Annotated in this window: 59 protein-coding genes, 1 pseudogene and 1 riboswitch (2 of these 61 running past the window's edge); of the genes and pseudogenes, 31 read left to right on the top strand and 29 right to left on the bottom strand. The window is 66.4% G+C overall.

The features are described from left to right. The 3 genes in view from EV641_RS13885 to EV641_RS13875 are tightly spaced (each overlapping or abutting the next) and all read left to right on the top strand, a layout consistent with a single transcriptional unit that may run on beyond the window. Positions 1–658, top strand: the 3' portion of a protein-coding gene (locus EV641_RS13885; protein WP_054715595.1) for an ABC transporter permease. The gene continues 203 nt to the left of window position 1, outside the view; only the last 658 of its 861 coding nucleotides appear in the window; its start codon lies off the left edge, out of view; the stop codon is at positions 656–658. Further along, the gene (locus EV641_RS13880) at positions 634–1,371 is read left to right on the top strand and encodes an ABC transporter ATP-binding protein (RefSeq protein WP_054715598.1); all 738 of its coding nucleotides are present in this window, start codon (positions 634–636) and stop codon (positions 1,369–1,371) included. Before EV641_RS13885 ends, EV641_RS13880 begins: the two co-directional genes overlap by 25 nt. After that, positions 1,371–2,738, top strand: coding sequence for an LLM class flavin-dependent oxidoreductase (locus tag EV641_RS13875; protein ID WP_132472362.1), 1,368 nt, complete (start codon positions 1,371–1,373; stop codon positions 2,736–2,738). The genes EV641_RS13880 and EV641_RS13875 overlap by 1 nt, the downstream gene beginning before the upstream one ends. A gap of 16 nt (positions 2,739–2,754) precedes the next feature. Here EV641_RS13875 and EV641_RS13870 read toward each other — a convergent pair whose 3' ends face one another. After that, positions 2,755–5,031, bottom strand: coding sequence for a helicase-associated domain-containing protein (locus EV641_RS13870; RefSeq protein ID WP_132472360.1), 2,277 nt, complete (start codon positions 5,029–5,031; stop codon positions 2,755–2,757). A 60-nt stretch (positions 5,032–5,091) separates the two neighbouring features. Here EV641_RS13870 and EV641_RS13865 point away from each other — a divergent pair, with 60 nt between their 5' ends. Continuing rightward, positions 5,092–5,280 (top strand): hypothetical protein, encoded by a 189-nt coding sequence (locus EV641_RS13865; RefSeq protein ID WP_132472358.1) that lies wholly within the window; start codon positions 5,092–5,094, stop codon positions 5,278–5,280. A 100-nt stretch (positions 5,281–5,380) separates the two neighbouring features. Here the strand turns inward: EV641_RS13865 and EV641_RS13860 are convergent, their stop codons facing one another. The 3 genes from EV641_RS13860 to EV641_RS13850 form a co-directional block, all read right to left on the bottom strand. Further along, on the bottom strand, positions 5,381–5,968 hold the full coding sequence (locus tag EV641_RS13860; RefSeq protein WP_132472356.1) for a transglycosylase family protein: 588 nt from the start codon (positions 5,966–5,968) through the stop codon (positions 5,381–5,383). A gap of 9 nt (positions 5,969–5,977) precedes the next feature. Further along, a riboswitch (cyclic di-AMP (ydaO/yuaA leader) is annotated at positions 5,978–6,219 on the bottom strand. A gap of 218 nt (positions 6,220–6,437) precedes the next feature. Next, positions 6,438–6,830, bottom strand: coding sequence for a YccF domain-containing protein (locus EV641_RS13855; protein WP_054716918.1), 393 nt, complete (start codon positions 6,828–6,830; stop codon positions 6,438–6,440). After that, the gene (locus tag EV641_RS13850) at positions 6,827–7,069 is read right to left on the bottom strand and encodes a hypothetical protein (RefSeq protein ID WP_054716914.1); all 243 of its coding nucleotides are present in this window, start codon (positions 7,067–7,069) and stop codon (positions 6,827–6,829) included. Before EV641_RS13850 ends, EV641_RS13855 begins: the two co-directional genes overlap by 4 nt. A gap of 154 nt (positions 7,070–7,223) precedes the next feature. Here EV641_RS13850 and EV641_RS30150 point away from each other — a divergent pair, with 154 nt between their 5' ends. After that, positions 7,224–7,634, top strand: coding sequence for a cold-shock protein (locus EV641_RS30150; protein ID WP_199233254.1), 411 nt, complete (start codon positions 7,224–7,226; stop codon positions 7,632–7,634). Positions 7,635–7,727: 93 nt separating this feature from the next. Here EV641_RS30150 and EV641_RS13840 read toward each other — a convergent pair whose 3' ends face one another. The 3 genes from EV641_RS13840 to EV641_RS13830 form a co-directional block, all read right to left on the bottom strand. Next, on the bottom strand, positions 7,728–8,222 hold the full coding sequence (locus EV641_RS13840; RefSeq protein WP_054716912.1) for a DUF2771 domain-containing protein: 495 nt from the start codon (positions 8,220–8,222) through the stop codon (positions 7,728–7,730). Beyond that, positions 8,219–9,952 carry an MFS transporter gene (locus tag EV641_RS13835; protein ID WP_132472354.1) on the bottom strand — a complete coding sequence of 578 codons (1,734 nt, stop codon included), beginning with the start codon at positions 9,950–9,952 and terminating at the stop codon, positions 8,219–8,221. Before EV641_RS13835 ends, EV641_RS13840 begins: the two co-directional genes overlap by 4 nt. Before the next feature lie 70 nt (positions 9,953–10,022). After that, positions 10,023–10,814, bottom strand: coding sequence for a glutaminyl-peptide cyclotransferase (locus EV641_RS13830; RefSeq protein ID WP_054716909.1), 792 nt, complete (start codon positions 10,812–10,814; stop codon positions 10,023–10,025). Between the two features lie 104 nt (positions 10,815–10,918). On the opposite strand from EV641_RS13830, the gene EV641_RS13825 reads away from it, so the two are divergent. Genes EV641_RS13825 through EV641_RS13815 form a run of 3 tightly spaced genes read left to right on the top strand, consistent with a single transcriptional unit; the run spans position 10,919 to position 15,094 of the window. Continuing rightward, a complete protein-coding gene (locus EV641_RS13825) occupies positions 10,919–11,785 on the top strand; it encodes a DUF3027 domain-containing protein (protein ID WP_241997199.1) in 867 nt (288 codons plus the stop codon). 1 nt (position 11,786) lies between these two features. Then, on the top strand, positions 11,787–14,549 hold the full coding sequence (locus EV641_RS13820; RefSeq protein ID WP_132472350.1) for an ATP-binding protein: 2,763 nt from the start codon (positions 11,787–11,789) through the stop codon (positions 14,547–14,549). Then, a complete protein-coding gene (locus EV641_RS13815; protein ID WP_054716963.1) occupies positions 14,546–15,094 on the top strand; it encodes a phosphatase PAP2 family protein in 549 nt (182 codons plus the stop codon). Before EV641_RS13820 ends, EV641_RS13815 begins: the two co-directional genes overlap by 4 nt. A 26-nt stretch (positions 15,095–15,120) precedes the next feature. Here the strand turns inward: EV641_RS13815 and EV641_RS13810 are convergent, their stop codons facing one another. Next, positions 15,121–15,369: a DUF2530 domain-containing protein gene (locus EV641_RS13810; protein ID WP_132472348.1), complete on the bottom strand. Its 249-nt coding sequence runs from the start codon at positions 15,367–15,369 to the stop codon at positions 15,121–15,123. Positions 15,370–15,450: 81 nt separating this feature from the next. On the opposite strand from EV641_RS13810, the gene EV641_RS13805 reads away from it, so the two are divergent. The 4 genes from EV641_RS13805 to EV641_RS13790 are packed head-to-tail and all read left to right on the top strand — an operon-like array spanning position 15,451 to position 18,541. Beyond that, a complete protein-coding gene (locus EV641_RS13805; RefSeq protein WP_132472346.1) occupies positions 15,451–16,920 on the top strand; it encodes an NCS2 family permease in 1,470 nt (489 codons plus the stop codon). A 46-nt stretch (positions 16,921–16,966) separates the two neighbouring features. Beyond that, on the top strand, positions 16,967–17,398 hold the full coding sequence (locus tag EV641_RS13800; protein ID WP_054716967.1) for a MarR family transcriptional regulator: 432 nt from the start codon (positions 16,967–16,969) through the stop codon (positions 17,396–17,398). 46 nt (positions 17,399–17,444) lie between these two features. Next, complete coding sequence (locus EV641_RS13795) at positions 17,445–18,272, top strand: RNA methyltransferase (RefSeq protein WP_054716957.1); 828 nt, start codon at positions 17,445–17,447, stop codon at positions 18,270–18,272. Then, positions 18,269–18,541, top strand: coding sequence for a DUF2537 domain-containing protein (locus EV641_RS13790; protein ID WP_132472344.1), 273 nt, complete (start codon positions 18,269–18,271; stop codon positions 18,539–18,541). The genes EV641_RS13795 and EV641_RS13790 overlap by 4 nt, the downstream gene beginning before the upstream one ends. Before the next feature lie 12 nt (positions 18,542–18,553). Here the strand turns inward: EV641_RS13790 and EV641_RS13785 are convergent, their stop codons facing one another. From EV641_RS13785 to EV641_RS13770, 4 genes are all read right to left on the bottom strand, one after another. After that, positions 18,554–19,270, bottom strand: coding sequence for a hypothetical protein (locus tag EV641_RS13785; RefSeq protein WP_054716952.1), 717 nt, complete (start codon positions 19,268–19,270; stop codon positions 18,554–18,556). Between the two features lie 12 nt (positions 19,271–19,282). Then, positions 19,283–20,191 (bottom strand): septation protein SepH, encoded by a 909-nt coding sequence (gene sepH, locus EV641_RS13780; protein WP_199233245.1) that lies wholly within the window; start codon positions 20,189–20,191, stop codon positions 19,283–19,285. A 250-nt stretch (positions 20,192–20,441) separates the two neighbouring features. Beyond that, positions 20,442–21,563 carry a phosphoserine transaminase gene (gene serC, locus EV641_RS13775; RefSeq protein ID WP_132472342.1) on the bottom strand — a complete coding sequence of 374 codons (1,122 nt, stop codon included), beginning with the start codon at positions 21,561–21,563 and terminating at the stop codon, positions 20,442–20,444. 67 nt (positions 21,564–21,630) lie between these two features. Further along, positions 21,631–22,758 carry a citrate synthase 2 gene (locus EV641_RS13770; RefSeq protein WP_132472340.1) on the bottom strand — a complete coding sequence of 376 codons (1,128 nt, stop codon included), beginning with the start codon at positions 22,756–22,758 and terminating at the stop codon, positions 21,631–21,633. A gap of 167 nt (positions 22,759–22,925) precedes the next feature. Here EV641_RS13770 and EV641_RS13765 point away from each other — a divergent pair, with 167 nt between their 5' ends. From EV641_RS13765 to EV641_RS13755, 3 genes are read left to right on the top strand one after another with little or no spacing between them, the layout of a single operon-like run. Further along, complete coding sequence (locus EV641_RS13765) at positions 22,926–23,372, top strand: biogenesis of lysosome-related organelles complex 1 subunit 2 (protein ID WP_241997197.1); 447 nt, start codon at positions 22,926–22,928, stop codon at positions 23,370–23,372. A 41-nt stretch (positions 23,373–23,413) separates the two neighbouring features. Beyond that, entirely contained in the window at positions 23,414–24,064 is a 651-nt protein-coding gene (pdxH, locus tag EV641_RS13760) for a pyridoxamine 5'-phosphate oxidase (protein ID WP_132472498.1), read from the top strand. Next, positions 24,061–25,338, top strand: coding sequence for an MFS transporter (locus EV641_RS13755; protein ID WP_132472338.1), 1,278 nt, complete (start codon positions 24,061–24,063; stop codon positions 25,336–25,338). Before pdxH ends, EV641_RS13755 begins: the two co-directional genes overlap by 4 nt. Before the next feature lie 9 nt (positions 25,339–25,347). Here EV641_RS13755 and EV641_RS13750 read toward each other — a convergent pair whose 3' ends face one another. Together EV641_RS13750 and EV641_RS13745 are read right to left on the bottom strand one after the other, a co-directional pair. Beyond that, positions 25,348–26,244 carry a serine hydrolase gene (locus EV641_RS13750; protein ID WP_132472336.1) on the bottom strand — a complete coding sequence of 299 codons (897 nt, stop codon included), beginning with the start codon at positions 26,242–26,244 and terminating at the stop codon, positions 25,348–25,350. After that, positions 26,241–27,116, bottom strand: a complete 876-nt coding sequence (locus EV641_RS13745; protein WP_132472334.1) for a LysR family transcriptional regulator — start codon at positions 27,114–27,116, stop codon at positions 26,241–26,243. The genes EV641_RS13750 and EV641_RS13745 overlap by 4 nt, the downstream gene beginning before the upstream one ends. An 86-nt stretch (positions 27,117–27,202) precedes the next feature. On the opposite strand from EV641_RS13745, the gene EV641_RS13740 reads away from it, so the two are divergent. The 6 genes and pseudogenes from EV641_RS13740 to EV641_RS29795 all read left to right on the top strand — a co-directional run bounded on the left by EV641_RS13740 (position 27,203) and on the right by EV641_RS29795 (position 32,916). Next, positions 27,203–28,351: an RNA-guided endonuclease TnpB family protein gene (locus EV641_RS13740; RefSeq protein WP_132472332.1), complete on the top strand. Its 1,149-nt coding sequence runs from the start codon at positions 27,203–27,205 to the stop codon at positions 28,349–28,351. A 254-nt stretch (positions 28,352–28,605) separates the two neighbouring features. After that, positions 28,606–29,568 carry a class A beta-lactamase gene (bla, locus tag EV641_RS13735; protein ID WP_199233244.1) on the top strand — a complete coding sequence of 321 codons (963 nt, stop codon included), beginning with the start codon at positions 28,606–28,608 and terminating at the stop codon, positions 29,566–29,568. Positions 29,569–29,666: 98 nt separating this feature from the next. Next, positions 29,667–30,620: an aldose epimerase gene (locus EV641_RS13730; protein WP_132472330.1), complete on the top strand. Its 954-nt coding sequence runs from the start codon at positions 29,667–29,669 to the stop codon at positions 30,618–30,620. A gap of 220 nt (positions 30,621–30,840) precedes the next feature. Next, positions 30,841–32,139 (top strand): citrate synthase, encoded by a 1,299-nt coding sequence (locus EV641_RS13725; protein WP_132472328.1) that lies wholly within the window; start codon positions 30,841–30,843, stop codon positions 32,137–32,139. Positions 32,140–32,193: 54 nt separating this feature from the next. Continuing rightward, positions 32,194–32,541, top strand: a pseudogene (locus tag EV641_RS29800) (FKBP-type peptidyl-prolyl cis-trans isomerase); the annotation flags it as partial. A 9-nt stretch (positions 32,542–32,550) separates the two neighbouring features. Continuing rightward, a complete protein-coding gene (locus EV641_RS29795; protein WP_054716985.1) occupies positions 32,551–32,916 on the top strand; it encodes an FKBP-type peptidyl-prolyl cis-trans isomerase in 366 nt (121 codons plus the stop codon). Between the two features lie 107 nt (positions 32,917–33,023). On the opposite strand, the gene EV641_RS13715 is transcribed toward EV641_RS29795, so the two are convergent. Then, entirely contained in the window at positions 33,024–33,329 is a 306-nt protein-coding gene (locus EV641_RS13715) for a hypothetical protein (protein ID WP_241997196.1), read from the bottom strand. Positions 33,330–33,456: 127 nt separating this feature from the next. Between EV641_RS13715 and EV641_RS13710 the strand changes: the two genes are divergently transcribed. Further along, a complete protein-coding gene (locus EV641_RS13710) occupies positions 33,457–34,098 on the top strand; it encodes a class I SAM-dependent methyltransferase (protein WP_132472324.1) in 642 nt (213 codons plus the stop codon). A 3-nt stretch (positions 34,099–34,101) separates the two neighbouring features. On the opposite strand, the gene EV641_RS13705 is transcribed toward EV641_RS13710, so the two are convergent. After that, on the bottom strand, positions 34,102–34,575 hold the full coding sequence (locus tag EV641_RS13705) for a hypothetical protein (protein ID WP_054716982.1): 474 nt from the start codon (positions 34,573–34,575) through the stop codon (positions 34,102–34,104). Between the two features lie 125 nt (positions 34,576–34,700). Here EV641_RS13705 and EV641_RS13700 point away from each other — a divergent pair, with 125 nt between their 5' ends. Further along, positions 34,701–36,500, top strand: a complete 1,800-nt coding sequence (locus EV641_RS13700; protein WP_132472322.1) for an acyl-CoA dehydrogenase — start codon at positions 34,701–34,703, stop codon at positions 36,498–36,500. Between the two features lie 19 nt (positions 36,501–36,519). Here EV641_RS13700 and EV641_RS13695 read toward each other — a convergent pair whose 3' ends face one another. From EV641_RS13695 to EV641_RS13675, 5 genes are all read right to left on the bottom strand, one after another. Beyond that, entirely contained in the window at positions 36,520–37,008 is a 489-nt protein-coding gene (locus tag EV641_RS13695) for a hypothetical protein (protein WP_241997191.1), read from the bottom strand. 81 nt (positions 37,009–37,089) lie between these two features. Continuing rightward, a complete protein-coding gene (locus EV641_RS13690; protein ID WP_132472318.1) occupies positions 37,090–37,584 on the bottom strand; it encodes a CinA family protein in 495 nt (164 codons plus the stop codon). A 33-nt stretch (positions 37,585–37,617) separates the two neighbouring features. Continuing rightward, on the bottom strand, positions 37,618–38,190 hold the full coding sequence (locus EV641_RS13685) for a dihydrofolate reductase family protein (protein ID WP_054717767.1): 573 nt from the start codon (positions 38,188–38,190) through the stop codon (positions 37,618–37,620). Between the two features lie 112 nt (positions 38,191–38,302). After that, positions 38,303–39,067, bottom strand: a complete 765-nt coding sequence (locus EV641_RS13680) for a pyrimidine reductase family protein (RefSeq protein ID WP_132472316.1) — start codon at positions 39,065–39,067, stop codon at positions 38,303–38,305. A 33-nt stretch (positions 39,068–39,100) separates the two neighbouring features. Beyond that, positions 39,101–39,607, bottom strand: a complete 507-nt coding sequence (locus EV641_RS13675; RefSeq protein ID WP_132472314.1) for a flavin reductase family protein — start codon at positions 39,605–39,607, stop codon at positions 39,101–39,103. A 72-nt stretch (positions 39,608–39,679) separates the two neighbouring features. Here EV641_RS13675 and EV641_RS13670 point away from each other — a divergent pair, with 72 nt between their 5' ends. The 3 genes from EV641_RS13670 to EV641_RS13660 are packed head-to-tail and all read left to right on the top strand — an operon-like array spanning position 39,680 to position 41,447. After that, positions 39,680–40,768 carry a YihY/virulence factor BrkB family protein gene (locus EV641_RS13670; RefSeq protein ID WP_132472312.1) on the top strand — a complete coding sequence of 363 codons (1,089 nt, stop codon included), beginning with the start codon at positions 39,680–39,682 and terminating at the stop codon, positions 40,766–40,768. After that, complete coding sequence (locus EV641_RS13665; RefSeq protein ID WP_132472310.1) at positions 40,765–41,190, top strand: phage holin family protein; 426 nt, start codon at positions 40,765–40,767, stop codon at positions 41,188–41,190. Before EV641_RS13670 ends, EV641_RS13665 begins: the two co-directional genes overlap by 4 nt. Further along, complete coding sequence (locus EV641_RS13660) at positions 41,187–41,447, top strand: DUF3618 domain-containing protein (RefSeq protein WP_054717770.1); 261 nt, start codon at positions 41,187–41,189, stop codon at positions 41,445–41,447. Before EV641_RS13665 ends, EV641_RS13660 begins: the two co-directional genes overlap by 4 nt. A gap of 11 nt (positions 41,448–41,458) precedes the next feature. Here the strand turns inward: EV641_RS13660 and EV641_RS13655 are convergent, their stop codons facing one another. Beyond that, positions 41,459–43,351 (bottom strand): propionyl-CoA synthetase, encoded by a 1,893-nt coding sequence (locus EV641_RS13655; protein ID WP_132472308.1) that lies wholly within the window; start codon positions 43,349–43,351, stop codon positions 41,459–41,461. A 132-nt stretch (positions 43,352–43,483) separates the two neighbouring features. On the opposite strand from EV641_RS13655, the gene EV641_RS13650 reads away from it, so the two are divergent. Next, positions 43,484–44,152 (top strand): GPP34 family phosphoprotein, encoded by a 669-nt coding sequence (locus EV641_RS13650; RefSeq protein WP_132472306.1) that lies wholly within the window; start codon positions 43,484–43,486, stop codon positions 44,150–44,152. A gap of 10 nt (positions 44,153–44,162) precedes the next feature. Here EV641_RS13650 and EV641_RS13645 read toward each other — a convergent pair whose 3' ends face one another. The 5 genes from EV641_RS13645 to EV641_RS13625 all read right to left on the bottom strand — a co-directional run bounded on the left by EV641_RS13645 (position 44,163) and on the right by EV641_RS13625 (position 48,673). Further along, positions 44,163–45,668, bottom strand: coding sequence for a carboxyl transferase domain-containing protein (locus EV641_RS13645; RefSeq protein WP_132472304.1), 1,506 nt, complete (start codon positions 45,666–45,668; stop codon positions 44,163–44,165). Positions 45,669–45,785: 117 nt separating this feature from the next. Beyond that, a complete protein-coding gene (locus EV641_RS13640) occupies positions 45,786–46,979 on the bottom strand; it encodes an ABC transporter permease (RefSeq protein WP_132472302.1) in 1,194 nt (397 codons plus the stop codon). After that, positions 46,976–47,866, bottom strand: a complete 891-nt coding sequence (locus tag EV641_RS13635) for an ATP-binding cassette domain-containing protein (protein ID WP_132472300.1) — start codon at positions 47,864–47,866, stop codon at positions 46,976–46,978. Before EV641_RS13635 ends, EV641_RS13640 begins: the two co-directional genes overlap by 4 nt. Then, positions 47,863–48,399 carry a hypothetical protein gene (locus EV641_RS13630; RefSeq protein WP_054713113.1) on the bottom strand — a complete coding sequence of 179 codons (537 nt, stop codon included), beginning with the start codon at positions 48,397–48,399 and terminating at the stop codon, positions 47,863–47,865. Before EV641_RS13630 ends, EV641_RS13635 begins: the two co-directional genes overlap by 4 nt. A gap of 1 nt (position 48,400) precedes the next feature. Next, positions 48,401–48,673: a helix-turn-helix transcriptional regulator gene (locus EV641_RS13625; RefSeq protein WP_054713112.1), complete on the bottom strand. Its 273-nt coding sequence runs from the start codon at positions 48,671–48,673 to the stop codon at positions 48,401–48,403. 195 nt (positions 48,674–48,868) lie between these two features. Between EV641_RS13625 and EV641_RS13620 the strand changes: the two genes are divergently transcribed. The 4 genes from EV641_RS13620 to EV641_RS13605 all read left to right on the top strand — a co-directional run bounded on the left by EV641_RS13620 (position 48,869) and on the right by EV641_RS13605 (position 54,302). Continuing rightward, positions 48,869–49,921 carry an iron ABC transporter substrate-binding protein gene (locus tag EV641_RS13620; protein ID WP_132472298.1) on the top strand — a complete coding sequence of 351 codons (1,053 nt, stop codon included), beginning with the start codon at positions 48,869–48,871 and terminating at the stop codon, positions 49,919–49,921. A gap of 76 nt (positions 49,922–49,997) precedes the next feature. Beyond that, positions 49,998–51,476, top strand: a complete 1,479-nt coding sequence (locus tag EV641_RS13615) for an iron ABC transporter permease (protein WP_054713110.1) — start codon at positions 49,998–50,000, stop codon at positions 51,474–51,476. After that, the gene (locus EV641_RS13610; RefSeq protein WP_132472296.1) at positions 51,473–52,537 is read left to right on the top strand and encodes an ABC transporter ATP-binding protein; all 1,065 of its coding nucleotides are present in this window, start codon (positions 51,473–51,475) and stop codon (positions 52,535–52,537) included. The genes EV641_RS13615 and EV641_RS13610 overlap by 4 nt, the downstream gene beginning before the upstream one ends. Before the next feature lie 226 nt (positions 52,538–52,763). Next, positions 52,764–54,302: an acyl-CoA synthetase gene (locus EV641_RS13605; RefSeq protein ID WP_054713115.1), complete on the top strand. Its 1,539-nt coding sequence runs from the start codon at positions 52,764–52,766 to the stop codon at positions 54,300–54,302. On the opposite strand, the gene EV641_RS13600 is transcribed toward EV641_RS13605, so the two are convergent. Both EV641_RS13600 and EV641_RS13595 read right to left on the bottom strand, forming a co-directional pair. Continuing rightward, the gene (locus tag EV641_RS13600) at positions 54,289–54,663 is read right to left on the bottom strand and encodes an RNA-binding S4 domain-containing protein (RefSeq protein ID WP_054713109.1); all 375 of its coding nucleotides are present in this window, start codon (positions 54,661–54,663) and stop codon (positions 54,289–54,291) included. The two genes, EV641_RS13605 and EV641_RS13600, sit on opposite strands and share 14 nt — an antisense overlap. Next, on the bottom strand, positions 54,664–55,587 hold the 3' portion of the coding sequence (locus EV641_RS13595; RefSeq protein WP_132472294.1) for an ABC-F family ATP-binding cassette domain-containing protein. The gene runs 714 nt beyond the window's last position; 924 of the gene's 1,638 nt are visible here — the last part of the coding sequence; its start codon lies beyond the right edge, outside the window; its stop codon occupies positions 54,664–54,666.

The raw sequence follows: 55,587 nt of genomic DNA, 5'->3' as shown, positions 1-55,587 counted from the left end.
GGCGCCGTGGACCGTCGTGTCCACTGCAGTCGACCTCATCTCCGATGGTGTCCTGCAACAGCATGTCCTGACCTCGCTGGGCCGGGCAGGCCTCGGCTTCGTGATCGGTGTGGTCATCGGTACGGCGCTGGCCCTGGCGTCCGGCCTCACCCGCACGGGTGAAGCGCTGATCGACGGGCCCGTACAGGTCAAGCGTGCGATTCCGACACTCGGCCTGATTCCGCTGCTGATCCTGTGGCTCGGCATCGGTGAGACTTTCAAGATCACGATCATCGCGCTGGGTGTCGTCGTGCACATGTACATCCAGACACACAACTCGCTGACCGCCATCGACCAGCGGTACGTCGAACTCTCCGAGGTCCTGAGGCTCTCCCGCGCCGCATTCATCCGCAAGGTCGTGTTGCCCGGTGCCCTGCCCGGGTTCTTTCTCGGACTTCGGTTGTCCGTCACGGGGGCGTGGCTCACGCTCATCGTGGTCGAGGGCATCAACGCCGTCACCGGCCTGGGCAAGATGATGTACAACGCGCAGAACTACGGTCAGTCCGACGTCATCCTGGTCGGTCTCGTCGTCTACGCGGTGTTCGGCTTGCTCTCCGATGCCGGATTGCGCGCACTCGAGCGGCGTGCGCTCGCCTGGCGGAAGACGCTCGGCGGATGAGCGCGGTACAGATCCGGGGCCTGATCCGCGGTTTCGGCGACAGGCATGTCCTCGACGAACTCGACCTCGACATTCCCGATGGACAGTTCGTGGCACTGCTCGGCAAGAGCGGATCCGGCAAGTCCACGTTGCTGCGCGCACTTGCGGGCCTCGACTACGACGTCGAGGTCCACGGTGGAACTCTTTCTGTTCCCGAAGAGATTTCGGTCGCCTTCCAGGATTCGAGACTGCTTCCATGGCTCCGCGTGCTCGACAACGTGACACTCGGGCTCGGTCACAACGGCCGGGAGAAAGGAAGTGCACTTCTCGCCGAAGTGGGTCTGACCGGTCGCGAGGCTGCGTGGCCGCTCGACCTGTCGGGCGGTGAGCAACAGCGGGTCGCGTTGGCTCGTGCCCTCGTGCGAGACCCCAGGCTTCTGCTTGCCGACGAGCCGTTCGGCGCCTTGGACGCGCTGACGCGCATCAAGATGCACGGCCTCCTCGACCAGCTGATCGAAAGGCACCGGCCCACCGTCCTGCTCGTCACCCACGATGTGGACGAAGCGATCGTGCTCGCAGACCGCGTCGTGGTGCTGCGCGAGGGGCGAATCGAGGTCGACAGGATCATCGACCTTCCGAAGCCCCGATCCTTCGACGATCCAGGCTTTCGTGAGATCAGAGACACCCTTCTCGGCGCGCTCGGCGTCGAAACCCTTTCACACCAGGAGAATTGATGACAAGTACGCCTGAGTCCCGCACGCTTCACCTCAACGCATTCCTGATGCCGATCGGCCATCACGAGGCCGCGTGGCGACTTCCCGAGAGCGACCCGAACGCGAACCTCGATATCGGCCATTACATCTCGCTGGCCCAGACCGCCGAGCGCGGGAAGTTCGACTCGGTGTTCCTTGCCGACAGCCCCGTTCTGATGGGCGTTCCCGAGCGGCGCCCCTCGGGCAAGCTCGAACCGACGATCATCCTGACGGCCATCGGAGCAGCGACGTCGAAGATCGGTTTGATCGCAACGGCGTCGACGAGCTACAACGAGCCCTACAACCTCGCCCGTCGCTTCGCGTCCCTCGACATCGTGAGCGGGGGACGGGCCGGCTGGAACATCGTCACCACCGCTGGCGACGACGCGGCTCGCAATTTCGGACTCGATGGTGTGCCCGCCCACAAGACCCGCTACCAGCGCGCCGCGGAGTTCGTCGAGGTCTCCACGAAACTGTGGGACAGCTGGGAGGACGACGCGATCGTTGCCGACAAGGACTCTGCGGTCCACTCCGATTCGGCGAAGGTCCACCGGTTCGACCACGAGGGGGAGTTCTTCAAGGTTGCAGGACCGCTCAATGTCCCCCGGTCGCCGCAAGGATATCCGTTGCTCGTGCAGGCCGGATCATCGGAGAACGGTAAGGACTTCGCCGCGCTCTACTCGGAGGCGATCTTCACGGCACAGCCCACCTTCGAGGAAGGCAAGGCCTTCTACGACGACGTCAAGGACCGGGTCGCGAAGGTCGGACGCAATCCCGACCAGGTGCTCATCCTCCCGGGCATCGTGCCCGTCATCGGCGACACGGAGGAGCACGCCCGCGAGCTCGATGCCGAACTTGCGCGGCTCATCTCACCGGAGTACGCGCGGGCGCAGCTTGCCGAGCGTTTCGGGCTTGCGCCCGAGGAGCTCGATCTCGACCGAGAACTGCCGGAGGACCTTCCGTCGGAGGACGAGATCGAGGGTGCCAAGAGCCGTTACACGCTGATCGTGCAGCTCGCCCGGCGCGAGAATCTGACGGTGCGCGAGCTGATCGCGCGACTCGGTGGCGGTCGCGGGCACCGCACCTTCGCCGGCACCGCCGAGCAGGTCGCCGACACGATCGAGCACTGGTTCCGCAGCGGCGCCGCCGACGGATTCAACATCATGCCGGCGGTGTTGCCGTCCGGTCTCGAGCTGTTCGTCGACCGCGTTGTGCCGATCCTGCAGGAGCGTGGACTGTTCCGTACCGACTACACCGAGACGACCCTGCGTGGCCACTACGGACTTCCGCGCCCCGACAACCAGTTCGTGGTCGACGCGAACATACGAGTGACGGCGTCTGCCACGTAAACAGCAAGCGGCAGGTTCAGTCCACGAGTGCGACCGACGAGACGCGGTGGAGCACGAAACTACGGACCGAACCGGTCGTGGGATCGAACGCCTCGAGCTGCCCGCCCGCGACACTGACCGGATCGACGATGCGCCGGGTCGCCGTGCCCTGCGCATCCACGTAGCCGAGGGTCACGCTGCGCTTGGCGTGCACCGCCAGCTGTAGCAGCGCCATCGTGGCGGCTCCGCCTGTGCGGCTGCCGTCTCCGCGTACCGGTGTGCTCGCCGGGGCGGAGGCGGCACGATCGCCCGCACGCAGGGTGCGTACGAGCGTCTCGAGCTGTTCGTCGTTGGGCGGCATGGGCCCGGCGTATCGGGGACGCGACCGCGGCACGACCAGCCGTGCGCCGCGAGGGCGCAGATCCAGTACCGCACCCGACGCATCCTCTCCCGCCGGTGCGAAGCCGGCTTCCCTGAGCGAGGTGAGCACCTCTGCGAGGGGTGCCTGTGAGATGGCGACCGTCGGCGCGACTGCACGCAACGCCAACGTTGCGGCGACCGGCGCCGCAAGCACCTCCGCGAGCAGCGCGGGATCGTCGGCGCGCACGAACGACGACGCGATACCGGCGCGCAGGCGCCCGTGTCGGCGCGCCACGTCGTCGATCAAGTACGTCAGCGATTGGGGGACGGGGGTGCGCGAGTGAGCCGAGAACAGCGCGTGCAGTTCGCCTGCGCCGACGCCCGAGTCGAGCGCGCGGCGCACGCTGCCCTCGCTGATCCGGTAGACGGTGGCGGCGCCGGCCGATTCGACGTCGGCGACGAGTGCGACCCGCGCGGCCAGTTCCGGGACGAGGGGGCCCGGGGCGACGACGGTGAGGTCCGCCTGGACGAGAACGTAATCGACAGGTTCGGGGAGCGCGTTCGCCATCTCGGTGTCGGCGTCGCCGCCGTGGATCAGGGCCTTACCGGGGGAGCTGAGGTTGTCGTGGGCAACCAGCGCGAGTGCGGTCGCCTCGCGGATCGTCTCGGTCACCGTCTCGTGGCCGAAGTGGCCGGCCGACCGGGGTCGACGCCATGCCACGATGGCCTGCACTTCGGCTGTGGACGGCGTGACGTGGTCGGCCAGGACCTCGAGGAGCAGTCTGCGGTCGTAGGCCGCGGTAGGAGAGTTCACCTCGTCGGACAGCGCTGCGATCGGCTTGTCGTTCTGGTCGCGGCGCCCGATCAGCCACGGTCGACGCGGTGCGTCGAGCCACGCACCGGCGAGCACCGCCCAGCGGTGCGCGGTGTGTGCGGTGAGCCATCCGTCGGCCGAGGTGGTGGGAGCCCAATAGTCGTCGATGTCGCCGGGTGGGGCGGGGTCGGGATTTCCTCGCGCGATGAGTCCCGCCGCCGCGAGCACCTCGACGAGTAATGCGGTGTGGTCATCGGTGAGGTCGAGGGCTTTTGCGAGCCGGTGGAGTTCGCGGACCCCCAGGCCGCCGGAGCGCAGCGCGGGGGCGGGCTGCCGGCCCAGCGCGGTGATCAGGTCCTCGCAGTGGCGCAGCAGTTCCAGGGCGGCACCGGCGGCGGTGCTGTTGGTATCGGGGGCAGCCTTGGTGCTCGCCTTGAAACTCGGCGGAGTCAGCGATGCCGGATCGAACGGTGCTTCACCGCGCATGGCTTGCCCGACCCGGTGGGGAAGCTCGACGGTTTCGTCGTCGATGCGGGTGAGCAACCCGGCTGCCAGGAGCTTCTGGACGGGACGAGTCTCGTCGGAGCCCGGAGCGGCGTCGCGGGTGCGCCCGATGGGCGATGTACGTGCCAGGGTGTCGAGAATGCTGCGCTGTGCGGGATCGAGCTCGGCGAGGACCACATCGAGCTCGTCGCGGGTGAACGCGTCCGTCTCGGGTGTGCGTCCGACCCGCCACGGCACGGCTTCCACGGCGGCCGCGACGAGACGCAGACCGTCGGGGGTGTCCCACACCAGGAGGACGGAGCGCAGCCGGTCGAGAATCCGATCGACGGCCTTTGCGGTGATGCGTCCCCGCAGATCGTCGACGAGAGTCTTCCTCGCTACCCCGTCGTCGACGGCCCCGAGCCGGGCCAGTGCCTCGATGATCCCGAACTCGGCGGTGGTGAAGTCGTTCGCTGTGCGGAACACCGACGCGCGTTGGCGCGCGCGATTCGCGAGCACGCTCATCGTTGCGGGTGGGGGCACCACCAGATCGGGTCTCGAGCGCAGGAGAGCAACGAGTTCCGTGTCGCGGCGATCGGACAGCCACCGGGCGAGCGAGTCCGATCCGGTGTCGGGGGCGGGCGTGGTGGGTGTCATCCGGTCCAGATTAGAGACCTGAGATGGCCTGAGACGAACTCACCTGCCAAAATGAGGGTCATGGCTGACAAATCGAAGAACCTCTACGTCGATCGCGGATGGCCGGAGTTGGCAGATGGCGACCATGCGGTCACCGAACTGTCGTCGACGCGTTCGGGTCCGCTTTCCCCGTACGGCGAGGACGCCGTGTTCCCGGTCCCGGCGGACGAGCTTCCGTACACGCACCCGCGCACCGTCATCAACCGCTGAGTTCCTCGACATCGACTCTTCCTCGACTGTCACACTCCCGACAACGAAGAACCCCGCACCGAATCCGGTGCGGGGTTCTTGTTTGTAGCTGGTGTGCTGCCTACTGGGGCAGGACTGCGCGGACCGCGTCGAGGACGGCGGGGTCGAGCGCGATACCGGCGGCCTGCAGCGCATCGACGCCCTGCTCGAAGCCGTCGATGATGCCCTGGGCCTCGGCAGGCAGTGCCGGAGCGTCGGAGAGCTGCGGAACCTGACGGTTCTCGGTGACCGGTGCGGGCGTGGACTGAGCGGGAGCGCTCGGGGCGTCACGCTGGGTCGGAGCGCTGGACAGCCCCAGGCTCGAGGAGCAGGACGGCCATGCGCCCCAGCCCTGGCCTGCGAGGACGCGCTCGGCGACGGCGATCTGCTGGTCGCGGCTGGCCTGGTTGGCGGTGGGTGCGTATTCCTGGCCGCCGTAGGCGTTCCAGGTGCTCGGCGAGAACTGCAGGCCGCCGTGGTAGCCGTTGCCGGTGGCGATGGCCCAGTTGCCGCCGGACTCGCACTGTGCGAGGCGGTCCCAATCGGAGTCGGGGGCTGCGGCGGCGGTGCCGCTGAAGGCAACACCGGTGACGCCGAGGACGGCGCCGGTCAGCGCGAACTTCGCGACGGTCCGGCCGGTGTTGGTGGGCTTGCGATGGCGTCCGCTCATGTCGGTTCCGTTTCCTCTCCGCACGCGCCTACGAGGTCAGCTGTCGGGTTCGGACTGAAGAGGTAGTCCGGCCGTTGCGCTCGTCGAGCGTTCCGGCTTCACCCCAAGGCCTGCCGCGTGAGCGGCGGGCCGGGCCTCCGAGGAAGCGACCGGCGGGGCCGGGTGCTTCCGAGGGAGACCGGTTGGGTCCCCCGTTTCCTGTCCCTCGTGGATCGTTTGTCGGGATAACCGGACTTCCGCGGGACAGGAATTTGGCGCGGCGGGCCCGGGTTGGTTGGACCAGGCGGTCCGACCGATGACGACGGTAACGGTTCGGGTGGGCGAGTGTCACCAATTGATAACGCACGACCGTTTGCGGGCCCGCGGCTGTGCTGGGGCTATGTCACGCCGAATTCGCTGGTAGTCGCGCGAGTAGACCCTCAAAGCCGTTTCGAGCCGTCGCTGTTATCAGCTCGTTACGTGATTAAGGTCACATGTAAGTCGGGCGCGCGTCGACAGGAACGATGTCCTTCCCGAGCGGCATCAGGGAGATCGGGATCATCTTCAGGTTCGCGATCGCGAGCGGAATGCCGATGATCGTGATGGCCATGGCGATCGCTGTCGTGATGTGTCCGAGGGCCAGCCAGATGCCGGCGACTACGATCCAGATCACATTCCCGATCAGGGAACCTGCCCCCGCGGTCGGCTTGTCGACCGTCGTCTTCCCGAACGGCCACAGTGCGTAGACGCCGATCCGGAACGACGCGATGCCGAACGGGATCGTGATGATGAGGATGCAGCAGATGATGCCGGCGAGGAAGTAGCCGAGTGCCAGCCACAGGCCGCCGAAAATCAGCCAGATGATGTTGAGAACTACCCTCATGAGCCGTTACCGCCCTTCGAGCGTCGACCCGACTGCAAGGCGAACGCGATGGCCAGCGCGAAGCCGAGCGGCCACGCGAGAGTGAGCAGGAACAGGACGAGGCCCGGCTTGCCGTCGGTGAGGGCCGGCGTCAGGAAGATCGCGACCACCGCCGCGATGCCTACGGCGAAGCACACGATAGCGGCGTTGAACAGGCCCTTGCGGGGCGCACGAGCAGAATCGGAAGAAGAGTTACCCACGGCGTCTACGGTAGTCGCCGGCGGTCGGGGGCGGTATGTGCGTCGGGGTACACTGAAACGCGTCTGCGCGTCCCGCTCGATGAGTTTGGGGCGCGTTGTTTTGCATGTCCATATCGTGCCCTCGGGCACGGCCGTCCAGGAGCAGGTGAGCGCGGTGCCGACCGGCAAGGTGAAATGGTACGACGTCGAGAAGGGCTTCGGCTTCCTGTCTCAGGATGAAGGCGAGGACGTCTACGTGCGCGCGTCGGCCCTCCCGGAGGGCGTCGAGAGCCTCAAAGCGGGCCAGCGCGTCGAATTCGGGATGGCTGTCGGTCGTCGCGGACCCCAGGCGCTCAAGGTCGAATTGCTCGAGAAGCCGTCGCTGCGGCAGCAGGCCGGGCGGCGTGAGGCAACGGCGCGTGAGCGACGCTCACCCGACGAGTTGCACGGCATGGTCGAGGACATGATCAAGCTCCTCGAGGTCGCGATCCAGCCCGATCTGCAGCGTGGTCGCTACCCGGACCGCAAGGCGGGGCAGCGGATCTCCGAGGTCATGCGCGCTATCGCCCGCGAGCTCGATCACTGAGACAGACCACCGGGACAAAGTGGAATGCCGTATCCGATCGAATCGGATACGGCATTCCGCTCTTGCGACCTCGAGGACCTGGAGGGAGTGGGCTCAGAACGTCTGGACGGCCCACACGGCGTGAGCGATCGGCTCGCCCGCTTCGTCCACCACCGCGGAGGGCAGCTGGACCTCCACACCGAGCAACTGCAGAGTCGGATCGCTCGGCACGGTGATCGCGCTCCGCTGGCCCGGCTCGACCATGATGCCGTCGAGGAACGTCTCACCCGTCTGGAGATCGCCGTACACGGCGATCAGACGCCACGGTGCGTCGGAGATCTCCGACGGCAGCGACAACTGAAGCGGATATCCGGCTCGGACGGAGAGCTGGGTGATGGGATTCTCGACGCAGTCCTCCAGGTTGACGTTGCAATGCTGTGTCGGGGACACCGTGACCGAGTTGCCGTCTCCGTAGGCGGTGATCTCGGGCAGTCGCGGCTCGGCCGAGTCGACGAGTGCCCACACCACTGCGCCGATACCCACGGCGGCCACCACCAGGACTACCGCGATCAGCGCGATCGCCTTCTTCGTCCGGGCTTGCAGATTCATCGGCTCCCATTTCGTGTCGGCTGCCCGTCCGCGCGCCTTCGGCGCTCGTCGGCAGTGTCGGTGGAGGCATGCTCGGGCCTCCTGCCACCCAGGCCGGGCAGCAACGTCTTTCCACGGTAGGTGAGCAGGGTCTGGGTGAAACCGAGAACCAGCACCACCGTCACCACCGAGAATCCGATCCACAGCTCGGTGGGCAGCAGAACCCCCATGGCGCCGCCCAGAACCCAGCTCAGCTGAAGGACGGTTTCCGACCGGCCGAATCCGGATGCGATGGATTCCTCGGGCAGGTCCTGCTGTAGCGAGGCATCCAGCGACACCTTCGCCAGCGCACTGGCACATGCGGCGACCAACGCGGCGAACGCGGCGGCGAGCACGTTGTCGGTCGCGGCGACGATCGCCGCCACGATGACCGCGGCAGCAGCACATCTCACGATGATGAGAGCGGGCCGCCCCAGAGCCATCCGCGCACCGGTCGCGTTCCCCGCGAAGTTACCGATCGCGGCGGCAGCACCGACGAGACCCAGCATCGCCGCCTGCATGAGCGGTGATTGCTCGGTGGCGCTCTTCGCCACGAACGCGATGAACAGGGTGAGGAAGCCGGTGAGCACACGGATGGTGCCGTTGCCCCACAGTCCTGTGACGACTGTGCGGCCGAGTGGATACCGACGCTTGCCGTTGGTGGTGATCACCTCGGTCTTCGTATCGAGCACCTCGGTGCGGGCATCGGATCCGTGGTACTTCAGCGTCGCGGGCACCTCGCCCTCGGTGACCTCGACCCATGCCGGGATCCGCATGCTCAGATACGCGCCGAAGACGGTGATCGCGGCGCACAGCCACAGAGCACCGGCCGAATCGAACGCCCACGCCGCCGCGCCGGCGATCGCGCCGGCACCGAGTGTGCCTCCGACCAGGCCGAACACGGTGAGTCTGGAGTTGACACGCACGAGGTCTATCTCAGGTGGCAGCACACGAGGCGTGACCGCGGATTTGAGTACCGCGAAGGATTTGCTGAGCACCATCATCGCCAGCGCCGCGGGATACAACGCCCAACTGTCGAAGTTGAAGATCAAGATGACGGCGAGGACGGTCCGCAACCCGAACGACGTCGCCAGCGCCACGCGACGGCCGTGCTGGAGTCGATCCAGGAGCGGACCGATCAACGGAGCGATGACGGCGAACGGCGCGATCGTGATGAGCAGATACAACGCGACCTTCGTCTTGTCCTCACCGGTCGCGGCGGAGAAGAACAGCGTGTTCGCCAAGGCCACCGCCATCGCGGCGTCGGCGGCGAAATTCGCCATGGTCGCGTACGTCAGTGCCGTGAGACCGGACTTGTCGGCGCCATCGGCGGTCGCGGCGCGACGGAAAGTAGCGATGCCCTTGTGAGTGAGCTCCCGGCTTCGGAATGCCGCGACCCGCGTCACCGTGAGCTTGCGGGGCATCCGCGGTGCGCGGGGCCCCCTGTTGTCACTCGACCGGCTGTTGTCGCCCGACCGGTCGTCCTCGGGGTCGGACGAATCCTTCGACGGCCCGGAGCCCTTCGCTGCCGCGCGTGCGTCCGTGCCTTCCGGGCCCGAGCGCTGTGACTCGTCTATCGGATGCAATGGCGGCAGCGGTGTGCGGCGCGCTGAGACGCGGCGCGGCGGCGGATAGTTGCTGTACCCCGGATGCCGAGAGCCCGGGGCACGATCGTCCGCCTTGTCGGCAGGTCGCTCTTCCCGTTCGGTCACCCTTCGATTCTTCACCACTGCGCAGCGGTTGTGGAGTCGGGCCGGTCGTCGTGTTGCTCGCTGTGCCGAGTCACGGGACGAACCGGACTTCGAACAGCGTCGGCCACAACTTGCCCGTCACGAGGAAACGGTCCGTGCCCGGGATGTGGGCGATCCCGTTCAAGACGTCGACATCGTCCCGATCGGCGTCGGAGAGCCGGTCGAGCAGCGCGGACGCGTCGATCGTTGCGCCGACCCGACCGGACTCGGGGTCGATCCGCACGATCTCCTCGGTCTTCCACACATTCGCGTAGACGACGCCGTCGTCGGTGCATTCGAGCTCGTTCAGGTTCGACACCGCACGACCGTTGCGATGGACAGTGACCCGCCCCAGCTCGGCGAACGTGTCGCGGTCCCTGAACGTCAGGTCCGCGGAGCCATCGCTCATCACCAGGCGATCGGGCTGGTCGCACAGACCCCAGCCCTCACCGTCGTACTCGATCCGGCGTCGCTCCGCGAGGCTGTCGCGGTCGCGGACGAACGCCACACCGTCCTTCCATGTGAGCTGCCACACCGCCCCGTCGGTAACAGTGATGCCCTCGCCGAACATGTCGTCGGGGAGCGGCACCCGGGTGCGTTCGGTGGGTGCGTCGAGTGGGCGAGCCGACACCCACGACGACCCCTCGCGCCCGGTGCCCTCGAACAGTTCACCGTCATCCACTTCGAGACCCTGGGTGAACGCCGCCGGATCGTGGGGATGCTCCGCGACGATCTCGACGCGTAGTTCGTCTGCCGGCGGCCCGGGTTCGTCGACAACGGTGTCGCTGCAACCCGCGGTCAGCAGGGTGAGGGCGAGCGCGAAGGTGGCCGGTCGACGCTTCATGAGTCCATCTTCCTGTTGTCTTCGACGGTTTCTTCTCGGCCGTCTCATGTGTCTTCTCATGGCCGGGCACCACGCCGGGGCATCGGTCCGGCACAATGGTGCTCGTGAGCGTTGCATCTTCTGCCGTTGCCCCCGGAACGGTTCCTTCGGTGGATCCGGCCGTCCGATCGGTGCTCGCTGAGGCCGTGGAGGTCGCACGGGCTGCCCTGAACGAGCTCGGAGAGGGTGTCGTCGGCGCCTATCTGGGCGTCACCGCCGAGGACGAATGCGCAGCAACACACCGCTTCGCAGCCGACCTGGCCGGATATCACGGCTGGCAGTGGGCCGTCGTGGTGGCCGCGGCGCCCGAATCCGACCACGTCACCGTCAGTGAACTCGTATTGCTGCCGGGCCCCGAATCGTTGGTCGCACCCGTTTGGGTGCCGTGGAACGAACGGATCCGGCCCGGCGACCTGGGCCCCGGCGACCTGCTGGCTCCCACACCGAACGACGAGCGGCTCGTGCCGGGCTACACCGCCTCCGGCGATCCCGACGTCGACGAGACTGCCGGTGAGATCGGGCTCGGCCGCAAGCAGGTGATGAGCCTCGAAGGTCGGCTCGACGCAGCGCAGCGGTGGTTCGACGGCGAGTACGGCCCCCACTCGGAGATGGCCAAGGCCGCACCGTCGACGTGCATGCTGTGCGGGTTCTATCTGCCGCTGGCGGGATCGCTGCGGGCAGCGTTCGGTGTGTGCGGAAACGAATTCGCCGCCGACGGTCATGTCGTGCACGCCGAATTCGGGTGCGGTGCGCACTCCGATACCACCCTGCCCACCGGTGCGGGTTCGCCGCAGTTCGATGCGTACGACGACGGGGCGGTCGAGATCGTCGAGCTTCCTGCCGTCGCTGCAGAGCGCACGGAGAACGCCACTGCGGAGCAGACCGAGGCCACTGCCGCAACCGAGAACGCACAGTCGGAACAGACCGACTGACGTGCACGTCTCCGACACCGCGGATCCGTTCGGCACCGCGGCGCTACGCGACGGTCTCGTAGCCGCGTGGCGATCGTCGCCGACGCGTCTGCGGGAGGACGTCGCTACCGAAGCGGATCTCGTCCGTACCGGATACCGCGACCGGGTTCTGACCGAACTGGCACAGAACGCGGCCGACGCTGCGAGTCGTGCCGGAATCCCGGGCACGCTGCGGGTGTGGCGGGTCGGAACCTGCCTGCACATCGCCAACACCGGAGCGCCCCTCGATGAAACCGGTGTCCAGGCACTGACTGCGTTGCGTGCGTCGAGCAAGACCGGTGGCGTGGGGAGATTCGGTGTCGGATTCACCGCGGTCCTCGCGATTTCCGATGAGGTGGAGGTGCGGTCGCGTACCGGGTCCGTCAGGTTCTCCGCTGCACAGACCCGCGATGTCCTGGACGAGCACGGATTGGCCGTACCCGACGGCAGTGTGCCGACACTGCGCTTGGCATGGCCGAGCACGACCCCGCCGCCCGCTGGGAGCGACACCGAGGTGGTGCTCGACGTCCGTTTCGGAATCGATGCCGAGACGCTGCTCGACGATTTCCGCCGTGAGGCGATCGATCTGCTGCTCGAATTGCCCGCACTGCAGACGATCGTCATCGACGAGGACGAGTTCGTCCGTACCGAGAGCGTTCTCGAGTCCGGGCTGAGGGAACTACGCATCGGAGATCACTACTGGTGGGAGCATCGCGGAGCTTCGGCCCGATGGCTCGTGCCCGTCGTCGACGGCGTGGTCCGGCCGGTCGGCGATGACGTGCTCCGCGCGCCCACCCGGTCGGACGAGGAACTGTCGTTGCCGGCGCTCGTCGTCGCCGACGTTCCGATGCAACCGGACCGCCGGCGGATGCTGCCGGGTGCGCCGGTCGAGCATCTCGTTCAGGGATACGCCGACTTCGTCGCGTCGTTGCCCGGCGATCAGCGACTCGTGCTGGTGCCGACACCGGGTTTCGCGCGCAGCGAGGTCGACGGACGCATCCGGGAAGCGCTGTTCGAGGAGCTACGGAGCAATCGATGGCTCCCTGCGGCCGACGGCGGAGACGATCTGTCGCCGGACCGCGCGGCGGCGCTGACCGGACTCGACGATGCCCTGGCCGAAGCACTCGACGAGGTCGTTCCCGGCCTGATCTCCCCGGCGCTGTGTTCACCGCGCCACGCGGCGGCGCTCGCTTCCGTCGACGTGCATCGCATCGGTCTCGCTCGGGTCGCCGATCTGCTCGCCGGACATTCGCGGGAACCGGCCTGGTGGCACCGGCTGTACCAGGCGCTGACACCGCTGGTCGTCGATGCCGTCACCGCGGAGGAGCTCGCGGCGCTCCCCGTGCCGCTGTCCGATGGACGGACCGTCACCGGCCCTCGGACCACGGTCCTGCACGATCTCGGCTCCGTCACGTTGCCGTGGGTGCGGCTGGTGCATCCCGACGCGGCGCACCCGTTGCTGACCCGGCTCGGCGCCGGCACCGTGACCGCCGAAGACCTGCTCGGCGATCCGGCGCTCGTCGCTGCCATCGACGATGTGCACCACGACCCCGACGACCAGTCGGCGGAGGACCTCGCCGCCGTCGTGTTGACGCTCGTCGCGAAGGTCCCGGCCGCGGCTGTGCCCCGTGAACTCGGGATGCTGCTGTTGCCCGACACGGAAGGTGAACTCGTCCCCGCAGACGAGCTTCTTCTCCCGGATGCGCCTCTCGCGGAGGTTCTCGTCGAGGATTCGCCCTTCGGCACGGTGGACGAGGGTCTCGTCGAGAAGTACGGCGCCGATGCGCTGCACGCGATCGGTGTCGGGTGGGGTTTCACCGTGTTGCGCGCCGAGCTACCGACCGGACCCGACCACGACCTGCCCGATGAGGACACCTGGTGGCACACCATCGGCACCGATCCCGAGACGCTCGTCGCGGTGCGCGATCTCGACCTCGTCGACGAGACCCGCTGGGACCGTGCCCTCGCGTTGCTCGCCGCGGAGCCCGACACCGCCGCGACACTCACCGACCGTGACGGCTACACCGCGTGGTGGCTGCGCAACTACGCCGTCCTGGGAGACCAGCCGCTGGGCCACCTCCGGTACGTGGATGACGCTGCCTTCGAGGGCCTGCTCGATCCGTGCACACACCCCGACGCGGGAGCGTTCCGCGCGTGCCTGGCCGGAACCGGGATCGACGATCCCCACCTCGCCGAGATCCTGCTCGATCGGCTGGCAGACCCGGGGCGTCGCCCCGACCCGGCCGCCGTCGTCGCCGCGCACGCCGCACTCGCGCGGGCCTACGCCACCGGAACCGTCGATCTCGACAGCGTGATCCTGCCCGCCGGGGTCCGTAGCCTGGCGGGGACCGTCGTCGATGCCGCAGAGGCACTCGTGGCCGACCTGCCGTGGTTCGCTTCGGTGATCCCGGCCGACCGGCTGGTCGTCGTCGACGACGCCGCTGCGGCCGCGCTCGCCGAACTCCTCGACATCGCCGCGGCGTCGGCCGTGATTTCCGGCGAACCGACCGGACCGGGCCGGGCTACGACCTGGCGGCGTGAACCGGACGCAGTCCTCGCTTCGGTGGCGTCGGGGCTGCCGTTGCCGGCGCGGCCACTGGTGGTGCACGAGCAGCTCGCAGTGCGCTGCACCGGCGCGATCACCGGCGACCGCGAGGTGCCGTGGTGGGTCGATGCGTCCGGCACCGTCCACTGCACGCGTCTCGGTCTGCCGGGCGCACTCGCCGGGTTGTCCCGAAGCTCGTGACGGTCGACGAAGCGACGCTCGACTGGGTCGTCGACATTCGCAGTCCGGAGCTCACCACGGCGATCACCGTGATCACTCATACCGGTGGCGGGGTCGCGAACGCAGTGATCGCCACGATTGCGGTGGTGCTCCTGCTGCGTGCATCCAGGCCGGCCGACGCGTTACTCGTCGGGGGAGCGGTGGCCACGGGATGGCCCGTGATGACGGCGATCAAGAATCTCGCCGTCCGGACGCGCCCGCCCGAGCCCGATCGGCTGATGGACCTCGCTACGTGGTCGTTCCCGTCTGGGCACGCGATGATGAGCGCGGTGATCGCGACGACCCTCGCGGCAGTCGCGATGCGGACCTGGCACCGGGGCGACCGCCGGAGAACCACAGCGATCGTCTGCCTCGGTGCCTACACGGTACTGGTGGGGCTGAGCCGCGTGTACCTCGCGGCGCACTGGTTGACCGACGTCCTCGCCGGGTGGATTCTCGGTGTCGGCTGGGCGTTGCTGTGGGTGTGGTTGATCACGTGGATACAAGGCAGGCGAGCACGCCGCTAGCTCCGTTGTTCGACCAACCGCTGTGCTCAGTCCAGGCCTACCTGGGCGCCCCGCCTCCCGCGGCGCGACGCCGACCTCTGAACCAGGAACAGAGTAGTTCCCAAGAGTCCCACGATGATTCCGGCGATACAGACGGGCAGTGCATCCGACCATCGGTCGCCGGTGAGCAGGACCACGAGCGCGGCGATCGTCCAGAACGCAGTCCCGAGTGCAAGTGCGGGCCGCGGATCGGCCAACAGGCGGATCCGCTCGGTGATCGTTTCGGTGTCTCTCACGAATTGCAGATTAGATCGTCGCCGCTGCAATAATCTTCACCCGTTGCGACGCACCGTACTCGACGAGCGGAAAAAGTGGACATGGCCGTAGGAACCGATTCCAAGAGATCATCCTTCCTGGATGCGTATTTCAAGATCAGCGAACGAGGTTCGACGGTCTCGCGGGAGGTGCGTGGCGGACTCGTCACGTTCTTCGCGATGTCGTACATCGTGGTCCTCAACCCCCTGATTCTCGGCAGCTTCTCCGCCGACGACGCGACCGCGAAGATCGATGTCCTGGGCAACATCCTGCCGGTCAACCAGGTTGCCGCGGTCACCGCACTCGTGGCCGGTCTGATGAGCATCATCTTCGGTGTGGTCGCGAACTACCCGTTCGCGATCGCCGCCGGCCTGGGCATCAACAGCCTGCTCGCGGTGACGATCGCCCCTCAGGTTACGTGGCCCGAGGCGATGGGCCTCGTCGTGATCGACGGCATCATCATCGTCGTGCTCGCCCTCACAGGCTTCCGCACCGCCGTGTTCAACGCGATCCCGAGGGAGCTCAAGGCGGCAATCGCTGCCGGTATCGGTGCGTTCATCGCGTTCATCGGCATGGTCGATGCCGGTTTCGTGCGGCGCATCCCCGACGCGGCCGGCACCACCGTCCCCGTCGGACTGGGCATCGACGGTTCCATCGCGTCGTGGCCGACGTTCGTCTTCGTCGTCGGTGTGCTGCTCATGGGTGTGCTCGTGGTGCGGAAGGTGCGAGGTGGCCTGCTCATCGGTATCGTCACCACCACGATCCTCGCGATGATCGTCGAGGCCGTCGCGGAGGTCGGGCCGTCGCAGGGCACCAACCCGAAGGGCTGGAACCTCGGCCTACCCGCAGCCCCCGAATCCTTCATCGGCATCCCCGACCTGGCATTGGTGGGTGATGTGAACCTGTTCGGCGCGTTCACCCGCATCGGTGTGATCGCCGCGTCGCTGCTCGTGTTCACTCTCGTGCTCGCCAACTTCTTCGATGCCATGGGCACCATGACGGGCCTCGGCAAAGAGGCCGACCTCACCGACAAGGACGGCAACTTGCCGGGCATCGGCAAGGCCCTCGTCGTCGAAGGTGCCGGCGCCATCGTCGGTGGTGGAGCGTCCGCATCGTCGAACACTGTGTTCGTCGAGTCCGCGTCGGGCATTGCGGAAGGGGCCCGCACCGGCCTCGCCAATGTCGTCACCGGCCTGATGTTCCTGCTCGCGATGTTCCTGACCCCGCTCTACGAGGTCGTGCCGATCGAGGCTGCGGCCCCCGCGCTCGTCGTCGTCGGTGCGCTCATGATCGGTCAGGTCCGCGACATCGACTTCACCAAGTTCGAGGTCGCTCTCCCCGCGTTCCTGACGATCATGGCGATGCCGTTCACCTACTCGATCGCCAACGGTATCGGCGTCGGCTTCATCACCTGGGTTGTCCTCCATGCGGTGAGCGGCAAGGCGCGCACCGTCCATCCGTTGCTGTGGGTCGTGGCGGCGCTGTTCGCGCTGTATTTCTCCGTCGATCCGCTCACAGAACTGCTCACCTGACACAGCGCTGGGTCGAGGGTCCGGTCTGTCCCGTATTGTGCTCGCCATGATCTCGGACACACGGGCACTCGCAGGCGACCTCGCGCTTGCTGTGGTGCGTTTGACGCGTCATCTACGGGGACAGCGCAGCCATTCCCGAGTCACTCTGACACAACTGTCGGCCATGCAGACGTTGCGGACGGAGGGGGCGATGACCCCCGGCGGGCTCGCGTCCCGCGAACGGGTTCAGCCCCCGTCGATGACGCGTGTGATCGCGTCGCTGAACGAACTCGGCCTGGTGGAGCGCACTCCGCACCCCACCGACGGCAGGCAGATCATCGTCAAGTTGTCGTCCGCAGGAGACAGCCTGCTCGCCGATGAGCACCAGGCGCGCGAAGAGTGGTTGACCGAACGTCTCACGAAGCTCGACGACGCCGACATCGCCACCTTGCGCGAGGCGGTCGTCATCCTGACGGAGCTGGTGGCCGAGGAGGACTAGTCGAGTCCGATGCGGCGATCGTGTCTCCGGCTGGGAGAATGTTGCCGTGGTTCACGTCATCGACATCGACGATCCCGCCGACCCCAGGCTGGACGACTTCCGCGACCTCAACTCCTCGGATCGGCGTCCTGATCTTCCTGGTGGAAAGGGGCTGGTGGTCGCCGAGGGCGTGCTGGTCGTACAGCGCATGCTCGACTCCCGATTCCCGTTGCATGCCATGCTCGGTGTCGATCGTCGCCTCGGTGAACTCGCCGACGACCTGCGCGACACCGGGCGGGCGGGACTGTCTCCGGACGTGCCGTACTACCGGACCGACGCGGGCGTCATGGCAGAGGTGGTCGGCTTCCACCTCAACCGCGGCGTGCTCGGGGTCGCGTATCGGCCCGAGCCGCTCGACCTCGTCGAGGTGATCGAGAAGTCCACCACCGTCGCGGTGCTCGAAGGCGTCAACGATCACGAGAACATCGGTTCGATGTTCCGCAATGCGGCAGGACTCGGTGTCGACGCAGTGCTGTTCGGTAAGGGCTGCGCCGATCCGCTGTATCGGCGCGCTGTACGCGTGTCGATGGGACATGTCCTGCGCATTCCGTTCGCGCACGTCGACCAGTGGCCGCACGACCTCGATACGCTGCGTGACCGCGGATTCCAGCTGATTTCGCTGACCCCGAATCCGGAGGCGATGCCGCTCGCCGAGGCGATGACGGGGGAGAAGGTGGCGTTGCTGCTCGGCGCGGAAGGACCCGGGCTGACGGAGCAGGCCATGCGCGCCACCGATGTACGCGCTCGAATACCGATGGCGCCGGGCACCGATTCGCTCAACGTGGCGACGGCAGCGGCGATGGCGTTCTACGAGCGAGTTCGGATCCCCGGATGAATGCGACGTCCGTGCCCTCGCCGACTCCGTGGTCGACGGGGCTGTCGTTGGCCGCGTTCGCCTTTGCGATGACAACGGTCACGCTCGTCGCGATCGGGGAGGTCCTCGCGGACATTCATCCCGCGGTGGCGGTGCTCGTCAATATCGTGGCCGTCGCGGGAGCCACTCCGACCCTTCTGGTCTGGCGACGGAGAGCGGTGTGGCGGTGGGTGGCGCTGGGTATCGCTACCGCTGTGCCTGTGGCGTGGGCCGTGCTGTTGTTCGGATGAGCGTGGCCTGACCTACAGGCCCACCGCGCGGCGCCACCAGGGGCGCGTGGTCTGCTGCGCGGTCGGTGCGGGTTCTCCCGGTCGGTGCAGGGTGAAACTCCACACGTCGATGTCGCCCGGCTCGGGCTCGTCGTCGGTGCGACCGACGTACCGGAACCCGAGCCACGCGGCGTTTGCGGCTTCGACGAGGCGGCGGGGATGGAACGGCAGCGCTTCGGGATGCGGAACAGAACCTGCCGGCCACCGCATGGGGTGCTCGCCCGACCAGTACGGACGTTCCCACACGAACGGAATGCCCTCGTCTTCGTAGAACTCGATAGCGCCGGCCCCGAACGCGCGTCGGAGTGTGCCTCGCTCCCACGCCCCGAACGACCCCCACCCTCCGGCGGCATCGGACACGATCAGGTAGGTGTTCTCGGATGCGAGTGTGTGCAGCCAGTCCTCACTCACCGCGGACGGGCGGCGGTGGACGAGGTCGCGGCTGCACACCACGGTGACACCGGGGAAGCTGCCGACGAAGACTGTGTTGTCGTCGAACTCCGCGTCGTCCGGTCCCATTCCCGCAGCCACCTGCGCGAGTGTCGCGCGGCCGCCCACGGTGGCGTGCCGATCGGGATACAGTCGCGCGAGCAGAGCGTGCGCTGTGTCGAGGTCGGGGGTCGAATTACGCAGTACTGCAGCAGGATCCGGGGCGTCGACGTACCAGAGCGTCGACACGACCGCCGCCATCGGCGTCGGTCCTCAGGCGCGTCCGTTGCTGCGGACGCCTAGCAGTACGTCGTCCCACGACGGCAGTGCGGGCTTGCCGCGCTTGTCCTTGCTCGGGTTCGCTGCGGACTTGGCCGACGCTGCCGCGCCTCGCTGTGCGTCGGTGTCGGGTTCGGTGGCGACGGGAATCGTCCGGCCCGTCTCTACTACCGCGGTCTCGTCGTCGGAGGGTTCCGGCTGCCGGTCGATGACGACCGCGTCGGCCGGTGCGGCGACGAACCGCTCGGTCTCGGTGTCGGTCTCCACCGTGTCGTCGGTGTCGCGTGACGAGTACACCGGCGTCAGGTAGCGCAGGGGGCGACCGCAATCCGGGTCGACGAGGTCGGCGGCGATGTCGTCGAGCGCGGAGATCGTGCCACCGTGCGCATCGGGCTGATAGCGCCAGTGCGCAGCATTGGTGGAACGGCCGGCCTGCCATTCGAGTTGAGCGACCCAGTGGCCGTCGTCGTCGCGCCATGCATCCCACGTCGCGTCGTCGAGGTTGTGTCCGCGCGAGCGGAACGCCTGCGTGACGATCTCGAGGAGTGTCTGCACTGTGGGGCCGTCGGGGCGGACCGGGTGCCCCTTCTGTGCCATGTCGGCTGCGCGGGAACGCTCGAGCAGTACCGGATAGGCGAATCGTTCGACCTTCGAGATCGGAATGCCGGCTTCTTCGGCAACCTGCTCGACGGACGCCCCGGCCCGGATGCGGGCCTGGATCTCGCGCGGGCGGAGGGTGCTGGCGGTTTCGATCTGGATCTGCCCCAGTCGGGCGAGGTCGCCGCGCGATGCGGCGCGAAGTGTGTCGTCGACCGGAATGCGGAACTTGTCCCCCGTTGTGGGATCCGCGAGCACGACATGCTTAGCATCCGGCTCGAGACCCACCACCTTCAGTTCTCGCACACTGACCTCCTCGCGCCGGCTCGCGATCGACTTGCCCGAGATTATCGGAGTTGTCCTCGATCCGGGAGGTGGACACGCCGCGCCACGCCGAGTCGAATCACAAGAATTCCGGCCGGAGGCGTTATCGTCCTAGGTTTGCCGATTATGTCTCGATGTGTGGTTGAGAGTTTCAACGAATGATTCGAGGGCCGGGCCCTGTGGGCCCGGCCCTCGAACGAGCGCTGCGAGCAGCGATCAGTGCTGGGAGGGATCAGAGCTGGGAGACGACCCAGTCGATGCTCTTGGTCAGCTGCGTGATGTCCTCGGGGTCGATCGCCGGGAACATGCCGACGCGCAGCTGGTTCCGGCCGAGCTTGCGGTAGGGCTCGGTGTCGACGATTCCGTTGGCCCGCAGGATCTTCGCGACCTGTGCTGCATCGACGGACTCGGCGAAATCGACCGTACCGACGACCTGCGACCGCAGTGCCGGATCGGTGACGAACGGCGTAGCGAACTCGGAAGCCTCGGCCCACTCGTACAGACGCGACGACGAATCCTTGGTGCGCGCGACCGTCCAGTCCAGCCCACCGTTGCGGTTCATCCACTCGATCTGATCGGCGAACAGCAGCAGCGTGGCCAGCGCCGGCGTGTTGTAGGTCTGGTCCTTGCTGCTGTTGTCGACGGCGATCGGCAGCGACAGGAACTCCGGCGTGAACCGGCCCGACGCCTTGATCTCGGCGACGCGCTCGAGCGCAGCCGGGCTCATCAGCGCGATCCACAGGCCGCCGTCGGCCGCGAAGCACTTCTGCGGCGCGAAGTAATAGACATCGGCATCGGTGATGTTCACGGGCAGACCACCCGCGCCCGACGTGGCGTCGATCGCGATCAGCGCGTTGTCAGAGCCCGCGGGACGCGACACCGGCACAGCGACACCGGTCGAGGTCTCGTTGTGTGCCCAGCCGATCAGGTCGACGGACGAGTCGGCGACGATCTCGGGAGCCGAGCCCGGATCGGCGCTCACGACGACCGGGTCGCCGATGAACGGGTTGTTCTTCGTGACGGTCGCGAACTTCGACGAGAACTCGCCGTACGTGAAGTGCTGCGAACGCTCGCGGACCAGGCCGAATGCTGCGGCATCCCAGAACGCGGTGGTGCCGCCGTTGCCGAGGACGACCTCGTAGCCCTCGGGCAGCGAGAAGAGATCGCGCAGGCCGGAGCGGACACGAGCCACGACGTCCTTGACGGGCTTCTGGCGGTGGCTGGTGCCGAACACCGAAGCGCCGACGTCGACCAGCGACTGCAGCTGCTCGGGGCGGACCTTGGAGGGGCCGCAGCCGAAGCGGCCGTCTGCGGGCTTGAGATCGGCGGGAATGATCGGTGAAGCGTCAGCCATCGGAAAGCGTGTCCTTAAGCGTCGAGGGACAAGTGCAGGAGTAGTCTAAACCGCCCTGCCGCGCCGATCAGCGATGTGTGATCGAATCCCACCCCGCGACAGCATCGGCGGAGCGGGGATCGGGGCCGGTGTAGATGGCCGCGGGGCGCACCAGCTTGCCGAGCTTCTTCTGTTCGAGAATGTGAGCGCACCAGCCGCCCGTGCGGCCGCACGTGAACATCGCGGGCATCATCGCTGCGGGAACCTCCGCGAAGTCCAGGATGACCGCAGCCCAGAATTCGACGTTCGTTTCGATTGCGCGGTCGGGGCGACGCTCACGCAGTTCGGCGAGTGCGGCCTGCTCGAGGGCTGCAGCGGCCTCGTAGCGCGGTGCGTCGAGGCGCTTGGCGGTGGCGCGCAGCACGCGGGCGCGGGGGTCCTCCGCGCGGTACACGCGGTGACCGAAGCCCATGAGCTTTTCCTTGCGGTCGAGGAGCCCCTTGACCATGGCGCGTGGATCACCGCTGCGTTCTGTCTCCTCGATCATCGGCAGCACGCGCGCCGGTGCACCGCCGTGCAGCGGGCCGGACATCGCACCGACGGCGCCGGACAGCGCGGCCGGGGCGTCGGCTCCGGTCGACGCGATGACGCGCGCGGTGAAGGTGGAGGCGTTCATGCCGTGCTCGGCGGCGGACACCCAGTAGGCGTCGATGGCCTCGACATGCTTCGGGTCGGGCTCGCCCTTCCAACGCACCATGAAGCGCTCGGTGACGGTCTGCGCCTCGTCGACACGCTTCTGCGGGACGGCGGGCTGGTAGATGCCGCGTGCCGACTGCGCGACGTACGACAGTGCCATCACCGCGGACCGTGCGAGGTTGTCGCGGGCGGTCGCGTCGTCGATGTCGAGCAGCGGCGAGAAGCCCCAGATCGGTGCCAGCATCGCGAGTCCTGCTTGGACGTCGACACGCACGTCGCCGGTGTGGATCGGGAGAGGAAACGGTTCGGCGGGATGCAGTCCGCGGCCGAACTCACCGTCGACGAGCAGCGCCCACACGTCGCCGAAGGTCACGCCCTTGCCGACGAGTTCCTCGATGTCCACACCGCGGTATCGCAGTGAGCCGCCGTCCTTGTCGGGTTCGGCGATGTCGCTGGTGAAGGCGACGACGCCTTCGAGTCCTGCGACGAAATCCTCGGGTACGGACGCGTGTGGTGCCATGACGGTGTGGCTCTCCTCGTTCACGTGCGGCCCGATCCGGGCGGCACTGCCGGTGGAATGAGTGGGCAGTCTTGTGATCGGCAACTCATTCGGTCGTCGAAGAGGACTCTAGTCGCCCGTTACCCGCTTCGACCTCCGGGAGGTGTTCGCTTGTGGATAATCGGCGAATGGTCGACTCGGAGCACGAAATCAAGGACGTCCCGAGCAGCATCGCGGGTGTGCAGCACGGGGAGCGGCAACCGGAGCGGCAGCGCCTGCGGAAACTGGCGCAGGCCGCCCTGAACGCCGACATGACCGTCGACCAGCTGCAGACGATCATCGGCGATCTGGACAGAACTCTCGGCAACATGGACAACACCATCAGCGGACTGGACGGCGCGATCGCCGGACTGGGCGTCACGCTGGCCCGCTTCGACAGAACTCTCGACCAGGTCGACGCCACCGTGACCAAGATGGGCGACGTCGTCGGACGGCTCGAACGGGTGACAGGCCGTCTCGAATCCCTCGTCGACATCGCAGAAATCGCGACCCGCCCCTTGGGTGCACTCGAATCGGCGGGTCGCAGCATCGCCGCTCGGCTCGGCTGGACGGACCGTCCCGAGAACTCGGAGTAACCTCCACATCCGTGCAGGATCCGCAGAATCCACTCGCGTCGATGCGGGTGAACTACATCCCCACCGCCCCGGCGGAGGAGCCCTCGGACATCGATCTCGGTCCCGAAGACCTCGATGGGGGTTGGCTTCCCTACGCCCGACGCTGGCTGGCGGCCGCAGTGTCTGCGGGTGTACCCGAGCCCAACGCCATCGTCCTCGGCACCGTCGACGAACACGGCCACCCCGCGACCCGGACCGTGTTGTGCAAGGGAATCGACGCCGAGGGTGTCACCTTCTTCACCAACTACGGATCGGACAAGGCACGTCACCTCGACGCGGTGCCGTACGCGTCGGCAACATTCGTGTGGCTTCCGCTGCATCGACAGATCAGCATCCGCGGCCCCGTCGTCCGTGTCTCCGCCGAGGAGACCGAAGCCTATTGGCGGACGCGGCCGCGTGGCTCTCAGCTGGGTGCGTGGGCGTCACAGCAGTCGCAGCCCATAGCGTCGCGCGCTGACCTGGATCACGCGCTCGTCGAGGCCGGCGAGAGGTTCGGGGTCGACGGCGACATTCCCGTGCCCCCGTTCTGGGGCGGACTTCGGATTTCTCCGGACTTCGTCGAGTTCTGGCAGGGCCGGCCCAACCGGATGCACAACCGTGTCCGGACCCGGCTCGTCGACGGCCGGTGGCACACGCAGCGACTGCAACCGTGAGGCGGATTCTCGCCGACACCGCACCGCTGCAGAACAAGGACTATGCCCGCCTGTGGTGGGCCGGTGTCGTGACGGTGATCGGTGCTCAACTGTCGGTGGTCGCGGTTCCCCAGCAGATCTACGAAATCACCCGCAACTCGGCGTACGTCGGCCTGACCGGTGTGTTCGGCCTGGTACCGCTCGTCGTGTTCGGGTTGTCGGGCGGAGCGCTCGCCGACGTCATGGACCGCCGCACACTGCTGACGATCACGTCGGTCGGCCTCGGCGGGACGTCGCTGCTGCTGTGGGCCCAGGCCGCGGCCGGGCTGAACAACGTCTGGATCCTTCTGGGTCTGTTCTCTCTGCAACAAGCATTCTTCGCCGTCAACCAGCCGACGCGTGCTGCCATCATCCCGCGCCTGCTGCCGACCGGTCAGATCGCTGCAGCGACCTCACTGAACATGACGGTGATGCAGTTCGGTGCGATTGCCGGACCGCTGCTTGCCGGGGCATTGATTCCGGTCCTAGGGCTGTCGACCCTGTATCTGCTCGACACGATCTTCCTGCTCGCGACGCTGTGGGCGGTGATCCGGCTGCCGTCCATACCGCCGCTCGGCGAGACGACACGGGCAGGACTGCGCGCGGTACTCGACGGCTTCCGGTATCTGTCGACCCAGAAGATCCTCCTCGCGTCGTTCATCGTCGACATCGTCGCGATGGTGTTCGGCATGCCGCGCGCGCTGTTCCCTCAGATCGCGCACGAATCGTTCGGCGACCCCGCGACGGGCGGCTTCGCACTCGGACTGCTGTTCGCGTCGATGTCCGTCGGCGCAGTGCTCGGCGGCGTCTTCTCCGGTTGGTTGCCGCGGGTGCGGCGCCAAGGTCTCGCAGTGATGGTGTGCATCGCGCTATGGGGTGTCGCGATGATCGGTTTCGGTGTCGCGGTGTGGTTCGCGGTGCCGGGTGGTAGTGCGGTGCTGCTGTGGGTGGCGCTCGCGTTCCTCGCATTCGGTGGTGCGGTCGACATGGTGTCGGCGGCGTTCCGGTCGACGATGCTGCAGACAGTCGCGACCGACGAGATGCGTGGCCGGTTGCAGGGCGTGTTCATCGTCGTCGTGGCGGGAGGCCCGCGGATCGGGGACGTGCTGCACGGTGCTGCGGCCGCAGCGGTCGGGACCGCCGTTGCAGCGGCCGGCGGTGGTGTACTCGTGGTGGTCGGAACTCTGGTGTGTGTCTTCGCGTTTCCCGCGTTCGTGAGGTATCGCGTACGCAGAGACGGCACACCCGAGGCGTGACGGTGGAGGTCAGGCGGGGAGCGGTGCCCTCAGTTCGGTGACTGCGATTCTCGCGGCCTCACCGATCGCTGCATCCACCAGGGGCAGTGACGGTTCCGCACGGGCGGCACGTGTGAAGACCGCGACCGCCACCGGGTGCTCGCCGGGGAACTCGACGACCGCGACCTCGTTGCGGATGATGCCGATCGTGCCGGTCTTCCCTGCCACCGACACCCCGCGGTATGGGAAGGCCGCGGCGATGCGATGCGGCCAGATCTGGCTGCGCATCACGTGTCGGACGAAGCCGGTCTGCTCGGCGGAGAGCACGTCACCTGCCCATACTGTGGCGAGGAGCCGTGTCATCTCCTCGGCAGTGGTGGCGCTGGTGAACGCCGGGTCGTAGGCCGACACCGACCACGCCGCGTCGTTGTCGGTGAGGGCTTTGAACGCCTCGACGGTGGTGTGGCTGTCCGTCTCCTCGATCAGTCGCCGGTACATGTCTGCGGTGCCACCCACGATGTTCGTGTGTTCGAGGCCGAGTCGGGCGAGCATGTCGTGGACTGCGACGGTGCCGATCTCGCCGAGCAGCACATCCGCGGCGGCATTGTCGGAGACGATCATCATCGACGCGGCAATATCGCGTCTGCTCATGGTGACCGGATCGCGCATGGTCGCGATGCCGGTGGAGCCCGGTGTGCACTCGGACGGCTCGATGCGCAGTTCGGACCTCGGATCGATCCTGCCGGCGTCCACCTCTGCGCAGAACGCGAGGAACAGCGGCAGTTTGTACACCGACGCGAGCACGACCCGCTCCTCGCCGTGCACCGACAGCGTGGCCTCGTCGTCCGAGCAGCGGCGCGCGTGCAACCAGCCACTGCACCCGGCGTCGGCGAACACGGCCCGGATCCGGTCGGTAGCCGTGCTCATTTTGCGCGCTCCCGGAACAGCACGCGATCGATCGCCGCGACGTGCCGGGCGACGTCGACGCTGGGACGCCACACGATGCGCACGCGCAGAGCGATGGCGTCCGGGGCGAGCGTCAGCCACGCGACACCGGGAACCGAGCCCGGGGATGCGGTGGATATCCCGAAGTGCGTGCCGGCAGCCACCGCAGCAAGGGCTGTGCGGTCGTCCGGGACGGTAGTTGCACCGACGTCGAGCCCTCGCTCTCGCAGAATGTCTTGTGTGGCATCGAAAGCCGCCGGGTTTCCGGCTCTCGGAGGTGTCGCGAACGACAGGTCGGAGAGCATCGGGAAACGCGGCCGCTCCGCCCGCGCACTGCGGTGCCCGGCCGGCACGACCACCCATCGGGGCGCCTTCGTCACCGGTCCGGCCTCGACGCCGTCGAGTAGTGCGGGGTGCTCGACGACCGCGAGGTCACACATGCCCGACCGGACCGCGGCGACCAGGTCGACGCTTGCGGCCACCTCGGTCGAGACCGTCACATCGGGTCCGGTGCGCAGTGCTGCGGCGCAGGCGGTGAGCATCCGGTCGGGGAGTGCGGCCGTCGCGCCCCAGCGCACGACGCCCCGCGCCTCGGAGACACGCTCGGCTTCGGCGAGGAATCTCTCGGAGTCGTCGACGAGCAGCCGTGCACGGGGGAGCAGAGCGGCGCCGGCGGTGGTCAGCACGGCTCCCTGCTGCGTGCGGTGGATGAGATCGGTACCGATGTGCTGCTCGAGTCGTCGAAGCCCTTGTGAAAGAGGAGGTTGCGTCATGTTCAGGGTGGCAGCAGCGCGCCCGAAGTGCCCTTCTTCCGCGACGGTGACGAAGAAGCGGAGGTGACGGATCAGATCCATGAACAGGAAACGTAGCGCGCAAGCCCGGTCCTTCGGGGCCGGGTCAGCGCATCAATCATGTCGGTGGTCGTGGCTATGGTCTCGCTGTGCAGCTTCGATACCAGTACCGCGTCTACCCGACGCCCGGCCAGCAGCACATGCTGGCCCGGTCGTTCGGGTGCGCGCGGGTGGTGTTCAACGATGCACTGCGCGTCCGGCAGGACGCGTATGCGGCCGGGGTGACGCTCTCGGATACCGACGTGCAGAAGCAGGTGGTCACCGCAGCGAAGAAGACCCCACCACGGGCATGGCTGGCCGAGGTGGCGTCGGTAGCGCTGGTGCAGTCGGTGCGCGACGCGGCAGTGGCCTACCGCAACTGGTTCGACTCGATGTCGGGGAAGCGGAAGGGCCGCAAGGTCGCCGCGCCGCGGTTCAAGTCCCGCAAGGACAACCGGCAGGCGATCCGGCTGACCCGCAACGGGTTCTCGCTGCGTTCGAACGGGAAGTTGTATGTGGCGAAGGTCGGCGAGGTGAAGGTGGCGTGGTCGCGGGAGTTGCCGTCGGAGCCGTCGAGCGTGTCCATCATCAAGGATGCAGCCGGACGTTATTTCGCGTCGTTCGTGGTGGAGACCACCGACGAACCGCTGCCCGAGGTGGACTTCGAGGTCGGTATCGACCTGGGTTTGACGACGTTCGCGGTGCTCTCGGACGGGAAGGTCATCGAGTCCCCGAAGTTCCTCCGCCAGGCCGAACGGCGGTTGAAGAAAGCGCAACAGGCTCTGTCCCGCAAGGACAAGGGCAGCAGGAATCGGGCGAAGGCACGTATGCGTGTCGCGAAGGCGCATGCGAAGGTGGCCGATGCCCGCAAGGATTGGGCGCACACGCAGTCCACGGTGATCATCCGCGAGAACCAAGCGGTGTTCGTCGAGGACTTGTGTGTTATCGGGTTGGCGCGGACACGGTTGGCGAAGTCGGTGCACGATGCCGGGTGGGCGATGTTCACCCGCATGGTGGAGGAGAAGGCCGCCCGGTATGGGCGGACCTTCGTCAAGGTGGACCGTTTCTACCCGTCGAGTCAGTTGTGCTCGGTGTGTGGGATGAAGGACGGCCGGAAGCCGCTTTCGATTCGGGAGTGGCAGTGCGCGGCGTGTGGGGTGGTCCACGACCGCGACCTCAATGCTGCGAAGAACATCCACGCGGCCGGACGTGCGGAGTGGTTGAACGCCTGCGGAGGGACTGTAAATCCTGCCGTTTAGCGGGAGGTATGTCCCTGTGAAACAGGAACCCACCGGAGTGGCGCGTAGTGCTGCGGGAGGAATCCCGGTCGTTCACGGCTGGGAGGACGTCAAGTCATTGAACCAGTGCCTGCTGGGCGTCCGGCGGATCGGTGCATGGGGAGTTCGATGTTCGCGTCTTCCACGTCATCGACCAGCGGCGATACTTTTTGCGACCCGGCTCGGGCCCGTGCGGATATTGGCGGCGTGGATCGCTCGGGTGCTGTGGTGAGGGCATGACACAGCAGCGAACAGCATTGTCCCGCAGATGGTTTCTCAACGCGACGCTCGTAGCGGCGTCGGTACCCGTCGCTGCAGCATGCGGCGCACCGAGCGTCGCGACGGTTCCGGAGCAGGCATCCAATGGTGCGGCACCTGAATTGGAGGTGCGCCTGTCGGCCCTCGACGAGCGCCTCGCCGAGATCGAGAATCGGCATGCCGTGCGTCTCGGAGCGCTCGCACATTCACCGGGAAGCGGACGCACCTACACGCATCGCGGCGACGAGCGGTTCGCGATGTGCTCGACGTTCAAGGTGTACGCGGCGGCGGGCATCCTGCAACTCGAATCCCAGGGGCGACTGCGGCTCGACGACACTGTCGCCGTCGAACCGGGCGACATCGTCGTGAACTCACCGGTGACCTCCGAGAATCAGGGCAGACTGATGACATATGAGCAGCTCTGCGAAGCCGCACTCACACGCAGCGACAACACCGCCGGCAACCTTCTGCTGCGGCGACTGGGCGGGCCGGACGCGGTGACCACGTTCGCGCGCTCGGTCGGCGACCACGCGACACGCCTCGACCGGTGGGAACCCGAACTGAACGACGCCGCGCGCGGCGACGAGCGCGACACGACCACGGCGGTCGGGTTGGCCCGCGGATACCGGGATCTGCTGCTCGGCTCGGCGCTCGATCCGGCGCATCAACGGATCCTCACGGGGTGGATGCGCGCGAGCACTACCTCCGACACCAGGATGCGCGCGGGACTTCCCTCCGGTTGGGTCGCCGCAGACAAGTCCGGAGGGGGATATTTCGCCACCCTGAACGCGGCCGGGGTGGTCTGGTCGCCCGAGGGGGAGCCGTTGGTGCTGGTGATTCTCTCGGACACCACCACCGGTGACGTCGATGCTCCGTTCGAGAACGCTCCGATCGTGGACACGACAGCGGCACTGGTCTCGGCGATGCGGGCCGTGCCCTGATGACAGTGCTCTGAGGTAGGGCCCTGAATCAGGTAGGGCCCTGAATCGACAAGCCGAATCCGCCGTGAAGACGGTGCGCGCCGGGCACACTGTTGATCATGTCCGAGCCGATCCACCACTCGATCCGGGGCGGCGGATACCGAGCCTCGGTGTCCGGTACCGGTGCTGCGCTGCTCGCGCTCGACTACGACGACCATTCGGAGGCGCAGGGGTCGGTCACTCAGGGATCGGCGCGGGCGTACCGGCTGGTCGAGACCCCGGCCGGCCGCGAACCGCCACTGGGGTTCGGCGGCGCGGTGCTCGCCCCTTGGCCGGGCGGCATCCGCGACGGGCACTTCTATTTCGACGGAATCGAGCACCAGCTCGCCCTGACCGATCCGGAGCGAGGTGCAGCAGTGAACGGCCTCGTCCGGCATCGGGGCTGGGAGGTGACAGCGCTCACAGATTCGAGGATCCAGCAGACACTGGAAGTCGGACTGCACAAGGGCTGGCCTTACCAATTGCGGTTGACGGTGGCGCACGAAGTGGGCTGGGACGGTCTCACCGTCACCCACACAGCGACGAATGTCGGCGGATACCACTCGCCGTTCGGGTTGGGAGTGGGCCCGTACCTGCGGGCCGGAGACAGCCCGCTCGACGAGTGCACGTTGCAGGTGGCGGCCGGGACGAGAATGCCTCTCGACCGCGCGCGGAGCCTGCCCGATGCGTACTCGCAGCCCGTCACCGACACCGAATACGACTTCACGAGGCCGAGGTTGCTCGAGGGCGTGCATCTCGATGTTCCTTTCAGCGCCCTCGACGAGGATCTTGACGGTAACGCCCGGCATCGACTGTGCGGACGGGACGGCCGAGGCGTCGAACTCTGGACAGGTCGGGGATTCGGATGGCTCAGGGCGACGACGATCGACGATGCCGACACCCGCGCTTTCGTGCTCGCCCCGATGACGTGTCCACCCGACGCGTTCAATCTCGGCATCGACCTGCTCGTGCTGCAGTCCGGGGAACGGTGGAGCGGACGATGGGGCGTGCGGGCGTACGACTCCCAAGAATGAGTCTGCCTCACATCACGTACGATCGATGCTGGTGAGCGGCGTGCATCAACGTCCCGCCGAGGGTTCGGAGGGCGCAGTCGAGCGCCCGTGGACGGTAGGTGTGACACACCGTTCGGGGACTTTCGACCGACCCTGCCTCCGCGCTGCGGCCACGGAACCGTTAGGTTCTACGTGAATGTTCGGAAGTTTCTGGTAGGTCTGAGCTTGAGAGGGATCCTTCGTGCCCGCTGAGAATGACACACAGCCCACCCTCAGCTACCCCGGTGGCGAGCACACAATGGCTATCGCCAAGGCGACGGAAGGCAATGACGGCATCGAGCTCGGCAAGCTCCTTGCGGACACGGGGTACACCACCCTGGATCCCGGATTCGTCAACACCGCCTCCACCAAGTCGGCGATCACATACATCGATGGCGAGAAGGGAATCCTGCGCTACCGCGGATACCCCATCGAGCAGCTCGCGGAGAAGTCGACGTTCATCGAGGTCAGTTACCTGCTGATCTACGGTGAGTTACCGACCACCGAGCAGCTGGACGTCTTCACCGATCAGATCCGTCGGCACACGCTGCTGCACGAGGATCTCAAGCGCTTCTTCGATGGTTTCCCGCGCAACGCGCACCCGATGCCCGTCGTCTCCAGCGCCGTCAATGCACTGTCCGCGTACTACCAGGACGCGCTCGACCCCGACGATCCGGAGCAGGTCGAGCTCTCCACGATCCGCTTGATGGCCAAGCTGCCGACGATCGCGGCCTACGCCTACAAGAAGTCGGTCGGCCAGCCGTTCCTGTACCCGGACAACTCGCTGTCGCTGGTCGAGAACTTCATGCGCATGACGTTCGGTTTCCCGGCCGAGCCGTACCAGATCGACCCCGAGGTCGCGCAGGCTCTCGAGATGCTGCTGATCCTGCACGCCGATCACGAGCAGAACTGCTCGACGTCGACGGTGCGTCTGGTGGGTTCGTCGGATGCGAACCTGTTCACGTCGATCTCCGGTGGCATCAATGCCCTGTGGGGTCCGCTGCACGGTGGCGCCAACCAGGCCGTCCTCGAGATGCTCGACGAGATCCAGAAGTCCGGCGGCGACGTCACGGAGTTCGTCCGCAAGGTCAAGAACAAGGAAGACGGCGTGAAGCTCATGGGCTTCGGGCACCGCGTCTACCGCAACTACGATCCGCGTGCTGCGATCGTGAAGAAGACCGCGGACAAGATCCTCAACAAGCTCGGCGCCGGCGACGAACTGCTCGAGATCGCCATGAAGCTCGAGGAAGCCGCACTGACCGACGAGTACTTCATCGAGCGCAAGCTGTACCCGAACGTCGACTTCTACACCGGTCTGATCTACCGGGCGATGGGCTTCCCGGACCGCATGTTCACCGTGCTGTTCGCACTGGGGCGTCTGCCGGGTTGGATCGCGCACTGGCGTGAGATGCACTCGGATCCGACCCTGAAGATCGGCCGTCCGCGTCAGATCTACACCGGGTACACCGAGCGCGACTACAAGGGACTCGACGCACGCTGACGTGCGATCGACCATGAGTTCGACGATCGACCGTTCGACGAGGGAGCTGGACCTATGACCAAACCGGAGATCGAATTCCAGGAGGGGCCGGCCCCCACCGAGCTGGTGGTCAAGGACATCACCGTCGGCGACGGGGCAGAGGCTGTTGCGGGTGCAATCGTCGACGTCCACTACGTGGGCGTCGAGTACGACACGGGCGAAGAGTTCGATTCGTCGTGGAGCCGCGGTGAGTCGATCCGCTTCCCGCTCGCCGGCCTGATCGCCGGTTGGCAGGAAGGCATCCCCGGCATGAAGGTCGGCGGGCGCCGCCAGCTGACGATTCCGCCGGAGCTCGCCTACGGTCCGGCAGGATCGGGGCACCAGCTGTCCGGCAAGACCCTGGTGTTCATCATCGACCTGCTCGGCGTCCAGGTGCCTCCGGAGCCGCCGGTGATCGAGAAGCCCGAAGGCCCGGCCCCGACGGAGCTGGTCGTCGAGGACATCGAAATCGGCGACGGTGCCGAGGCCCAGCCCGGTGCCACTGTCGACGTGCACTACAAGGGCGTCGAGTTCGACACGGGCGACGAGTTCGACTCGTCGTGGAGCCGCGGCCAGTCGGTTGCATTCCCGCTCGCCCGCCTGATCCCGGGCTGGCAGCAGGGCATCCCCGGCATGAAGGTCGGCGGACGTCGCAAGCTGACGGTGCCGCCGGAGCTCGCTTACGGTCCGGCTGGTTCCGGGCATCCGCTCGGCGGCAAGACCTTGGTGTTCGTCATCGACCTGATGGGCACCAACTGATCAGCGCAGTGCGCTGACCCAGATCACGTTCGCAGGCCCCGCATCCATGGCGATGCGGGGCCTGCGTGCATTGCCTGTGGCTCAGGGAGTCGCAGGCAGCGGAGTGATCAGTAGGCCGCGGTCGCAAGTCCGTTGGTGGTGATGCCGCCCTGAATCGCGCCGGTGTTGCCGGCGGTCCGGCCGAAGCTCCACTCGCCGTCGCTGCCGCACACGAGGACACCGTTCCGGGTGCCGGGTGAGGCGTACTCGACACTCACGACGTTGCCGTTGTCGTCCTCGTGCACGATCGGGCAGCCCTTCCCTGGGCCGTTGACCGGATCGACCTTCGGTTCTGCAGAGGCGGTGGCGGCCCCGCCGAGCGCGACTGCTGCGATCATCAGAGCGGCGGCGAAAGCTTTGTGGTGATGGGACATTCGATTCTCCTCGGCCGGTATATGTGGTGCCTGATACAAGACTGCGCCTGGGGCGGTCTCGGTCGAACCCACCCCAGGGGTGGGATCGCTGCACCCGGTGTCCATCCGATAGGCGATCATCGACGGTATGGAGAGCGCGTGCGGCCGACCGGCCCATACTGTCCGGGAATCGAACTCGGTCCGGGAGTCGTACTCGGCGAGATCGCAGGAGTACGTCGATCTCTTCGGCACCATGACCTCGACTCACCCATCCGACCGTGCCCTGGTGTGCAGCTGGGCTACCTCGCTGGCGGGCCCCGTGCTCGACGCCGGGTGCGGTCCGGGGCAGTGGACGGACTTCTTGGCCCGGTGCGGACTGGCCGTGAGAGGGATCGATCTGGTGCCCGAGTTCGTCGAACTGGCTCGCAGCCGGTATCCGGAACTCTCGTTCGACACCGGACGCTTCGAGGAATTGGGCGCCGCGACAGGGTCACTGGGCGGTGTGTTGTCGTGGTACACGCTCATTCACCACGATCCGTCGGACATCGGGACTCCGCTCGCAGAGTTTGCGCGCGTCATTCGCCCGGGCGGAGGATTGTTGGTGGGCTTCTTCGAAGGACCGGCCGTCGAGCCGTTCGACCATGCCGTGACCACGGCGTATCGATGGTCGGTCGACGAGCTCGGTAGGGAACTCTTCGGGGCCGGCTTCGAGGTGACCGAAGCGCACACGCGATCGGCGACTGGTCACAGGCCGCACGGCGCCATCACCGCACGCCGGCGAGCGGTGTAAGGATCAGGACCTTTCGTAGAACCGAGCCAGCCGTCGATGCCTGTGCGCGAACAGGGCGCCGACGATGCGGCGCGCGAGCTCATCCGCACCAGGAATCCGCGACAATGGCCCGCGCAGCTCGAATGTGAGCCGATCGTGGACCCTCGTGCGGTCTGCCGCGAGCGGATCGAGGGTGCGTTCGTGCTCCCAGCGCCGCATGAGGAGCATCGTCGATTTCTCGTGGAAGCGACGTCCGGGTTCGAGTGCAGCGATGGACAGGTGGTCGTAGTCCACCGGCAGCACGCCGAACAGGAGCAGAGGGACCCGGGCGAGCGGTTGCCCGATGGGGACGGTGTCCTCGGTGAGGGTGTGTGCCCACCGGGGCATACGCATTGCGAGTACCGGCGCGAGCTCGTCGTTGATGCCGTCGGCGCTCGTGACGCGCGCCCACACCACCGTATTCGGTGCATCGACGATCGACTCGTGCTCGACCACGATCTCGTTGCTCATAAGGTCCTGTATCGCGTCTCGAAGGAACGTTGCTCTCGCTGGACATCATGCATCTCTCGTTGGTCTACTGGGTTTGTTCTCGAGAACATCGTGTCCCTCCGAAAGGATCGTCCGTGCCCGCTCCCGTCCTGTCCCGTCGCGACCTCGACTTCCTGCTCTACGACTGGCTCGATGTCGAATCGCTGACGTCGCGGGAGCGTTTCGCCGAGCATTCACGCGACACGTTCGACGCCGTCCTCGACCTGAGCGCCGATCTCGCTTCCAAGCATTTCGCGACGCACAATAAGAAGGCCGATGCTCAGGAGCCGCGGATCGGGGAAGACGGACGCGTCGAGATCATCCCCGAGGTCAAGGCCGCGCTGGACCTGTTCGCCAAGGCCGGGCTCATCGCCGGCGGCTTCGACGAGTCCCTCGGGGGAATGCAGCTGCCCATGACGCTGCTGCGTGCGTCGATGGCATGGTTCCAGGCCGCCAACGCCGGAACGTCGTCGTACCCGTTCCTCACCGCCGCCAACGCGAGCCTGCTCGTCACGCACGGTAGCGAGGCGCAGATCGAGAAGTTCGTCCCGGCAATGCTCGAAGGCCGATTCTTCGGCACGATGTGCCTGTCCGAGCCGCAAGCGGGGTCGTCGCTCGCCGACATCACCACCAAGGCGGTCCCGGCCGCCGACGGCACCTACCGGATCACCGGTACCAAGATGTGGATCTCCGGCGGAGACCACGAACTCACCGAGAACATCGTCCACCTGGTGCTCGCGAAGATTCCCGGCGGCCCCGCGGGGGTCAAGGGCATCTCGCTGTTCATCGTGCCGAAGTTCCTGGTCGACGACGACGGCACGCTGGGCGACCGCAACGATGTTGCGCTGGTGGGTCTCAACCACAAGATGGGCAACCGTGGCACCACCAACACCCTGCTCAACCTCGGTGAAGGTGCCTTTACGCCGGGCGGGGAAGCGGGCGCTGTCGGTTACCTCCTCGGCGAACCCCACAAGGGCCTGCGGTACATGTTCCACATGATGAACGAGGCGCGTATCGGCGTCGGGTTCCTCGCGACCTCGCTGGGCTACGCGGGTTACCTGCAGTCGCTCGACTACGCGCGCACTCGCACCCAGGGGAGGCCGCTCGGGGCAAAAGACCCTGCATCGCCGCAGGTTCCGCTCATCGAGCACACTGACATCCGGCGGATGCTGCTCGCGCAGAAGTCCTACGTCGAAGGTGCTCTCGCCCTGGGGCTGTACTGTTCGAAGCTCGTCGACGAACAGAACACCGCGGCAGACGACGACGTGCGCGCCAGGGCCGGGTTGCTCCTCGATGTTCTCACTCCGATCGCGAAGTCCTGGCCGTCGCAGTGGTGCCTCGAGGCCAACAGCCTCGCGATCCAGGTTCTCGGTGGCTACGGTTACACCCGCGAATTCGATGTCGAGCAGTATTACCGCGACAACCGGCTCAACCCCATTCACGAGGGCACCCACGGCATCCAGGGTATGGACCTGCTGGGGCGCAAGGTCGTCATGCAGGGCGGTGCCGGACTGCTGCTGCTCGGCGAGACCATCTCTGCCACCGTGGAGAAGGCCCTCGCCGCCGGCGGCGAGGTGGCCGAGTACGCGCAGCAGTTGCGTGCCGCCACCGAACGTGTCGCCGCGACAACCGCAGCGTTGTGGTCGAACGGGGATCCTGCAGTGGCGCTGGCAAATTCGACGGTGTATCTCGAAGCGGTGGGTCATACCGTGGTGGCGTGGATCTGGCTCGAGCAGCTGCTGGCCGTGGGCGATCGGGAGGGCGACTTCTTCGATGGCAAGCGCGCGGCTGCGCGATACTTCTACCGTTTCGAGCTGCCGAAGGCGGGTCCGCAGTTCGATCTGCTCTCGAGCCTGGACCGTACGACCCTCGATGTCTCGCCGGCCGCGTTCTGACCCGGCCTCGTAGTCGGTATCACCACGTCACGGTGAGCGATTCGCCGACCGGCAGGGCGTGCCAGCGGTCTGCATAATCGTCGAATCGGTCGACGATGCGCCCGACCAGCGGGGGAACTGCGTCTGCTGACATCGACGGCGGCAGTTCCCGCGCGTGGCCGCGCCGGTACTCCCAGACGGGTAGCGACATCCCGACCAACTCCTCGGAGCGGGCCATGTCAGCTTTCGCCTGATCGGACACCTTGGTTCCCTTCGTCTTTCGACGGCGGGCGGCCTTGGTGCGTTCGGTGGGGTCGGCGGGCCAGAACAGGCCGTTGTCGCCGGCGGCGAGCTGCCCGAACACCCCGAGCGGAATGTTCGCCTCCACCTCGACGAGAAGGTGCAGTAGATCGTGGGGGAGATAGGGATGTCCGCCGGGACCGTTGCGAGGAGCGAGCGCCGCGCCGACCTTACGGTGCACGGCTATCTCGTAGCTTGTGCCGGGGCCCTTCGTGAATACGACGCGCATACTGTGCAGGGTAGGCGACGGGCGCCGGCACGTGCACCTGGTTTTCGCCTCTGCTCCCGGAGTAGGTCTGCTCGCCCCGGGTCAGGTGGAGATCTCCTCGATCAGCAACCGTAGTGCGTGGCGTACCGTCTGCGCCAACACATCTTCCGGATCTCCATCGAAAAGCCTTTCTTCGGAGTGTGTTCCGCGCGGCCCGGTCGTCGCGAAGCACACCGTGCCGCGCGGTCGTCCATCCTGCGGGCCGGGGCCGCCGGCACCGGTGACGGCGACGACGATATCGGCGGCGAGGAGACCGGCTGTCGACACGGCCATCGCACGTGCCGCCGACTCACAGACGACCGGGCCCTCGGGCACCTCGAGCAAGCCGTGCTTGACGGAGCGCGAATATGCCACGATCGCGCCACGGAACCATTCGGAACTGCCTTCCGCTGCCCCGAGCCGCGCCGCCAGGGTGCCCGCCGTGAGTGATTCGGCGCACCCGATGGTGAGATTGCGGTCGGATGCGAGGGTGCCCAGCTCGTCGAGCAGTGCGTCGGAGAGATCGGTGCCCTCGACGACATCGTGATCATGGAGCATCGGTGTCACCTCTGCGAATCGCCGTGTCCGGAGTCATCGCTTTGCCGAGAGGTGATTGATGACGACGCCGCTGTCGAACACGCGGCTTTCCGACAGCTCGAAGTAGTGCGGCTCGAATCCGGTTCGGAACAAGGGAATACCGTTGCCGGCGATGATCGGGTTGACCTTGAGAACGAGCTCGTCGATCTCGGGGAGCAGCTCACCCGCGAGTGTCGCGCCACCGCACAACCAGATTCCCCTGCCGTCCTGCTTCTTCAGGTCGCGGACGTATTCGAGTGGATCGGTCGCCACGAGGGTGACGGTGTCGTCCGGTGCCTGCGTCAGCGTCTTCGAGAAGACGTACTGCTGAAGATGTGGATATGCGCTGGTGAGGCCGACGCTCAGTGAGGGCTCCCATGTGCGTCGACCCATCACGACCGCGTCGAAATGCTTGCCCGGTGAGGTGACTGCGAGCTGGTCGCGAACGTGCACCGGCAGCGTCTCGGGGTACTCCTCCATCAGGTGATACATGTGATCGCCCTCGACGGGGAAGAATTCGAAGCCGCCCGAGGGGTCGGCGATGAATCCGTCGAGCGTCGTCGCAACGTAATAGGTCAGTGTGCGCACACAACCCTCCTCGAAAGTGGGTACAGGCCGAGACCTGATCGAACTGCAACGCTAGAACGGGTACACCGGCGAAGCCAGCACATTCGATCGGTTTTCCCCGGAAAGTTGTCACTCACTGCTCGGCGCCGGTGTCGCGTACCCATCGGGTGAGGATCGTGCCGTCGTCGTCGCACACCAGATGAGTGCGTCGCATCGCGGTGACAGTGGACGCAGGGGAGTGCGCGATACGGTCCGCCGATCCGGCAGCGAGCACGGGCGCCCAAGTCAGGCACAGGTCGTCGACGACGCCGTCGGCGATCATACGTCCGAACAGCCGGGGACCTCCCTCACACAGAACCCGCTTCCACCCTGCTCGGGCCACGGCGGCGACAAGGGCTTCGCCACCGATGTCGTCGTCGGCGATGACGCGTACGTCTGCACCGGCATCGGCAAGTGCGCGACGCTTCTTCTCGGGCACCGCGCCGCTCGTGAACACGATCGGCGGCACTACCGTGTCGGTGAACAGCCGCATCCCCGGGTCGAGATTGCCCGATGCCGTGACCACTGCAATCGGTGGCACAGGTGACAATCCCGCTGCTGCACGGCGTTCGCGCAGAGCCTCACTCGTCCGCGCGCCCCCGTAGTTCTCGGTGCGCGCGGTCCCCGCACCGACGAGGATCACGTCGGCGAGTTCGCGGAGCAGCCCGAACACCTGCTTGTCCGCCGGGGTCCCGAGACCACCCGAACGGCCGTCGACAGCGACCGCGCCATCAAGCGAGGACACGAAGTTCACGCGCAGCCACGGCGTCGTGAGCTCGGGTGGATAGGCGTACAGCTCGCGCAGATCGCTGTCGTCGAGGATGCGTCCGGGAACTGTGGGTTCGTCGAGTCGTCGCATACCGTCGATCAGATCACGACCGCGGCTGCACCGTCACGCGCCGTGCCCGGGATCCAGGTCGCGCACGTCGTCGAACATGACCGGATCGCTCATATCCGAGCGGAGCTCACCGCGATCCGGGTCGAGCAGAAATCCGACGTGGTCGCCGAGGTCGACCCTCCCGACGATGGCACCGGTGAACCACGCTGCCGCATCGTCGAGGATCGGTAGCCCGTGTGGTCCGTCGCTCCACCTGCACTGCGCGAATTTGTCCGTGTCGTCGCCGGTCTGTGAGCCGAACAGGTCGGCCAGCGACAACTGTGACCGGTCGAGTATGTGCACCGCGAGATGCTCGGCAGCACCCGCCACCCGGAACGTGCGATTCTTGTCGGACAGCGCCACCAGAAACCTCGGCGGATCGATCGCGGCCTGAGTGGCGAAGCCGACCAGACACCCGCTTCGCTCGTTCACCGCCCGGGCGGTGACGACGAACATCGGATAGTCGAGTCGGCCCACGATCGCAGAGAAAGCATCGGTCGGTCCGCTGTTGTCGGAGGCCATGCACGCATCGTACGTGGCACAAATCGACCCGATACGCGTTTGAGTCGTCGCTCATGCGGTATCCGAGTGTTCATGACGGACCAATCGGAGTCGAAAGCTGCAGCGGATGCGACTGTGGCACCCGACGACCCCCGCAAACCGGATTCGCCCACGGAGCTGGAGAAGCCGTCGTGGAAGTATGTGCTTCGAAGGACGGTCCGTGAGTTCGGTCGAGACCAGTGCACGGACCTCGCGGCGGCCCTGACCTATTACGCGGTGCTGTCACTGTTTCCGGCGTTGCTGGTGGTGGTCTCACTGCTCGGCGTGTTCGGGCAGGGGCAGGCCACGGTCGACACCGTCCTGCAGATGATCGACGATCTCGGTCCGAGTTCGGCGGCCGACACCCTGCGCGGCCCCATCGAGCAGCTGGTTCAGGCCCCGACAGCAGGCTTCGCGCTGGTCATCGGTGTTCTCGGTGCGTTGTGGTCGGCGTCTGGTTACGTCGGCGCATTCGGCCGGGCGATGAACCGCATCTACGAGATCGAGGAAGGCCGCCCCGTCTGGAAGCTGCGCCCGTTGATGTTGCTCGTCACCGCGCTGGCACTCGTCGCTGCGGGAGCGACTGCGCTGATGCTGGTGGTCAGCGGGCCGGTGGCTCGCACGATCGGTGACGTGATCGGGCTCGGCGACACGGCGGTGACGGTGTGGAACATCGCGAAATGGCCTGTGATGCTGGCGCTCGTCGTCATGATCGTGGCGGTGCTGTATTACGCGACACCCAACGTGGCCCAGCCGAAGTTTCGATGGGTCAGTGTCGGCTCGTTCATCGCGATCGTCGTCTGGATTGTCGCCTCGGTCGTCTTCGCCCTCTACGTATCGAATTTCGGCAGTTACAACAAGACGTACGGCTCGCTGGCAGGCTCGGTGATCTTCCTGCTCTGGCTGTGGATCACCAACCTGGCCTTGTTGTTCGGCGCGGAGTTCGACGCGGAGCTCGAACGCGGACGCCAACTGCAGGCCGGGATCAAGGCCGAAAGATCTCTGCAGCTCCCCGAACGAGACACCCGGGTCATCGAGAAGAACGAAGCGAAACATCAGGAATTCATCGAGCACGGCCGTCGCCTGCGCACTGCACACGGCCCTGCGGAGCTCGACGGCGACACGGAAGGAACCCACTCATGACGACGCATTCCGGCGATCCCCGTCCCGTTGCGGACCAACCCGCGAATTTGTCGACCGTAGAACTCACCGAGCGGCTCACCGCCCAGGTGTCCACGCTCGTCCGTACCGAGGTCACCCACGCACTCGACGAAGTGAAATCGAAGGGCACCCGGATCGGCGTCGGTGTGGGTATCTCCGGTGCCGGGGCTCTCCTGTTGTATCTCGGTGTGGCAACTCTGATTGCCGCGGGAGTGCTGGGGCTCGCCACGGTGGTCGACCCGTGGCTGGCGGCATTGATCGTTGCGGTCGTGGTGCTGGCTGCCGGTGGCATCCTCGCGGCGATCGGCGCGTCCAAGGCGAAGAATGCTGCACCGCCGGTTCCTGAACACACGATCGACAGTGTCCGCGACGATGTCGCCGCAGCGAAGGGAGCAGTGCGATGAGCGAGTCCGCAACGAACGGGGACGGGGCGAGCGGCGCGGCCGAGCCCGACATCGAACGACAGCGCGCCGAACTCGCCGCTACCGTAGGTGAACTCACCGACCGGCTCGACGTACCGACCCGTGTCAAGCATGCGGCGGACGAACGTGTCGAAGCGGTCCGTGAACGGCCCGACCTCGTCGCGTTGGTTGCGGGGGCGCTCGTCGTGACCCTCGCCGTCGTCGTGTGGCGACGACGACGGCGAGGATCGGTAGCGTAGCCGGCCGACCGTCAGCCGCCCAGTTGCTCCCTGAGCGCTTCGAGCACTGCCGGGTCTTCGATCGTCGATGGCACGGTGTACTGCTCGTGATCGGCGATCTGCCGCATGGTCTTTCGCAGAATCTTTCCGGATCGGGTCTTCGGCAGCGCCTCCACAACGGTCACGTCGCGGAACGTTGCGACGGCACCGATCTGGTCGCGGACCATTGCCACCAGTTCCTGACGAAGAGTTTCGGGGTCGATGTTGACACCGGCCTTGAGTACGACGTAGCCGGAAGGGCGCTGACCCTTGAGTTCGTCGCGGATCCCGACGACGGCACACTCGGCGACCGCCGGATGCGAGGCCACCACGGCTTCCATGCTGCCGGTGGACAGACGGTGTCCGGCGACGTTGATGACGTCGTCGGAGCGGCCGAGTACGAACACGTACCCGTCGTCGTCGATGAAGCCCGAGTCGCCCGTGAGGTAGTAGCCGGGGAAGGTATCGAGGTACGAGCGGCGGTAGCGGTCGTCGTCGCGCCACAGCCCGGTGAGGGTGCCGGGCGGCAACGGTAATCTCACGACGATATTGCCCTCGGTGTCGGCCTCGACCCGCTTGCCTTCGCCGTCGACGATCTCGACGCGATAACCCGGGACCGGGACGGTGGGGGAGCCTGCCTTGAGCGGCATCGGATCGAGACCACGCAGATTCGCCGCGATCGCCCAGCCCGTCTCGGTCTGCCACCAGTGGTCGACAACCGGACGGTCGAGCACCTTCGTCGCCCAATCATACGTGTCGGGGTCGAGGCGCTCGCCGGCAGCGAAGAGCGTGCTCAGGGAGTCGACGGAGTACTTCTTCAATTCCTCGGCGTCGGGATCGGCCTTACGCACCGCCCGGATGGCGGTGGGGGCGGTGAACAGTGCCTTGACTCCGTACTCGGAGATGATCCGCCAGAACGCGCCGGCATCGGGGGTGCCGACGGGTTTCCCTTCGTACATGACAGTGGTCGCTCCGGCCAGCAGCGGTCCGTACACGATGTACGAGTGGCCGACCACCCAGCCGACGTCGGATGCGGTCCACCAGACGTCGCCGGCGGCGATGTCGTAGATGTTGCGCATCGACCAGGTGAGTGCGACTGCGTGGCCGCCGTTGTCGCGGACGACGCCCTTCGGCTTCCCGGTGGTGCCCGAGGTGTACAGGATGTAGAGCGGATCGGTCGCTGCCACACTCACCGGCTCGGCGGGGGAGGCATCGGCGGCGAGTGCGTTCCAGTCGAACCATGCGGCCGAGGACGCCTTGTAGTCGGCTGCCGAACCGGGAATCTGCTCGCGGTTTTTCACGACCACGGTGTGTGGCGGCGTCTGCGACAACGTCAGTGCCTGCTCGACGATCGGCAGGTACTCGATGGTGCGGCCCGGCTCGAGACCGCCGGACGCCGTCACCAGCAGCACCGGCTGCGCGTCGTCGATGCGGGTGGCGAGTTCCTTCGCCGCGAAACCGCCGAACACCACCGAATGCACTGCTCCGATGCGGGCGCACGCGAGCATCGCGATGGCGGCCTCGGGAATCATCGGCATGTAGATGATGACGCGATCGCCGGCAACGACACCCTGGTCGCGTAGGACCCCGGCGAAGGTGGCGACCTCGCCGAGCAGTTCGGCGTACGTGTAGGTGCGCTGTGCGGGCACCATCGCCGAATCCCAGATCAGCGCCGGCCGGTCGCCGTGACCGGCGTGGACATGCCGGTCGAGGGCGTTGACGCTCGAGTTGAGGGTGCCATCGGGGAACCACTTGTACGACGGGGCCTGCGTGTCGTCGAGGGCGCGGGTCGGGGCGGTGTCCCATTCGACATCCTGCGCGGCTGCGAGCCAGAACGACTCCGGATCGTCCACGCTCTGCCGGAACGCGTCCTGGTACGAGCTCATCGGTTCGTGTCCTTCCTCGACATCGACGTGACCGCGACCACCCTATTCGACGTCGTCCGCTGCACGGGGCCGGATGCGAGCATCTGCGGTGGGTGGTATCGATCGATCGGCGAACGGACGTACCGTGTTGCCATGCCTCTGCTTGCGGAAGATCTGTTGCTTCTTGCGCTCGATGATGAGTCCGGAAAGGCGATCGTCGACAGCATCACCTTGCCCCGTGCGCTCGCGGGCGCCGTGCTCCTCGAATTGGCGCTCGCGGGCGTCGTCCTCCTCGATGAAGAGGGAATGAAGGGCAAGAAGGGCCGAGTGGTGGTCGGCGGTACCGCGCCCACCGACCCGCTGTTGGCCGATTCGGTGGCGCTCCTCGGCGGTCGGAAGCCGATGAAGCCGGCAGCAGCGATCGAGAAGCTGAGTAAGAACTTGCGGGACGTCGTGCTGGAGCGTGTCGTGGCGAACGGGTGGGTGCGCGAGGAACGCGGCAAGGTCCTCGGGCTGTTCCCGACGCGGCGCTGGCCTGCCGTCGACGAGAGTCATGAACGGCAGGTGCGCAGCGATCTGTATTCCGTACTGGTCGACGGGGTGACGCCGTCGCCGCATACGGCAGCGCTGATCTCGTTGCTGTCGGCCACGAAGTTGGCACCGAAGGTCTTCCCGGACGTGGACAAGAAGCGGATTACGAAGCGCGCCAAGGAAATATCAGAGGGAGAGTGGGCGGGTAAGGCGGTTCGTCAGGCGGTCGATGCGGTGAACACCGCGATCATCGTGGCCGTCGCCGTACCCGCGGTGGTGGCGAGCAGCTGAGTGACCGCGGTCAGGTGGGTAGTCCCAGGTTGCGGAAGCGGGTGATCCGTCGGCGGTAGCGATCGTCGGCGGACTCATCCGTGAGGGAGGACAATTCGCGCGCGACCGCAGCACCCACACGTTTGAGGAACTCGATCGGATCGTCTGCGGCATCGTGGCGCTCAGGTATGACACCATCGATGATCCCGTCGCGCAACAGATCCCTCGACCGAATTCCCTGCGCGGCGGCCATCTGAGGGGCATGGGTGGTGTCGCGGTGCACGATTGCGCTTGCACCTTCCGGAGGGAGCGGTGCGAGCCAGCCGTGCTGCGCGCACAGCACACGATCCGCAGGAAGCAACGCGAGGGCGCCGCCCCCGGTGCCCTGGCCGAGCAGCACCGACACGGTCGGGGTCTGCAATGTCACGAGATCCGCTAGGCAGCGGGCGATCTCGGGTGCGAGACCACGTTCCTCGGCCTCCTTCGACAAGGCTGCTCCGAGCGTATCGATGACGAGGACGAGCGGAAGCCGCAGTTCGTCGGCGAGTCGCATCGCGCGTCGAGCCTCTCGCAGTGCACCGGGCCCCATGGGCGCCGCCGCCGACTGGCCGTTGCGATCCTGGCCGAACAACACACACGATACGCCGCGGAATCGTGCGAGCGACAACATCACAGCGGAGTCGGTTTCACCCTCCCCGGTGCCGGACAACGGCACCTGCGCCGATGCCGCATGTCGCAGCAGTTGGCGTATCCCGGGGCGCTCGGGGCGGCGGGTGAGGATCACCGACTGCCAGGCCGGAATGTCGGGAACCTCGTCGACATCGGTGAGAGCCGGCTCGGCAGAGGTGTCGGGGTGATTCGGTTCGACGAGAACGCGCAACAGCCGGTGCACCACCTGCCGGATGCCCTCGAGCGGGATCACTCCGTCGATCACGCCGCGCCGATGGAGATTCTCCGCGGTCTGAACCCCTTCGGGGAAGTCCTCCTGGTAGAGGGCCTTGTAGACGCGCGGTCCGAGGAAACCGACGAGCGCACCCGGTTCGGCTGCGGTGACATGACCGAGCGACCCCCACGACGCGAACACCCCACCGGTCGTGGGGTTGCGCAGGTAGACGAGGTAGCCGAGGTGCGCCGCCTTGTGTGCCGCCACGGCTGCGGCGATCTTGACCATCTGCACGAACGCGAGCGTGCCTTCCTGCATCCGCGTTCCGCCCGATGTGGGAGACGCGAGCAGGGGGAGTCCTTCCGCGGTGGCGCGCTCGATCGCGGAGACGATACGTTCGGACGCCGCGACACCGATCGATCCGGCGAGGAAGGCGAACTCGCAGGCGATCAGCGCGACCCGGCGTCCGTGGACGGTGCCGACTCCGGTGAGTACCGACTCGTCGACCCCGGACTTCTCAGCGGCGCGTTCGAGCTCGGCGCGGTAGGAGTCGTCGGGGTGGACGTCGATCGGGGTTTCGTCCCACGAGACGAAACTGCCCTCGTCGAGCACCGCATCGATGAACTGCTGTGCCGAGATCCTGCTGCCGGCCACATCGCCTCCTTGTCTGTCAGTTCACGTGCGACTGTACGAGGCTTCCTACGAAGGCGAGGGGGAGGTTGTGTGTGATTCCCACGAGAACCTCGCACACAACCTCCCCCTCGGATGGCTCTAGCGGCCGAGCGCTTCCTTCCACGTGACCGTGCGCCCGATGCGCAGGATCGAGCGTTGGTAGATCTTCGCGGCCACCACGGCGAGGGCAGCGGTGACGATGATCATCAGCACGATCGTCCCCACGATCTGGAACGGCGACGCGACACCCGCTGCGATCCGCAGTGGCATGAGGACCGCGGAGAACGGCGGGATCCAGCTGAGCACCGTGCTCCACGTGGCCTCGGGGTTGTCGATCGACGAGAACGCCGCGAAGAACATCGCGAGAATGATGAACATCAAGGGACCGGAGGTGGCGTTGACGTCTTCCTGACGCGACACCATCGATCCGGCCGCGGCGTAGAGCACCGCGAAGAACGCGAATCCGAGGACGAACCAGCCGAGCGTGCTGGCGAACACGCTGATCGCGGTGCCGGTGATGGTGAGGGTGTCGGTGGCCAAGGCGGCGCCGACGCCGACGGCTCCGTAGGCCGTGAGCTGGAGCAGGCCGACAGCTCCGATGCCGAAGATTTTGCCCCACAGCAACTGCAGCGGGCGCAGCGTCGACAGCAGCAGCTCGACCACGCGCGACGACTTCTCCTCGACGACACCCATCGCGACGTACATGCCGAACATCAGGATCTGCATATAGAGCAGGATGACGGCAACGATCGCCAGGATCATGCGTTCGCCCTGCTCGGGGTCCGGCGGGTCGATGGCTTCGACGGTGACAGTGGCCTCGGCTGTCGCGGCGGCGATGTCGGCCGGATCGACGCCTCGGCCGGTCAGTGCAGCAGACTGCGCCTCCTGCGCGACTGCCGCGTCGATCAGAGATTTCAGCGTGGTGTCGATGTCGGATTCGGTGAGTGCGGTGATGCTCCCCGCGTCGCCGGGAACCAGGGCGACATCCAGCTCACCTTCGGTGACCTGGGCCCGGCCGGCTTCTGCGTCGGGGAGTTCGGAGATGTCCAGGGGACTTCCTGTTGCCTCGCCGAGGGCGCCGAGTGTGACGCTCAGGCTCGACCCTCCGACGACGCCGACGGTGGGACGGTCCTCGTCGCCGCCGCCGAAGATCGACATCGCCACGATGCCGACGACGATCGCGACCAGGATGATCCCGTTGCTGATCAGGAAGCTCTTCTTCTGGACCTGGGTCTGGAATTCACGGCCGGCGACGAGCGCGATGGCCCGTGGTGCGGTCAAGGGGGCGCTCATGCGGAAACAACCTCTCGGAACAGGTCGGTCAGGGACGGTTGGTGCAGTGAGAACTCATGAACGGGACCGGTTTCGAGTGCGGTCTTCAGGATTTGCTGGTCGTCGACACCGGGCAGGACCGACAGGACGGTTCGCTCGCCCGAGTGTTCTACGGTTGTGACACCCGGGAGCCCGTTGGCCCATCCGGTCGGAGCCTGGGGCGCGTGCACCACGAGCCGGGATTCTCCGCCGGAGCGCAGTTCGTCGACGGTTCCCACAGCGCGCATCCGCCCCTTGGAGATGATGCCCACACGATGGCACAGGCGTTGCACGAGATCGAGCTGGTGACTCGAGAAGATCACGGGCACACCCTCGCTCGCCTTCTCGACCAGAACCTCACTCATGACATCCACGGCGACGGGGTCGAGCCCGGAGAAAGGCTCGTCGAGGACGAGAACTTTCGGGTCGTGGACGAGCGCGGCGGCAAGCTGGACTCGTTGCTGATTTCCGAGGGAGAGGGAATCGACAGCGTCGCCGACGCGTTCGGCGATTCCCAGTCGCTCGGTCCAACGCTGCACCGCGGCCGATGCCTCCGACTTCGAAAGACCGTGGAGCTGAGCGAGATAGGAGAGTTGCTTACCGACTTTCATCTTGGGATACAAACCACGTTCTTCGGGCATGTAACCGATGGTGCGGCGCACGTCGAGATCGATGGTCTCGCCGTCCAGCCGGACCTCGCCGGAATCGGCAGCGAGGACGCCGAGGATGATGCGCATCGTGGTGGTCTTGCCGGCGCCGTTGCTGCCGACGAAACCGAACAACTCGCCCGGCCGGACGTCGAAGCTCGCCCCGTCGAGAGCGACTGTGCTGCCGTAACGTTTCGTGAGATTGTCGATGGTCAGGGTCATGACTGGTCCTCCGGGTCGTCGTCGGGGCGGTTCCAGGCGAGCAGGATGGCGGGCAGGCACCCGCTGAACAGTATCGACGCGATAGTGAACAAGCCTGCCGAGTAAGCGAGGGACTGGTGGTCGATCGAGTCGACCGTCGCTCCGAAGACAAGCGCGAAGCACGGGATCAATACCAGTATCTGAGCGACGGACAGTCCGATCGATCGCGCGCTGTTGCGTTCGGCGATCTCGCGTTCGTCGAGGGCGTGGCGAGGGGCGTCGGACTGGCGTCCGGACACGATCTGCAGGCACGTCCACGTGGGTAGAAACGCCAGGCAGACGACGAGCCACGCGAGTGCGACAATCATGTTGAAGAACGACACGATCGCGATGAGGAACATGGTGGCGATCAGGGTGGTGACGATGGCCGCGAGGATTCGGCGACGATGTTGCGTGCGCCAGCCGGGTAGCCAATGGGCAGTCAGTTCCTCGTTCTTGAGGAACCGTCGGGTGCGGCGGGCCTCGTAGCGATCGAGCAGGGACTGCGGGGGCATGTCAGGCCTCCTTCCGGGGCTTGTAGAGCTCGGTCGACAAGGGGGTGAATTCGGTGCGGGAGAAGACGGCCTCCACCGGGAGTGAGAACACGTCGCAGATGCGAAACGCGAGGTCGAGACTCGGGTAGTGGTTGCCGCGTTCGAGCGCGCCCACGGTCTGTGGGTTCACCTCGATGAGCTCGGCGAGCTGTGCACGACTCATGCCACGCTCCGCGCGCAGGACGCGGATGCGGTTGAAGATGGGGAGCGTTTCCCCACGACGTACCGGACTCATGGAACAAAGTGTTGTGAAAACACAACGATTTGTCAACAGGGGTATCGAATCGGTCGGGCTGCCCAAACTTGAGGGTCACATCGAGGGCCGCTCGTCGAGGGGGCGGGCAAGCAAAAATTCAGGCAAGCCTATGCAAAGTACGTTACATTTGTTCCGAATATCCCCTTCCGGACCACTCGGACAACTGGAGCGCAGATGTCACTTATTCGCAGAATGAGCGTGCTGTCCTGCAGCGCCGCGTTGACCGTGGGGTTGGTCGCGTGCGGCTCCTCCGACAACACCGACGAGTCCACCACCGACACCGACCAGGCATCCGCGTCGACGCTCGTCGTCTACTCGGGGCGCGACGAGGATCTCATCGATCCGTTGATCGAGCAGATCGGCGAAGAGGTCGACGCCACCATCGAGGTCGACTACTCCGGTAACACCAATGCGCAGGCAGCGAAGATTCTCGAAGAAGGCACCGCATCTCCCGCAGATGTGTTCATCGGCCAGGACGCTGGTGCCTTGGGCGCGCTCGACGCGGCCGGGACGCTGGCGCCGCTTCCCGACGACATTCTTGCCCTCGTTCCTGAGCGGTATCGCGGCGCCGACGGTACCTGGGTGGCCACGTCCGCCCGTGCCCGTGTGCTGGCCTACAACTCGGACCTGGTTGCAGCGGAGGATCTTCCGGACGGCATCGACGGCCTGCTCGACCCGCGCTGGAGCGGACAGATCGGCTATGCGCCGACCAACGCATCATTCCAGGCGTTCGTGACTGCGCTGCGCGTACAGCGGGGTGAGGACGCAGCCCGTCAATGGTTGGAAGCATTCCTCGCCAACGACCCGGTTGCGTTCGAGGGCAACGGCCCGCTCTTGGTGGCAGTCAACGACGGGCAGGTCGCGACCGGGCTGACCAACCACTACTACTGGTACCCATTCGTCGACGAGCACGGCAACGATGCACCGGTGCAGTTGCACTACTTCGCGCCGGGCGATCCGGGCGCGCTGGTGAACGTCGCAGGCGCCGGCATCGTCGCGACCTCCGACAACACGGCGGCGGCCGAGGACTTCCTGCGAGCGCTGCTGTCCGTGGACGCACAGACATACTTCGCGAACGAGACGGCCGAGTATCCGGTGATCGCCGGGGTGGTCTCCGAGTACGACCTGCCGCCGCTGGACGAGCTGGGGGCGTCGGACATGGATCTGGGCCGGCTGTCGTCACTGGAGCAGACCCAGGCTCTTCTCACCGAGGTGGGGATGATCTAGCTTGATCGGATCTCCGCGTGGCCGCCCCGTACTGGGGGCGGCCGCGTCGGCTGTCGCTCTACTGGCCCTGGCGCCACTGTGCTATTTGGTGATCCGGGCATTCGACGGCGGCACAGAGAAGGCGTGGGGGTTGCTGTTCCGGCAGCGAACCCTCGACCTGATGTTGCGCAGTATCGCGCTCACTGTCGTCGTGGCGGTTTCCTGCGTGGTGCTCGGGGTGGGTCTTGCGTGGTTGACGACGCGCACCGACCTACCGTTGCGCCGGTTCTTCGGAGTCTGCCTCACGATTCCACTTGCCATTCCCTCGTACGTGGCGGGATACACATGGATATCCCAGTTTCCTTCCCTGGCGGGATTTGCCGGAGCTGCGCTGGTCCTCACCGCGTCGTCCTTCCCCCTGGTCATGCTCCCGGTGTCTGCAGCTCTGGCATCCGCCGATCCCGGGATGTCCGAGGTGGCGCGCACGCTGGGGCGCAGCGAGATGTGGACGGTGCTGACCGTGGAGTTACGACGTGTCGCTCCGGTTGCTGCTGCAGGGGCACTGCTCGCCGCGCTCTACACACTCAGCGACTTCGGGGCTGTGGCCCTGATGAGATACGAGGCGTTCACCCTCGGGATCTACAACGCGTACCGGGGCGGATTCGACCGCACCGCCGCCGCGATCCTGGGGTTGGTTCTCGTGGTGCTTGCGCTGGTGTGCACCTTGATCGAACGGTGGGTGCGGCGCGGCGCGACCGCCCGGATCGGCTCGGGGACGCCGCGTCGTGCCGAACCGGTTCGGCTGGGATGGTGGAGGATTCCCGCATCGATGTGTGCAATCGGTGTTCTGACGATGTCGGTGCTGGTGCCGCTCGCGGGCCTGATGCGCTGGCTGGCACGTTCGGTTCGATTCACCATCGACTGGTCCGACGTACTCGCCACCACGGTCAAGACGGTGGAACTGTCTGCGACGGCGGCTGTCGTCGTGACCGTGCTGGCATTCCCGGTCGCGTTGTTCGCGGCGCGATCGTCGTCCTCCGCGGCGCGGATGGCCGAGATCTCGACGTATGTCGCGCATGGTCTTCCGGGAATCACCGTCGGTCTTGCCGTCGTTTTTCTGGGGATACGATTCCTGCCCTCGATCTATCAGACAACTACCTTGCTGATCGTGGCGTACGTCGTGTTGTTCCTTCCCCTTGCCGTGGGAAGCACCCGGTCGGCGATCGATGCTTCTCCGCTGGTGCTCGAAGATGTCTCACGCGTCCTAGGATCCGGGAGAGTGCGGACCGACCTTCGGGTGACGATCCCCATTGCTCTGCCTGCCGTCACTGCCGGCGCGGCGCTGGTGTTTCTCACTGTGGCAAAGGAACTGCCGGCGACTCTGATGCTTCGCCCGAGAGGAGTGGACACGTTGGCGACCGAACTGTGGTCGACCGCCCAGGTGTTCAAGTACGGCGAGGCAGCACCGTACGCGCTCGCTCTGATCCTGGTGTCGGCGCTCCCGACGTTTGTACTGGGCAGAGTGCTCAGGGGAAACTCGGTCGGCGGGCGGACCGTAACGGGAGTAGGGACATGAAGTCGTTGTCGGTGGAAGGGGTGGGTGCGGCCTACGGCAGCACACGAGTCCTCGACGATATTTCGTTCCACGTCGACCGGGGTGAGATGCTCGCCGTGCTCGGTCCGTCCGGGTGCGGCAAGACCACCCTCCTGCGCTCGATCGCAGGGCTGCACCGGATCGATACCGGCTCGATCATGCTGGGGGAACAGCTGATCGATCAACCACCGCGCGTGTACCTTCCACCCGAGCATCGGAGGATCGGGTTGATGCCTCAGGAGGGTGGCCTGTTCCCGCACCTGAGTGTCGGACGGAACGTCGGTTTCGGGCTGGTGCGCCCGTCGCTGCGGTCGATGTTCGGGGACCGCAAGGCGCGGCGTGCACGGGTGGAGGAATTGCTCGAGTTGGTGGGGCTCGCACATACGATCGACGCGCGACCGCGCGAGCTGTCCGGCGGACAGCAGCAGCGCGTCGCGCTCGCACGTGCTCTTGCGCCGAGACCGACGGTGCTGCTCATGGACGAGCCGTTCGCCGCACTCGATGCCGGGCTGCGAACGAGCATCCGCTCGGAGGTACGGGCGATGCTGCGTGAGCAGAAGGTCGCTTCGATCCTGGTTACCCACGATCAGGCGGAGGCGATGGGATCCGCCGACCGGGTTGCGGTTCTGCTGGCGGGGCGGTGCGCGCAGATCGGAGAACCCGAGCATGTGTACCGCGCACCGGTCACACGCGAGGTCGCTGCGTTCGTCGGTGAAGCCCAGTTCGTTGCCGCGGCGCGCACCGGGTCACATGCAGAGACCGTGTTCGGAAAGGTTGCGGTGCTCGGAGAGGGCCACGGTTGTGGAGAGATCCTGATCAGGCCGGAGCAGGTGAGGTTGGTGTCCGCGCCGGACGGACAATTCCAGGTGGGTGAGGTCCAGTTCTCCGGACCCGAGTCGATTGTGACCGTGCATCATCGCGAGTCGGAGATCAGTGTGCGGGCGTCCGTGCGTGGTGAGGTGCCCTACGGGATCGGGTCGATCGTTCGAGCGGAAGTCGCGCAACCGCTGGCGTTCTTCGATTCCCCATCGACGACCCTGTGACCGCACATCTTCGGCACAAGCCCGGGTCGTTCACGGCCGGGAGGAAGTCAAAAATCCACATCGTCGCTTAGGGAATATCTATGGCCGGGTCCTTTCGGGAGCCGTTCGGCTCTCATACGCTGACGGTGTTCTCGAAGTGGCATCCGGCATGCCGTCGTGACATGCGGTCGAGGTGAACCGACTGAAGAATCTCGGCCCGTTTTCGCGGAATCAGAGGAGCAATCGGATGTATCCAGGCAAGTACGCTGCCGAGGCCCCGCACCGACCGGCGGTAGTCGAAGCTGCCACCGGGCGAATACTGACCTATCGAGATCTCGAGGATCGGTCGGTGCAGTTCGCGTACTGGCTGCATGAGCAAGGTGTCATGCCTGGAGACCACATCGCAGTGCTGACGGTCAACGATGCCACAGCATTGGAAGTCTACTGGGGTGCAGTCCGTTCCGGACTGTACGTAACGTTCGTCAACACGCACCTGACACCTGCGGAGACCGCGTACATCGTCGACGACTGCGACGCGAGCATCCTCGTTGTCTCGGCCCCGCTCGCCGCTCTGGCCGAGGCTATCGCTGATTCGACCCCGAAGGTGCGCGTCCGAGTTGCGTTCGGCGGCGACGTGCCCGGACATGTGGACTATCGCACGGCCATCGCGACGATGCCGACTGCACCGCCCGACGATCAGCCGCGCGGAACCGACATGCTGTACTCCTCGGGAACTACGGGACGTCCCAAGGGAATCCGTCCATATTTGGCCGGTACGCAGATTTGGGAAGACTCCGGCAATCACGCTGTCCGTACCCTGCGCTCGTACGGGTTCGAGGAGAACTCGGTGTACTTCTCACCCGCACCGATCTACCACGCTGCACCCCTGCGCTACGCTGCCGCCGCCATCGCCCTCGGCGGTACCGTCGTCATGGCGTCGAAATTCGATGCCGAGGCGACCCTCGGATACCTGCAGCGGTACCGGGTGACGCACAGTCAATGGGTACCCACGCATTTCGTTCGTTTCATGAAGCTTCCCGCAGAAGTCCGGTCGAGGCATGACATGTCGTCGATGCAAGCGGCCTTCCATGCCGCAGCGCCGTGTCCGGTCGAGGTGAAGCGCGCAATGATCGACTGGTGGGGCGAGGTGATCTACGAGTATTACTCGTCCACCGAATCGCCTGGCAGCACCACCATCACACCGCAGCAGTGGCTACGCAAACCGGGTAGCGTGGGTCGTGCCGCAGGGGGATCCGTTGTGCACATCTGCGGCGACGACGGTACCGAACTTCCCGCAGGCGAGGTCGGGCAGATCTACTTCGAGCGACCCGGCAGCGAATTCGAATACTACAATGATCCAGACAAGACCGCCGAGTCGCGCCACCCCGATCGGCCCGGCTGGTCCACCACCGGCGATCTCGGCTATCTGGACGACGACGGATACTTGTTTCTCACCGGCCGAAAGAAGTTCACGATCGTCTCCGGCGGCGTCAACATCTATCCCGAGGAGATCGAGGCCGCGCTCACGGTGCATCCGAAGGTCTTCGACGTCGCCGTCGTCGGTGTTCCCGACGACGAGATGGGTGAGTCGGTCAAGGCTGTGGTGCAGTTGATGCCCGGACTCGATGCGGATGAGGCCCTCGCCTCCGAGCTGATCGAGTACTGCCGTTCCAGAGTTGCCCGATACAAGTGCCCGCGTAGCGTGCAGTTCACGACGGAGTTGCCGCGCACTGCGACCGGCAAACTGCTCAAGGGCGCTCTGTTGGACGCTTCTAGTCCTCGTTGAAGCCGCGAAGTCGATCCATCTCGCGCCGCTCCTTCTTGGTCGGCCGTCCCGCGCCGCGGTCGCGGCGCGGGATCGAGGCCAGCACTTCCTTCGGAGGCGGCGGAGGGCTGTGATCGATGTACGCCGTCGCCGCGATCGCTGCGCCCACCCGCTTGTTCACGAGCTGCGCGACCTCGACGATCTTCTCCGACCCGTGCACGCGGACCCGCACCTCGGTGCCGATCGTGACGGGTGTCGACGGTTTCGCGGTCACCCCGTCGACCCGGACATGCCCGCCCCGGCACGCACTCGCCGCGGCCGATCGGGTCTTGAACAACCGCACCGACCACGTCCAGCTGTCCACCCGAACACTTCCGCCCATCTACAGCAACTCCTCGCTCAGTTCTCCGCTTCCCAGCCTCCACCTGCGCGTCGCGCGGGTGGTATCCAGCATGCGACGGTCGTGCGTCACCAGCAGCAGCGTCCCGTCGAAACTCTCGATGGCCTCCTCGAGCTGTTCGATCGCGGGTAGGTCGAGATGGTTGGTGGGTTCGTCGAGGACCAGCAGATTCACCCCGCGCGCTTGCAGTAACGCCAGCCCCGCACGGGTTCGTTCACCCGGCGACAGCGATGCGGCTGGTCGCAGGACGTGGTGACCCTTGAGGGCGAACTTCGCGAGCAGCGTCCGCACGTCGGCGTCCGGCCACTCGGGTACCTGCCTGCCGAACGCCTCGAAGAGCGGCTCATCTCCCTCGAAAAGCGCTCGTGCCTGGTCTATTTCACCGACGAGGACACCGGAACCGAGGGAGGCGCGCCCTGAATCCGGTGTGAGGGTGCCGAGGAGCATGCGGAGCAGGGTCGTCTTCCCGGCACCGTTCGGGCCGGTGACGATGATCCGATCGCCCCACTCGACCTGCGTGGTGACAGGGCCGAGCGAGAACCCCCCGCGTGTCACGACCGCGCCGTCGAGCGACGCGACCAGCGTGCCGCTGCGCGGTGCCGCAGCGATCGACATGCGTAGTTCCCATTCCTTGCGGGGTTCCTCGACCACCTCGAGACGCTCGATCCGCCGCTGGGTCTGCCGGGCCTTCGCCGCCTGCTTCTCGGTGGATTCGGCACGGACCTTCCGCCCGGCCTTGTCGTTGTCCTTCGACTTGCGGCGCGCGTTGCGCACACCGTGTTCGAGCCAATTGCGTTGCATCTGCGCGCGATCCTCGAGCGCCGACTTGGTGTCGGCGTACTCGTCGTACTGTTCGCGGGCGTGTCGACGCGCGACGTCGCGCTCGACGAGATACGCCTCGTAACC

Origin of the sequence: Rhodococcus sp. SMB37 (assembly GCF_004345605.1) — a bacterium.
In the GTDB taxonomy this organism is placed as follows: Bacteria; Actinomycetota; Actinomycetes; order Mycobacteriales; family Mycobacteriaceae; genus Rhodococcus.
Note: the sequence above shows the minus strand (reverse complement) of the source record. Positions and strands in the feature narration are given on the sequence as shown.

Excerpts from the sequence above, each read along its gene's own strand:
- EV641_RS13675 (WP_132472314.1), bottom strand. The coding sequence starts at position 39,607 with ATGGCCTCCGACAACAGCGGACCGACCGATGCTTTCTCTGCGATCGTG.
- serC (WP_132472342.1), bottom strand. The coding sequence starts at position 21,563 with ATGGCTGACGCTTCACCGATCATTCCCGCCGATCTCAAGCCCGCAGAC.
- EV641_RS13840 (WP_054716912.1), bottom strand. The coding sequence starts at position 8,222 with ATGAATCTGCAAGCCCGGACGAAGAAGGCGATCGCGCTGATCGCGGTA.
- EV641_RS13790 (WP_132472344.1), top strand. The coding sequence starts at position 18,269 with ATGAATGCGACGTCCGTGCCCTCGCCGACTCCGTGGTCGACGGGGCTG.
- EV641_RS13690 (WP_132472318.1), bottom strand. The coding sequence starts at position 37,584 with ATGCTCCATGATCACGATGTCGTCGAGGGCACCGATCTCTCCGACGCA.
- EV641_RS13805 (WP_132472346.1), top strand. The coding sequence starts at position 15,451 with ATGGCCGTAGGAACCGATTCCAAGAGATCATCCTTCCTGGATGCGTAT.
- EV641_RS13680 (WP_132472316.1), bottom strand. The coding sequence starts at position 39,067 with ATGCGACGACTCGACGAACCCACAGTTCCCGGACGCATCCTCGACGAC.
- EV641_RS13870 (WP_132472360.1), bottom strand. The coding sequence starts at position 5,031 with ATGACACCCACCACGCCCGCCCCCGACACCGGATCGGACTCGCTCGCC.
- EV641_RS13625 (WP_054713112.1), bottom strand. The coding sequence starts at position 48,673 with ATGAGTCCGGTACGTCGTGGGGAAACGCTCCCCATCTTCAACCGCATC.
- EV641_RS13710 (WP_132472324.1), top strand. The coding sequence starts at position 33,457 with ATGGAGAGCGCGTGCGGCCGACCGGCCCATACTGTCCGGGAATCGAAC.
- EV641_RS13620 (WP_132472298.1), top strand. The coding sequence starts at position 48,869 with ATGTCACTTATTCGCAGAATGAGCGTGCTGTCCTGCAGCGCCGCGTTG.
- EV641_RS13715 (WP_241997196.1), bottom strand. The coding sequence starts at position 33,329 with ATGTCCCATCACCACAAAGCTTTCGCCGCCGCTCTGATGATCGCAGCA.
- EV641_RS13830 (WP_054716909.1), bottom strand. The coding sequence starts at position 10,814 with ATGAAGCGTCGACCGGCCACCTTCGCGCTCGCCCTCACCCTGCTGACC.
- EV641_RS13650 (WP_132472306.1), top strand. The coding sequence starts at position 43,484 with ATGCCTCTGCTTGCGGAAGATCTGTTGCTTCTTGCGCTCGATGATGAG.
- EV641_RS13630 (WP_054713113.1), bottom strand. The coding sequence starts at position 48,399 with ATGCCCCCGCAGTCCCTGCTCGATCGCTACGAGGCCCGCCGCACCCGA.
- EV641_RS13695 (WP_241997191.1), bottom strand. The coding sequence starts at position 37,008 with ATGCGCGTCGTATTCACGAAGGGCCCCGGCACAAGCTACGAGATAGCC.
- EV641_RS13770 (WP_132472340.1), bottom strand. The coding sequence starts at position 22,758 with ATGGCACCACACGCGTCCGTACCCGAGGATTTCGTCGCAGGACTCGAA.
- EV641_RS13670 (WP_132472312.1), top strand. The coding sequence starts at position 39,680 with ATGACGGACCAATCGGAGTCGAAAGCTGCAGCGGATGCGACTGTGGCA.
- EV641_RS13610 (WP_132472296.1), top strand. The coding sequence starts at position 51,473 with ATGAAGTCGTTGTCGGTGGAAGGGGTGGGTGCGGCCTACGGCAGCACA.
- EV641_RS13875 (WP_132472362.1), top strand. The coding sequence starts at position 1,371 with ATGACAAGTACGCCTGAGTCCCGCACGCTTCACCTCAACGCATTCCTG.
- EV641_RS13865 (WP_132472358.1), top strand. The coding sequence starts at position 5,092 with ATGGCTGACAAATCGAAGAACCTCTACGTCGATCGCGGATGGCCGGAG.
- EV641_RS13860 (WP_132472356.1), bottom strand. The coding sequence starts at position 5,968 with ATGAGCGGACGCCATCGCAAGCCCACCAACACCGGCCGGACCGTCGCG.
- EV641_RS13855 (WP_054716918.1), bottom strand. The coding sequence starts at position 6,830 with ATGAGGGTAGTTCTCAACATCATCTGGCTGATTTTCGGCGGCCTGTGG.
- EV641_RS13750 (WP_132472336.1), bottom strand. The coding sequence starts at position 26,244 with ATGAGCACGGCTACCGACCGGATCCGGGCCGTGTTCGCCGACGCCGGG.
- EV641_RS13800 (WP_054716967.1), top strand. The coding sequence starts at position 16,967 with ATGATCTCGGACACACGGGCACTCGCAGGCGACCTCGCGCTTGCTGTG.
- bla (WP_199233244.1), top strand. The coding sequence starts at position 28,606 with ATGACACAGCAGCGAACAGCATTGTCCCGCAGATGGTTTCTCAACGCG.
- EV641_RS13605 (WP_054713115.1), top strand. The coding sequence starts at position 52,764 with ATGTATCCAGGCAAGTACGCTGCCGAGGCCCCGCACCGACCGGCGGTA.
- EV641_RS13665 (WP_132472310.1), top strand. The coding sequence starts at position 40,765 with ATGACGACGCATTCCGGCGATCCCCGTCCCGTTGCGGACCAACCCGCG.
- EV641_RS13745 (WP_132472334.1), bottom strand. The coding sequence starts at position 27,116 with ATGGATCTGATCCGTCACCTCCGCTTCTTCGTCACCGTCGCGGAAGAA.
- EV641_RS13635 (WP_132472300.1), bottom strand. The coding sequence starts at position 47,866 with ATGACCCTGACCATCGACAATCTCACGAAACGTTACGGCAGCACAGTC.
- EV641_RS13600 (WP_054713109.1), bottom strand. The coding sequence starts at position 54,663 with ATGGGCGGAAGTGTTCGGGTGGACAGCTGGACGTGGTCGGTGCGGTTG.
- EV641_RS13765 (WP_241997197.1), top strand. The coding sequence starts at position 22,926 with ATGGTCGACTCGGAGCACGAAATCAAGGACGTCCCGAGCAGCATCGCG.
- EV641_RS13660 (WP_054717770.1), top strand. The coding sequence starts at position 41,187 with ATGAGCGAGTCCGCAACGAACGGGGACGGGGCGAGCGGCGCGGCCGAG.
- EV641_RS13785 (WP_054716952.1), bottom strand. The coding sequence starts at position 19,270 with ATGGCGGCGGTCGTGTCGACGCTCTGGTACGTCGACGCCCCGGATCCT.
- pdxH (WP_132472498.1), top strand. The coding sequence starts at position 23,414 with ATGCGGGTGAACTACATCCCCACCGCCCCGGCGGAGGAGCCCTCGGAC.
- EV641_RS13640 (WP_132472302.1), bottom strand. The coding sequence starts at position 46,979 with ATGAGCGCCCCCTTGACCGCACCACGGGCCATCGCGCTCGTCGCCGGC.
- EV641_RS13655 (WP_132472308.1), bottom strand. The coding sequence starts at position 43,351 with ATGAGCTCGTACCAGGACGCGTTCCGGCAGAGCGTGGACGATCCGGAG.
- EV641_RS13730 (WP_132472330.1), top strand. The coding sequence starts at position 29,667 with ATGTCCGAGCCGATCCACCACTCGATCCGGGGCGGCGGATACCGAGCC.